The organism is Clostridium sp. AF34-13 (assembly GCF_003477845.1).
GTDB lineage: Bacteria > Bacillota > Clostridia > Lachnospirales > Lachnospiraceae > Butyribacter > Butyribacter intestini.
In genome coordinates this window covers 115,916-173,586 of record NZ_QUEB01000007.1, presented here as the reverse complement: position 1 = coordinate 173,586, position 57,671 = coordinate 115,916, and the positions used below count along the sequence as shown (strand labels likewise).

The 57,671-nt window shown below is 37.1% G+C and carries 38 protein-coding genes and 1 other annotated feature (1 of these 39 cut by a window edge); of the genes, 35 read left to right on the top strand and 3 right to left on the bottom strand.

Annotated features, from left to right (window positions below; all coding sequences use genetic code 11):
- The first annotated feature begins 140 nt into the window (after positions 1–140).
- From DWZ63_RS07840 to DWZ63_RS15680, 12 genes are all read left to right on the top strand, one after another.
- Positions 141–2,249, top strand: coding sequence for a serine hydrolase domain-containing protein (locus DWZ63_RS07840; RefSeq protein WP_118499389.1), 2,109 nt, complete (start codon positions 141–143; stop codon positions 2,247–2,249).
- A gap of 100 nt (positions 2,250–2,349) precedes the next feature.
- Positions 2,350–2,670: a binding site (T-box leader), on the top strand.
- A gap of 114 nt (positions 2,671–2,784) precedes the next feature.
- Positions 2,785–4,506, top strand: a complete 1,722-nt coding sequence (gene ilvB / locus DWZ63_RS07835) for a biosynthetic-type acetolactate synthase large subunit (RefSeq protein WP_055940865.1) — start codon at positions 2,785–2,787, stop codon at positions 4,504–4,506.
- 122 nt (positions 4,507–4,628) lie between these two features.
- Positions 4,629–5,132 carry an acetolactate synthase small subunit gene (gene ilvN / locus DWZ63_RS07830; protein WP_055942933.1) on the top strand — a complete coding sequence of 168 codons (504 nt, stop codon included), beginning with the start codon at positions 4,629–4,631 and terminating at the stop codon, positions 5,130–5,132.
- A 13-nt stretch (positions 5,133–5,145) separates the two neighbouring features.
- Positions 5,146–6,627: a glycosyltransferase family 39 protein gene (locus tag DWZ63_RS07825; RefSeq protein WP_118499388.1), complete on the top strand. Its 1,482-nt coding sequence runs from the start codon at positions 5,146–5,148 to the stop codon at positions 6,625–6,627.
- A 3-nt stretch (positions 6,628–6,630) separates the two neighbouring features.
- Positions 6,631–8,733: a hypothetical protein gene (locus DWZ63_RS07820; RefSeq protein ID WP_118499386.1), complete on the top strand. Its 2,103-nt coding sequence runs from the start codon at positions 6,631–6,633 to the stop codon at positions 8,731–8,733.
- Positions 8,734–8,757: 24 nt separating this feature from the next.
- On the top strand, positions 8,758–10,320 hold the full coding sequence (locus tag DWZ63_RS07815) for an NAD(P)/FAD-dependent oxidoreductase (protein ID WP_118499384.1): 1,563 nt from the start codon (positions 8,758–8,760) through the stop codon (positions 10,318–10,320).
- On the top strand, positions 10,307–12,262 hold the full coding sequence (locus tag DWZ63_RS07810; protein ID WP_118499382.1) for a glycosyltransferase family 39 protein: 1,956 nt from the start codon (positions 10,307–10,309) through the stop codon (positions 12,260–12,262). The genes DWZ63_RS07815 and DWZ63_RS07810 overlap by 14 nt, the downstream gene beginning before the upstream one ends.
- 96 nt (positions 12,263–12,358) lie before the next feature.
- Positions 12,359–13,633: a hypothetical protein gene (locus DWZ63_RS07805; protein ID WP_118499380.1), complete on the top strand. Its 1,275-nt coding sequence runs from the start codon at positions 12,359–12,361 to the stop codon at positions 13,631–13,633.
- Between the two features lie 168 nt (positions 13,634–13,801).
- Positions 13,802–15,499 carry an AAA family ATPase gene (locus DWZ63_RS07800; protein WP_118499378.1) on the top strand — a complete coding sequence of 566 codons (1,698 nt, stop codon included), beginning with the start codon at positions 13,802–13,804 and terminating at the stop codon, positions 15,497–15,499.
- A gap of 415 nt (positions 15,500–15,914) precedes the next feature.
- Positions 15,915–17,621, top strand: a complete 1,707-nt coding sequence (locus DWZ63_RS07795; RefSeq protein ID WP_118499376.1) for an AAA family ATPase — start codon at positions 15,915–15,917, stop codon at positions 17,619–17,621.
- A gap of 909 nt (positions 17,622–18,530) precedes the next feature.
- Positions 18,531–18,863, top strand: coding sequence for a hypothetical protein (locus tag DWZ63_RS07790; RefSeq protein ID WP_118499374.1), 333 nt, complete (start codon positions 18,531–18,533; stop codon positions 18,861–18,863).
- Between the two features lie 68 nt (positions 18,864–18,931).
- A complete protein-coding gene (locus DWZ63_RS15680) occupies positions 18,932–19,078 on the top strand; it encodes a hypothetical protein (protein ID WP_182431462.1) in 147 nt (48 codons plus the stop codon).
- A 172-nt stretch (positions 19,079–19,250) separates the two neighbouring features.
- Here DWZ63_RS15680 and DWZ63_RS07785 read toward each other — a convergent pair whose 3' ends face one another.
- The gene (locus DWZ63_RS07785; protein ID WP_182431461.1) at positions 19,251–19,877 is read right to left on the bottom strand and encodes a transposase; all 627 of its coding nucleotides are present in this window, start codon (positions 19,875–19,877) and stop codon (positions 19,251–19,253) included.
- A 605-nt stretch (positions 19,878–20,482) separates the two neighbouring features.
- On the opposite strand from DWZ63_RS07785, the gene trpE reads away from it, so the two are divergent.
- The 17 genes from trpE (at position 20,483) to DWZ63_RS07710 (ending at position 42,752) form a co-directional block, all read left to right on the top strand.
- On the top strand, positions 20,483–21,940 hold the full coding sequence (trpE, locus tag DWZ63_RS07780; RefSeq protein ID WP_118499370.1) for an anthranilate synthase component I: 1,458 nt from the start codon (positions 20,483–20,485) through the stop codon (positions 21,938–21,940).
- 12 nt (positions 21,941–21,952) lie between these two features.
- Positions 21,953–22,516, top strand: coding sequence for an aminodeoxychorismate/anthranilate synthase component II (locus DWZ63_RS07775; protein WP_055940895.1), 564 nt, complete (start codon positions 21,953–21,955; stop codon positions 22,514–22,516).
- 131 nt (positions 22,517–22,647) lie between these two features.
- Positions 22,648–23,655 carry an anthranilate phosphoribosyltransferase gene (gene trpD / locus DWZ63_RS07770; protein WP_055940898.1) on the top strand — a complete coding sequence of 336 codons (1,008 nt, stop codon included), beginning with the start codon at positions 22,648–22,650 and terminating at the stop codon, positions 23,653–23,655.
- A 120-nt stretch (positions 23,656–23,775) separates the two neighbouring features.
- A complete protein-coding gene (gene trpC / locus DWZ63_RS07765; protein ID WP_055940902.1) occupies positions 23,776–24,582 on the top strand; it encodes an indole-3-glycerol phosphate synthase TrpC in 807 nt (268 codons plus the stop codon).
- A 132-nt stretch (positions 24,583–24,714) separates the two neighbouring features.
- Positions 24,715–25,899 carry a tryptophan synthase subunit beta gene (gene trpB, locus DWZ63_RS07760; protein WP_055940904.1) on the top strand — a complete coding sequence of 395 codons (1,185 nt, stop codon included), beginning with the start codon at positions 24,715–24,717 and terminating at the stop codon, positions 25,897–25,899.
- Complete coding sequence (gene trpA / locus DWZ63_RS07755; RefSeq protein ID WP_118499369.1) at positions 25,892–26,668, top strand: tryptophan synthase subunit alpha; 777 nt, start codon at positions 25,892–25,894, stop codon at positions 26,666–26,668. Before trpB ends, trpA begins: the two co-directional genes overlap by 8 nt.
- Before the next feature lie 478 nt (positions 26,669–27,146).
- Positions 27,147–29,018: a diguanylate cyclase gene (locus DWZ63_RS07750; protein ID WP_182431460.1), complete on the top strand. Its 1,872-nt coding sequence runs from the start codon at positions 27,147–27,149 to the stop codon at positions 29,016–29,018.
- Positions 29,015–30,949, top strand: coding sequence for an EAL domain-containing protein (locus DWZ63_RS07745; protein ID WP_118499365.1), 1,935 nt, complete (start codon positions 29,015–29,017; stop codon positions 30,947–30,949). Before DWZ63_RS07750 ends, DWZ63_RS07745 begins: the two co-directional genes overlap by 4 nt.
- The gene (locus tag DWZ63_RS07740) at positions 30,939–32,861 is read left to right on the top strand and encodes an EAL domain-containing protein (protein ID WP_118499363.1); all 1,923 of its coding nucleotides are present in this window, start codon (positions 30,939–30,941) and stop codon (positions 32,859–32,861) included. Before DWZ63_RS07745 ends, DWZ63_RS07740 begins: the two co-directional genes overlap by 11 nt.
- Before the next feature lie 26 nt (positions 32,862–32,887).
- Entirely contained in the window at positions 32,888–35,845 is a 2,958-nt protein-coding gene (locus DWZ63_RS07735) for an insulinase family protein (RefSeq protein ID WP_118499361.1), read from the top strand.
- Positions 35,846–36,046: 201 nt separating this feature from the next.
- Entirely contained in the window at positions 36,047–36,955 is a 909-nt protein-coding gene (gene era / locus DWZ63_RS07730; RefSeq protein ID WP_055940923.1) for a GTPase Era, read from the top strand.
- A gap of 159 nt (positions 36,956–37,114) precedes the next feature.
- On the top strand, positions 37,115–37,318 hold the full coding sequence (locus tag DWZ63_RS15675) for a hypothetical protein (protein WP_055940925.1): 204 nt from the start codon (positions 37,115–37,117) through the stop codon (positions 37,316–37,318).
- Positions 37,257–38,003, top strand: a complete 747-nt coding sequence (recO, locus tag DWZ63_RS07725; protein ID WP_055940928.1) for a DNA repair protein RecO — start codon at positions 37,257–37,259, stop codon at positions 38,001–38,003. Before DWZ63_RS15675 ends, recO begins: the two co-directional genes overlap by 62 nt.
- 207 nt (positions 38,004–38,210) lie before the next feature.
- A complete protein-coding gene (locus tag DWZ63_RS07720; protein WP_118499359.1) occupies positions 38,211–39,599 on the top strand; it encodes a glycine--tRNA ligase in 1,389 nt (462 codons plus the stop codon).
- Positions 39,600–40,011: 412 nt separating this feature from the next.
- Positions 40,012–41,391 carry a hypothetical protein gene (locus tag DWZ63_RS15670; protein WP_182431459.1) on the top strand — a complete coding sequence of 460 codons (1,380 nt, stop codon included), beginning with the start codon at positions 40,012–40,014 and terminating at the stop codon, positions 41,389–41,391.
- Between the two features lie 376 nt (positions 41,392–41,767).
- On the top strand, positions 41,768–41,890 hold the full coding sequence (locus DWZ63_RS16120; RefSeq protein WP_270393239.1) for a hypothetical protein: 123 nt from the start codon (positions 41,768–41,770) through the stop codon (positions 41,888–41,890).
- Positions 41,891–42,074: 184 nt separating this feature from the next.
- Positions 42,075–42,752, top strand: coding sequence for a polysaccharide deacetylase family protein (locus DWZ63_RS07710; protein ID WP_118499356.1), 678 nt, complete (start codon positions 42,075–42,077; stop codon positions 42,750–42,752).
- Positions 42,753–42,959: 207 nt separating this feature from the next.
- Here the strand turns inward: DWZ63_RS07710 and DWZ63_RS07705 are convergent, their stop codons facing one another.
- The gene (locus DWZ63_RS07705; RefSeq protein WP_182431458.1) at positions 42,960–44,303 is read right to left on the bottom strand and encodes a family 10 glycosylhydrolase; all 1,344 of its coding nucleotides are present in this window, start codon (positions 44,301–44,303) and stop codon (positions 42,960–42,962) included.
- A gap of 223 nt (positions 44,304–44,526) precedes the next feature.
- Positions 44,527–46,140, bottom strand: coding sequence for a CTP synthase (locus tag DWZ63_RS07695; protein ID WP_022014409.1), 1,614 nt, complete (start codon positions 46,138–46,140; stop codon positions 44,527–44,529).
- 417 nt (positions 46,141–46,557) lie between these two features.
- Here DWZ63_RS07695 and ftsH point away from each other — a divergent pair, with 417 nt between their 5' ends.
- From ftsH to mfd, 6 genes are all read left to right on the top strand, one after another.
- Positions 46,558–49,422 carry an ATP-dependent zinc metalloprotease FtsH gene (ftsH, locus tag DWZ63_RS07690; RefSeq protein WP_118499350.1) on the top strand — a complete coding sequence of 955 codons (2,865 nt, stop codon included), beginning with the start codon at positions 46,558–46,560 and terminating at the stop codon, positions 49,420–49,422.
- A 44-nt stretch (positions 49,423–49,466) separates the two neighbouring features.
- Positions 49,467–51,341 carry an excinuclease ABC subunit UvrC gene (uvrC, locus tag DWZ63_RS07685; protein WP_118499348.1) on the top strand — a complete coding sequence of 625 codons (1,875 nt, stop codon included), beginning with the start codon at positions 49,467–49,469 and terminating at the stop codon, positions 51,339–51,341.
- Positions 51,341–52,303 (top strand): HPr(Ser) kinase/phosphatase, encoded by a 963-nt coding sequence (gene hprK, locus DWZ63_RS07680; protein WP_055942936.1) that lies wholly within the window; start codon positions 51,341–51,343, stop codon positions 52,301–52,303. Before uvrC ends, hprK begins: the two co-directional genes overlap by 1 nt.
- Before the next feature lie 33 nt (positions 52,304–52,336).
- Positions 52,337–53,458 carry an HD domain-containing phosphohydrolase gene (locus DWZ63_RS07675; RefSeq protein ID WP_055940948.1) on the top strand — a complete coding sequence of 374 codons (1,122 nt, stop codon included), beginning with the start codon at positions 52,337–52,339 and terminating at the stop codon, positions 53,456–53,458.
- A gap of 23 nt (positions 53,459–53,481) precedes the next feature.
- Positions 53,482–54,042, top strand: a complete 561-nt coding sequence (gene pth / locus DWZ63_RS07670; protein ID WP_118499346.1) for an aminoacyl-tRNA hydrolase — start codon at positions 53,482–53,484, stop codon at positions 54,040–54,042.
- Positions 54,043–54,141: 99 nt separating this feature from the next.
- Positions 54,142–57,671 carry the 5' portion of a transcription-repair coupling factor gene (gene mfd / locus DWZ63_RS07665; RefSeq protein WP_118499344.1) on the top strand. The gene runs 82 nt beyond the window's last position, so only the first 3,530 of its 3,612 coding nucleotides appear in the window; its start codon is at positions 54,142–54,144; its stop codon lies beyond the right edge, outside the window.

Sequence of the window (57,671 nt, the reverse complement as noted above, 5' to 3'; positions counted from 1 at the left end):
ATAGTTTTGTGATAAAATAAAAAATGCTTATTGTTCGTAGATTTAATGCAAACAGTAATAAAATGTACTTGCAGAAAAATGGCTACTGTTCAGAGGAGTGAATAGAGACAAAAAAATAATGGTGGAGGATAGAATATACCATGCAGAAAAAAGTTTTAACATTTATGCTGGCATTTGTGCTGTCATTATCATTTGTGACTACTGCATCAGCGATGGGTTATCATGAAAGTGATATTGAAAAATATATTATGGGGCAGTTATCAAATGCAAAGATACCGGGAGGTTCCGTTTCTATAGTAACATCCGGAAAAGAGGTGTATAGTGCATCTTTTGGAGATGTGCCGGAGACAACATCTGATTTAAAGATTGGTTCAGTGAGTAAAGTATTTACCTCATTAGCCGTATTGCAGCTTGCGGATTCAAAAAAACTAAAACTTGACACAAGTGTTTCTGAGCTGGTTACAGGATTTGATGGAAATAGTGATGTGACAGTTGAGGAGCTTTTGAGACAGACAAGCGGCTATACTGCTGAACAGAGTATAAAGGGTGACAGGATTCCTGCTCCGGATGGAAAAAAGGGAGAATATAAGGACGCAAGGATAAACTATGCGATACTTGGAAAAATAGTAGAAGCTGTGTCTGAAAGTGACTATTCAGAATATATTCAGAAAAAGATAGTAAAACCATTAAAACTTGAGTCAACATATACTACCGATGAAATGTCAGGAAAAGATATTGTGGGTGGTCATGATAATATTTTTGGGCTTCCGGTTGCAAAAAGAGCAGTGAGCAATGATGACAAAGAGTGGGATGCAGTTTCAGCTACAGGCATTGTTTCAGATGCGAAAGACATGGGAAATGTTTTGAGTATGTATCTCGCAGCGGGTGGACAGACCCTTTCTTATGATCAGATTGAAAAAATATATTCTGATGGTGTAGATTGCGGAAAAACAATATTCGGAACAAATGGAACATCAAGTCTTGGATGGATAAAAACAAAAGTCGGCAAGCAGGATGTATATTATGTTTCAGGAGCTATAGATGGTTACATTTCGGCAGCTTTTCTCGTACCGGGTCAAGATGTTGGAATTGCTATGCTTTTTGACACATCTGATGTAATTTCAGGTAATGATGTAATTTCTGAACTTATGTCAAATGTTGTATGTCTTGCAATAGGCGAGAAAGCGAGAACAATAGATTCAAAAGCAGTCATGATGCCGCATATTGAGTTTGATGTTGTATATGTCATTGCATTTTTTGCGTCACTTCTTCCTATGTTCATGATGAGCTGGTGGTATAGAAGAACAAGAAATAAAGGGATTGGCATAGTTAAGACTATTGTGGATGTGGTTGTTCATATTGCACTTCCTATAGTGATATATCAATTTGTACCTGTTATCATAGAAAATGTTTTAGGCAACTCGCTCGGTTCGTGGTTTATGATCAAAAAGTTCCTTCCGGAATGTTACTATATCACTCTTATTGTTGATGCGATATTACTTATCGGCGTGCCAGTCAAGGTAATTGCAGCTATTGTTGCAATGAAGAAAGGTCCTGTCGATGAGGACGAAGAAATGGCGGAAGATGAATTATTTGAAAATTTAGGTGATGATGCAGAAAAATCAGATGAAGATAAAGAGGAAAAAACAGAGCAGATAACATCAGATGATGTCAAGCAGCAGGAAAGTGATGAAACATCTGAAAAATCAGAAAAAAACGAAGATGAAAATTTGGACGGCAGCAATGATATAGCAGATAAAGATGGTAAAACAATTACAGATATTTCAGAAACAGAGCAGGGAGTATCGGACGATGATAATGCAGAAATATCTGACAGTAAACAGGATATATCAGAATTGGAAAATGTAACAGAAGAAATTGCAGCTGCGGCGGAAGAAGATGATGACATAGAGAATGTCGAAACAAAGAACGATATATCAGAAACAGAAAGCCAAGATGAACAGGCAGATGCTTTAAAAACACAGGATGAGGTCGTAAAGGAATTTAAGACAAGGTCCGGCAAAAACAAAAAGACTGAGGAATACGAGAGCAGCTTTGAGAGAGAAGCTGTAAAAGCCTTAGAAACAGATGAGCATGAAAATTCAGACGATACCAATGATGAACTTAAGGATATCAAGTCTGATTCGCAGATGCAGACGGCAGTTCCAAAGATAAAAAAGAGATATAGTCCTCAAAAGGGAATGCCTGTAAAGATTGTTGTCGAGCCGGATGATAACCTTGACAACTAAAAAGGATTATGTTAATATTTTTTCAATTAAGCAGTATTATTAGCGGTCACACGGCAGGTTGTGGTCGATAGTATATGAAATTTGGACAATTAATTTAAAAGTGATGGCTGTGATGAGGAGGAGTACATATATTTAAGATTCCCTAGAGAGAGGATGTATGGTGAAAATCCTTGTATCTGATATATGGAAGTAGCCTTTGAGCTTTGAACTGAAAGCAGTGATATGGATTAGCAGATTTTATATATCCGTATATCAATGATGTTTGTATCAAAATGTGTTTTGCTGCAGACCGATGCAAGTAGGCTTCAACGGATTTTCCAACGTTATATGGAAAACGATATAAAAGATTTTTATCTGAGTATCGGATGAGTGCAGATTTTATCTGAAATTAGGTGGTACCACGAAAATATTCGCCCTAAATTGACATTGTTTGTCAGTTTAGGGCTTTTTTGATGAAAGATGCAGTGATAGCGGCACTGAGTTTGCAAAGCAGACTTTTGTTACTACTTATATAAGAAAGGTTTGGTGTTTAACTATGATTAAAGGAACTGAATTATTTGTAAAGGCATTGAAAGAGGAGGGGGTTGATACACTTTTCGGTTATCCGGGAGGTCAGGCGATAGATCTTTTTGATGCACTGTACGACCAGGATGATATTGAAGTCATTCTGCCAAGACATGAGCAGGCACTTATCCATGCGGCAGACGGATATGCAAGGTCAACAGGAAAGACAGGTGTGTGCCTTGTCACAAGCGGACCGGGTGCAACAAACCTTGTAACCGGAATTGCTACAGCAAATTATGACAGCGTTCCGCTTGTATGCTTTACAGGTCAGGTTCCGCTAAACCTTATGGGAAATGATGCGTTCCAGGAAGTAGATATAGTAGGAATAACGAACAGTATATGCAAATACAGCGTAACAGTAAGAAAGAGAGAGGACCTCGGACGAATAATAAAAGAAGCTTTCTACATAGCAAGAACAGGCAGACCGGGACCTGTAGTTGTTGACATACCGAAAGATATTCAGGTTGCGATGGGAAGTGAAGAATATCCTGAGGAAGTAAATATAAGAGGTTATAAGCCTAGTGAGGGTGTCCATGTTGGACAGATAAAAAAAGCCGTGAGCATGATGAAAAGGGCAAAAAAGCCATTGTTCTTACTCGGAGGAGGAGTAAATCTGTCGGGGGCAAACGAACAGATGAAAGAGCTTGTCGAGATGACGGGCATCCCTGCGATAACGACCATTATGGGAAAAGGTGCAATATCATCAAAGCACAGATTATATCTTGGAAACATCGGAATACACGGAAGTTATGCGGCAAACCATGCGGTAAGTGAATGTGATCTTCTTATTTCCATAGGTACAAGATTTAATGACAGGATAACGGGAAAGATAAGTGAATTTGCAAAAGATGCAAAGATAGTGCATATAGATATAGACTCCGCTTCTATTTCAAAAAATATTGTCGTAGACATTCCTATAGTAGCAGATGCAAAACTTGCCATAGAAAAACTTATCGAGTACGGAGCACCGCTCAAGATAGAAAAATGGGTAGAACAGACGCTTGAATGGAAAGAAAAATATCCTATAAACATGGATAAATATGAGGGACTTACACCTGAAAAAGTAATAAAGTACATAAATGATAACTTTGAAAGACCTATCGTAAGCACAGATGTAGGTCAGAACCAGCTCTGGACAACGCAGTTCTTTGATATAGAGACAAACAGACAGCTTCTTACATCGGGCGGACTCGGAACAATGGGGTATGGATTTCCAGCGGCAATAGGAGCAAAGATAGGAAATCCTGAAAGACCTGTTATAGCAATATCAGGTGACGGCGGTATGCAGATGAACATTCAGGAATTTGCGACAGCTATGGTTTATGAACTTCCTGTCATTGTAGTAGTATTCAATAACGGTTATCTCGGAAATGTAAGACAGTGGCAGCAGCTTTTCTTTAACAAGAGATATTCAAGTACCTGCCTTACATATAGAAAGAGCTGCAACCGTGACTGTATGAATAAGGACAAATGCTGTCCGAAATATATACCTGATTTTGTAAAACTTGCTGAGAGTTATGAAGCAAGGGGGATAAGGATAACAAAAGAGGAAGAATTAAAGAAAGCGTTTGACTATGCGCTTGAATTTAAAAAGGGACCTACACTTATTGAGTGCGTGATAGAGAGAGAGGCAAATGTATCGCCGATGGTGCCGACGGGAAAAACGCTTGCGGATATGATTATGGATTGTTAAGATTTGTAAAATTAGATTTATGTTGTGTTGATTGCACAAATATAATTTAGTGAAAATTTTACAAAATATGGTTTGTATATGAACTGATAAGAAAAAATAGAAAGGATGATTGTGATATGGAAATGAAGAAACGTTGTATTTCGCTTTATGTGGAAAATCAGATAGGAGTTCTTGCTAAGATTTCCGGTCTTTTTGCGGGCAAGTCCTACAATCTTGATACGCTTACGGTGGGTGAGACTGAGGACCCTACTGTTTCAAGAATGACTATAGAGATGACTATGGATGATGTGACTTTTGAGCAGGTTAAAAAGCAGCTTAACAGAAATGTTGTCGTTATCAAGGTTATGGATTTTTCTGATATTCCTATCCATAAGACGGAACTTGTATATATCAAGATAAACAGTTGTACAGAGAAAGATAAAAATGAGATATTCAGGATAGTAAATTCTTTTGACCATCTTGAGATTGCTGACTATGGAAAAAAATCGGTTATTGTAAGATATGTGGAGACAGAAGGCAAAGTTAATGATATAATAGATTTGTTTAATAAAACTTTTATAAACAGAATAGAAGTAGTCAGAGGTGGAAGCGTTGCTATTGAAGCGGTTTCAACTACCACGAGATAAGGAGAGGTGACGGATGAAAGAGGAGAGTCTAGGGAAAATACTTACAAAGTGCAGCTATGTGTTGTTCGCTATAGCTTTTGGATATATATCATTAAATATTATGTTTGCGGATAAGATTCATTCATATAAAATAACCAAGCTTCTTCCGGGGATGATGGTTGGCGGTGTTGTAGTGGCAATAGGGATGTTTATATTAAGTAAAATTGTTCAGGAAAAGATTGACCGCCATTTTAAAAAAGTGTTGATTGTTTTTTCAATCGTATATTATATTGTCTTAATTAGAATGGGATTTCTTTTGAGATTTACACCGTCATTTGATATGGATGCAATCTATAGCGGAGCAATTCAATGGACTAATGAGGGGAATTTCTCGAATTTTTATGAGTATTTTGGTTATTTTCCAAATAATCTTGGCTCAATGGGATTTTTACATATTGTATTTAAAATTGCATCATTATTTGGCATAAAGGATTTTTTTGCGGTAGGAATAATTGTAAACAGTGCACTTATAACGGGAACTGCCGTAATTGTTTCACTTATCTGTGAAAAAATAGCAGGTTCTAAAACAGCTTTGATGTCATTAATCTTAGTTTTATTATGTTTTCCGTTTTATTTTATGGGTGCGGCATTTTATACAGACTCGTTATCATTAATATTTCCGGTGTTATTCTATTATTTGTATCTGTGTTTAAAAGATGAAAACGATAAAAAGAAACAGATAATATATCTTGTAACTATGGGGGTGTCTTTGACTATAGGTATGATGATAAAATTTACCGTTGTTATAGTTTTGATAGCTGTAGTCATAGATGCATTTCTTTGTATTTCGTGGAAGAAAGTGTTGTTGATATTAGTTGTTTCTTTAGCATTTTACGGGGTAACAGTGTCAATATATAATCATAATATCTATAAAAATTATATAAGTGACGAGCAATATCAGAACTTAAAAACACCATATTGGCATTGGATAATGATGGGCTTACAAAATAATGGTTATTATAATCCGGAGGACTATGAATATACAAGGTTGTATGATGTAAATGAAAGGTCGGCAGCCTGCCGTAAAAAGGCAATGGAGAGAGTTAAAGAACTGGGTGTATCAGGTCTGTTTAAACTTTGGACTAGCAAAGCGGTAATCTGTTTTGGCGATGGAACATATGCATTGTCAGATTTCTTAGACGATACACCGGCGAATGAAACCGGTATTCATAATTATATCTTATATGCAGGGAAAAATTATAGCAAATATCAGTCATTTTCAACAGGGTTATTGATAGTTTTATATCTGCTCGCTATTGTTGGTGCTGGTAGGGATATTGTTGGCAAAGTTAAATATAGAGAATCGATTTTGCCGACAGCTCCAAGACTTGCGATGCTTGGGATACTATGCTTTTTAATCTTATGGGAAACAAGCGGAAGATATTTTACTAACTATGTACCGATATTGATAGTTTGTGCTTCGCTTACATTGTATTGGAAGAAGGAGGTAGTTTAAGTTATGTCAGAGGGGATTATAGGAAATATTACAGCGGTTCTGTATTATATGTTCTTTGTTATAAGTGGTATAATTATAATGTTTAGACTGCTGAATAGTCAAAAGTTAAGTATTATGTTTAAATGTCTTTTGGGAAGTGTTTTCGGAACACTTGAATTTCAATGGATGCCGATAATATTTGCTTTTTTCATGGATTTTACGGTTAAGGCACATATATGTGCTTTGGTTATTCAGGTGCTTGTTTTTATATTAGTTATATTGAAAACAAATAGGGAACAGGGATTTATAAATACTTATAAAAAACCGATAGAATGGAAAAGATTTTTGTGGGAAAATCCGGCATCTATAATTATTTTTGCAAGTTTTGTTATATTTGCTTATTGCCTTAATACGCATACGATATTACTGAATTCAGACGGAAGTTTACATACGGGACAGGCAACTTACGGTGATATGAATATGCATATAGGATTTATCACAAGCATTGCAAAACAGCATACATTTCCACCGGAATATTCTATTTATCCGGGCATAAAACTGGCATATCCGTTCTTAAGTGACAGTATAAGTTCAAGTCTGTATCTATTGGGAGCATCACTTAGAGTGGCATATATTATTCCAATGCTTGTTGCGGTAATGCAGGTTTTTTGTGGATTTTACTGTTTTATTAAGTTTTGGTTCAAAAAAGGTTCGGTAGCTTTTATTGCATTTATATTATTTTTCTACGATGGGGGATTTGGTTTCATCCATTTCTTAAACAAAGTAAATTTTTCTAAAAATTTTACAGAGTTTTATTTTACACCGACAAGTATTGGCGATTACAATTATCGCTGGGCACAGATAATAGCAAATATGTTAATTCCACAACGTGCGACATTGTTTGGATGGGCAGTATTATTTCCGCTTCTTGCGTTTTTATATTATGCAAAAGAAAATCGAAGCATTAAGAGTTTTCTTATAGCCGGGATAATGGCAGCAGGTTTACCTATGATACACACTCATTCATTTCTCGCACTGGGTATAATATGTGTTGTATGGCTGTTTTGGGATATGTATAAAGAAAAAGAAAGTTATTTGTTATTAAAACTCGCTGGAATAATCTGGGTAGTATTTTTCTTTTTGTTGAGAATGTATAATGACAAGACGGGATTGATAGAAAAAAATGGCTTTATTATAATGATTGCAGGCTTAGGCATTATAGCAGTTCTTTTTGTTAAAGAAATTGTATTATGTTTTAAAAATTCGACTATTAAAAGTTATATACAAACATGGGGAGTATTTCTTATTCCAGTAATATTATTTGCATTTCCACAGTTATTATTTTGGACATTTGGTCAGGCATCAGGTGATGGATTTTTGAGAAGCCACTTTAACTGGTCTAATGCAAATGATAATTATTTTATATTTTATCTGAAAAATATAGGAATTACTTTTTTGATTTTTTTCCCAGCTTGGGTATCGGCAAAGAAAAAAGAAGTTCAGACTGCATCGCCAATGTTACTGATATTTTTTATTGCTGAGCTAGTAGTATTTCAGCCAAATGAATATGACAATAATAAATTATTGTTTGTAGCATTTGTATTTATGTGTGGAATTGTCTCAGATTTTGTGATAAAATTATTTGAGAAAAATTGGAATATAATACTTAAAGGTGCATTAGCGGTAAGTTTGCTGTTTGTAGGAGTATTTTCTTCTAGTATGACTATTGCGAGAGAATGTGTGTCTGACTATGAATTGTATTCAAAAGCACAGGTAGATGCGGCTGAATATATAGAAAAAAATACTGCTGAAAAAGCGGTATTTCTTACGGGAGATAATCATAATAATGCAGTTGCGGCATTGACGGGAAGAAGTATTGTATGCGGGGCAGATACATTTTTATATTATCACGGAATTAACACGGCGGAGCGTAAAAATGAGGTTGCCAATATGTACGCAGACCCGGTTGGAAATAAGGAATTGTATAAAAAATATAATGTATCATATATTTTTGTAAGTGATGTGGAAACTGGCGAATTCCAGATTAATTTTGAGGGATTAGGACAGATTGCGGAAAAGGTATATGATGCTCAGAATGTTGTGATATATAAATGTAATGAGTTATAAAATGAGGGATAACAGTTAATAAGAATGGATGAAAATTTAAAAAAAAATGTTGTAATCATCGGAGGAGGTCCGGCTGGTCTTACAGCAGGATATGAACTATTAAAGGATAATGATGATATTAAAGTTACGATACTTGAGGAGAGTAAGTCGCTCGGCGGTATATCACAGACAGTAAGATACCACGGCAACAGGATGGATATTGGCGGACACCGCTTCTTTTCAAAAGATGATACGATTATGAAGTGGTGGTCTGATATGCTCCCGGTACAGGGTAAACCGTCCTATGATGATAAGGTGCTCGGCAGAGAAAAAGAGTTTGCAAAAGGCGGTCCTGACCCTGAAAAGGAAGATGAGGTAATGCTTGTCAGGGAGAGGGTTTCAAGGATATATTATAATCGCCATTTCTTTGATTATCCTATATCAATGAAGCCTGAAACTATAAAAAATATGGGACTTTTTACTACATTTAAGGCAGGAATGAGTTATCTTGGCTCATGCATAAAGAAAAGACCTGAGACAAATCTTGAAAACTTTTATATAAACCGTTTTGGAAAAGTATTATACAGTATGTTCTTTGAGGGCTATACGGAAAAACTCTGGGGCAGGCATCCAAGAGAAATATCGGCGGACTGGGGAGCTCAGCGTGTCAAAGGTCTTTCTATCCGTGCGATAATTAAAGATATTTTTTCTAAGATATTCGGTAAAAAAGACAACTCAAATGCAGAGACCTCACTTATTGAACAGTTCTGGTATCCGAAGTACGGACCGGGTCAGCTTTGGGAACTTACGGGAGAAAAGATAAAAGAAAAAGACGGAAGTATCTTATTTGAACATAGTGTAAAAAAGATAAATAAGAAAGACGGTAAGATAGTTTCGGTCATATGTGCTACACCGGATGGTGAAAAAGAAATATCAGGTGATGTATTTATTTCTTCAATGCCTGTAAAAAATCTTGTTGAGGGAATGAACGATGTGCCTGACGATATTAGGGATGTGGCGGCAGGACTTCCATACAGGGATTTTGTTACGGTTGGACTTCTTGTAAAAAAACTTGAACTTGTAAATAAGACGGACAAGAAAACATTATCAGATATAGTACCGGACTGCTGGATATATGTTCAGGATAAAGGATACAAACTCGGAAGAATACAGATATTTAACAACTGGTCACCGTATATGGTTGAAAAACCTGAGGACGCGGTTTGGATAGGACTTGAATATTTTTGTGCCGAGGGTGATGAATTCTGGAATATGACTGATGAAGAATGTATCGCATTTGCAAAAGACGAGCTTGTGAGAATGGAAGTGATAAAATCGGATGCAGTCCTTGATGCACACAGGGAGAGAGTAAAGAAAGCATACCCGGCATATTTTGATACATACAGCGATTTTGATAAGCTGGTTACATATTTAGACGGTTATGACAATCTTTTCTGTGTGGGAAGAAACGGTCAGCACAGATACAACAATATGGACCACTCAATGCTTACGGCAATAAATACTGCAAAAGCAATAAAAGATAATGTAACTGATAAAACAAATATATGGAATGTAAATACGGAGAAAGAATATCATGAGTCAAAATAAACAAATGACTGAAAATATAATAAACACGATTGCAAAACATCCGTACCTGTCAATGTTTTTGGTATGTCTTATGGCAAATTTGCTTTGTTTTGGTTCGGAGGGAAATGTTCCTCAGAATACTCTTGGCATTGAAATAATGATAGTGCTTATTGTTTCGCTGTTGTTTTATCATTGTATGTTAAAAAATTACGGAGATAAGATAAATTTCATATTTGGTGAGGAAAATAAGATTTCGTATAGTGCATTATTTACGATTGTACTTGAATATACAGTTCTTTTACTTTTTGGGGCTTACAGATTCACCAATTCGCAGTATAAGGGTGTATGGATTTTTGTTGTAGGGACGATATTACTGGGAATGTTGTGTGTCTCACTGTATAGTGATAAATTAAAGATGCAGGTTATATCGTTAGCTATAATGGGAGAGAGTTTTCTTGTGAAATTTTATTATATTTTTTATACATCGGTTTATACAAGGCAGAATGATGTAGGAGAATTTGGTGGCAATGACGGTCATTCTGCTTACATTGAATATATATTGTTCAATCATAAACTGCCTGATTTCGATCCAAGAGAGGTATGGACATTTTGTCATCCGCCACTCCATCATTTTCTGTCTGCCGTGTGGATAGGCATAAACCAGTATGTGCTAGGAGTAGACAAGGATGCGTCAAGAGAATCATTGCAGACACTTACATTGTTTTATTCGATGGTGGTTATTATAGCAGCATATAAAATCTTGCGGTATTTCAAGCTGAAAGGAATGTCACTTTATATACCGCTTATGATAGTGGCATTCCATCCGTCATTTACATATCTTGCAGGAAGTGTTAATAATGATATACTTTCAATCGCACTTATGATGTGTGCCATAGTATGTACGATGAGATGGTATGAAGAACAAAATATTAGGAATATTTTAAAAATAGCATTTTGTATAGGATTTGCAATGATGGCAAAACTTTCAGCAGGGCTTATAGCACCGTCGGTTGCAGTTGTATTTTTATATGTATTTATAAAAAATGGAAAAAATAACATAAAAAAATATATCATCCAGTTTTTGTCATTTGGGATTGTGTGCGTACCTCTTGGATTGTGGTTTGAGATAAAAAATCTTATCAAATATAAGATGCCGATAACATATATACAGGAAGTGGCAAAGGGAACATCGCAGGAGTTAGGTGACCAGAAATTTTTAAACAGGATAACAGATTTTTCAGCAAAACATTTTAAAAATGTGTTTGAACAGTGGCTAAGTATAGATGCAAACGGCAAAAAAATAGGATTTAATGAAAATAATCCTATAATATCTCTGCTTAAAACTTCGTTATTTCATGAGTATGTAAATGAATATACCTTTGGCGATAATAAATTTGCTTTAGCTTTGTGTAAGCCCTATTTCTGGCTTTGCATTATTCTTGCCATATCATTATTTGTTATAATGATAATAGCATTAGTTAAGGCAAAAAATATGCAGCCTATATGGAAAATATTTTTTGTGTTGTTTTATGTATTTATGATGCTTAACATATATAAAATGTCAGCAGATTATCCCATGGTATGCACTATGAATTTCAGATATATAACACCAACTGTTATAGTTCAGGCATTGTTTGGTGGAATATGGCTTGTATCATACAGGGGTCAGGTCGTGAAAGAAACTTGTGGCACAGCAGATGGAAAGGTAGATATGATAAAAGGGAAAGCAGATGTTGCGTTTGCAGGAGAAGAAACAGCTATAGCTGAAGAAAAAGAAACTGTTTCGTCGGCAGATAGAAAGACAGGTATGATAGAAGAAAAATCATCTGTTAATGATGAAAGTTTGAATGAAGTTAATAGAAATAAAAAATTAGCAGGAAAAATCCTGCTTGCCATGACTTTTTTATATGTGGTTATGGGTACTTATATATGGATGGTTGTATGTTATAATACAAGAGGATAACCAGAAAATATGTATAATATATTCTCGGAAATCAAGCCGAAGGGATTCATTTTGAGAAGATGCCGAGAGTACATTATAGAAATGAGGAGGAATAAAATGGTTTTATTATGTACTGCATTGATGTTTATCTTTGCAATTTTGTGGGTGATAACATTTGTGACCAAGCTTGCAGGTGGAAAAAATATACTTGCAAACAACTTTCAGCCCAAGAGTGAAGAAGTGACAAGAAAAGAAATCGTAAAAGTTTTTTTGTATGCACTTATATTCAGAATAGGTATTTATATTGCGGGAGTTGCGATAGCGATGATATTTTCCGATGATGTAAAATATTCTTTCAGTGATTTTCTTGCAGGCTGGAACAGGTGGGATTCACAGCATTACATTGAACTTGCCCAAAAAGGCTATGCAAACTGTATAGAAAACGGACAGCATTTGTTTCTTGTATTTTTTCCGCTTTGTCCGTGGCTGCTTAAGATAGTACATTTTTTGGTAAGAGACTGGCAGATAGCATTTCTTACATTATCGACACTTACATATTGTGTCGGAGCAGTATTTTTCTATCTTACGGTATCACAGGAATATGGAAAGAGAACTGCCGAAAAAGCACTTGTACTTGTAAGTGTCTGGCCATTCGCATTTTTCTTTGGCGGAATGATGACAGAGAGTCTGTTTTTTATGACACTCTCAATAGGATTTTATTTTATAAAAAAACATAACTGGCTTGCTGTCGGTATAACTGGAATATTCTGTTCACTTTGCAGGGTTCAGGGTGTACTTCTTTTAGGTGTGGCAGGAGTTGAATTTTTGGAGACATATTCTCCGGTGATTATGTGGAAAGAGAAAAAGATAGGAAAGTTCTTCAAAGAAGTATTTACTAAAGGAATTTTTCTTTTGCTCATACCAGTAGGAAATCTCATATATTTTTATCTTAACTATAAAGTAGAGGGAGATCCGTTTAAATTTCAGGAATATCAGAAAGACCACTGGTACCATGAGGTGGCAAACTTCAATAAAGGTTTTGGTGATGTCTGGAGGTATCTGACAGATGCAGGTACAACAAACAGCATGAAGATGAGCGTATGGTTGCCTGAGGTATTGATAGTTGTCCTTATGATAATCGTATTGTTTTGTGCACTTAAAACGCAGCCGCTCAAATATACGGCATATCTGTGGGTTTATACTATGGTCTGTTACGGAGTGACATTCCTTATAAGCGGTGGAAGATATATGCTCTGCGCACTGCCACTTTTCATAATAGCAGGCAATTTCTTAGAAAATCATGAGAAACTGTACCAGTTAGTTGTCGTATTATCAACGGTGTTTATGATGGTATTTATGGCAGGATATTTCAATGGAAAACAGATAATGTAAAAACAGTGAACAGAAACAAGATAAGCCACTTTGAGTATTTCAAGGTGGCGTTTTTCTTTACAGAAAAACACTTCAATGTTAGAATGTAGCTAAATAAATTGCGAATAATTATACATTTCACTGGATAATGGCAGAGGAGTAAAATGACAATAGAGCAGGAGGATGGATATGGCAAGAACGGTAAGTATAGGAACTCAGGACTTTGAGAAAAGGATACAGAGAACCTGTTTTTATGTGGACAAAACAGGTTTTATAAAAGAATGGTGGGAGAGTGAAGATGAGGTTACACTTATAACTCGTCCACGCCGTTTTGGAAAAACATTAAACATGAGTATGCTGAACTGTTTTTTTTCAAATAAGTATGCGGACAGAGGGGAGTTATTTGAGAAACTTGAGATATGGAAAGATGAAAAGTATCGTGAGTTGCAGGGAACATATCCGGTAATATTTTTAAGTTTTGCAGAGATTAAACAAAATAACTATCAAGATACCATAGCTAAAATAAAAAAGATATTGTGCAGTCTGTATCAATCATTTATGTTCTTAAAAGATTGGGATGGTTTAACAGATGAGGAAAAAAATAATCTTAAAAGAATATCGGAAGATATGTCAGATGTTACGGCACAGAGTGCATTAAATGAATTAAGCAATTATCTGAGCCGTTATTACGGGAAAAAAGTCATCATCCTGCTTGACGAATATGACACACCGATGCAGGAGGCATATACAAACGGATACTGGGAAGAACTGGTTGCTTTTACAAGAAGCCTTTTTAACTCTACATTTAAGACGAATCCATATTTAGAGCGGGCGATAATGACAGGAATAACAAGGGTTTCTAAAGAAAGTATTTTTAGTGACCTTAATAATCTTGAAGTGGTTACAACATTATCATCTAAATATACTACTGCATTTGGATTTACAGAGCAGGAAGTGTTTAATGCACTTGATGAGTTTGGACTCTCTGCACAAAAGGGAGAAGTAAAAGCGTGGTATGATGGTTTTATGTTTGGAAAGCAAAAGGATATTTATAATCCGTGGTCGATAATCAATTTCTTAGATAAAAAAGAATATAACCCATATTGGGCGGAATCGAGTTCAAACGGACTTATAAATGAGCTTATAAGAACAGGCTCAACCAAAACAAAAGAAACGATGGAAACACTGATTTTAGGTGGCGTTGTAGAAAAAAATATAGATGAGCAGATAGTTTTTGGACAACTTAAAACAAACAAGGATGCCGTATGGAGTTTGTTACTGGCAAGCGGATATCTTCGTATAGAAAGGTTTCGAACGATAGGAAAGCTTAATAAAAAAATATATAGTCTTAAATTGACTAATTATGAAGTGATGCAGATGTTTGGAGCAATGATAGAGCAGTGGTTTGGTGGAGATAATGTTCCATATAATGAATTTGTGGAAGCAATGCTTTCAGCAGATTTGGAAAGCATGAATGAATATATGAGCCGGGTTACAACTAATATAATCAGTTACTTTGACACCGGCAACAGTCCATCAGATGAAGAACCAGAGCGTTTCTACCATGGCTTTGTCCTTGGTCTTATGGTAGACCAGATAGACAATTATATCATAACCTCAAACAGAGAAAGCGGTTTCGGCAGATATGATATAATGCTAGAACCGATAGACAAAAACAATGTGCACTACCCTGGAATAATTATAGAATTTAAAGTGATAAATCCGAGAAAAGAAAACTCACTTGAAGAAACAGTCGAAGCAGCATTAAAGCAGATAGAAGAAAAGAACTATGACGCAGAGCTTATCAAACGAGGTGTAAAAGCGGAAAACATCCACCATTACGGTTTTGCGTTTAAAGGCAAAAAAGTGTTGATAGAAGGTAAATGACAGTAACAGTTCAGCCTTTTATTTATTACATTCATAAATCTGCCAGCAAGCTGTCAGTCGCTGCTTTGCAGCTAATAGTGTTATGAGCAAGTAGCTTTTTTTCCCACTTTGTCCGTGGTTTCTTAAGATAGTGCATTTTGTCATAAGAGACTGGCAGGTGATTTCCTGAAAAAACATGAAAAGTTGTATCAGCTCATGGTCGTATTGTAAGCAGTATTTATGATGGTATTTATGGCGGGATATTTTAATGGGAAGCAGATAATGTAGACGATGGGTAGTTTATAATGAAAGATAAAAACAAGCTAATTTGAGTACTTCAGAGTGGCTTGTTTTTCTTTACAGAAATATACCTGAATGTTAAAATATAGCTACAGATTTACGGAAAAATTGGGTGCAGATTAAACGGAGGGTGCATATGGCAAGAGTTGTAGGAATTGGAAAACAAAGTTTTGAAAAAATAATAAAAGAAAAATGTTTTTATGTAGATAAAACAGCATTTATAAAAGAATGGTGGGATAATAAAGATGATGTGACAATTATAACCCGTCCACGCCGTTTTGGAAAAACATTAAACATGGATATGCTCAAATGCTTTTTCTCAAATGAATACAAAGACAGAGGAGATCTGTTTGAAGGACTTGATATCTGGAAAGATGAAAAGTATCGTGAGTTGCAGGGAACATATCCGGTAATATTTTTTAGTTTTGCTAAGATAAAACAAAATAATTATACAGATGCAGTATCAGGAATAAAAAGAGTTATATGTGATGAAATTCAAAAATATATTTTTTTGAAAGATTGGGATGGCTTAACAGATGAAGAAAAAAATAATCTTAACAATATAACATATGGCATGGATACTGTGACAGCACAGGAGGCTATAAATAATCTGTCAAATTATCTGAGCCGTTATTACGGGAAAAAAGTCATTATCCTACTTGACGAATACAACACACCGATGCAGGAGGCATATACAAACGGATACTGGGAAGAACTGGTTGCTTTTACAAGAAGTCTTTTTAACTCTACATTTAAGACGAATCCATATTTAGAGCGGGCAATAATGACTGGAATAACAAGGGTTTCCCGTGAAAGTATATTCAGTGATCCTAATAACCTTGAAGTAGTAACAACATTGTCACCGAAATATACTACTGCATTTGGATTTACAGAGCAGGAAGTGTTTAATGCACTTGATGAATTTGGACTTTCTGAACAAAAGGGAGAAGTAAAAGCGTGGTATGATGGTTTCGTATTTGGAGAACAAAAGGATATTTATAATCCGTGGTCGATAATCAATTATCTGGATAAAAAGAAAATTGCATTATATTGGGCAGAATCAAGTTCAAACGGACTTATAAATAATCTTATTCAAAAAGGAAGTTCATATATAAAAAAGATGCTGGAAACGCTCATTAGCGGTAAAAATATAAAAGTTCCGATAGATGAACAGATAGTATTTTCAGAACTTGATTACTCGGAGGATGCAGTGTGGAGTCTTATGCTTGCAAGCGGTTATTTGAAAGTTGTTTCGTCAGAAGAATTAAATCTTATAAGAGAAAGTGATAATGAGTATGAACTTGCTCTGACAAACCGTGAGATATTATTTATGTTCAAAAAAATGATACTCCGCTGGTTCAGTCCTGCAAAAAGTGAAACAAATGAATTTATAAAGGCACTTATAACCGGAGATATAGAAAGTATGAATGAGTATATGAATGATGTAGCATTACGAACATTCAGTTCATTTGACTCAGGAAAACATACATCTGAGAAAAAAGCACCTGAGAATTTCTACCATGGTTTTGTTTTAGGGCTTATGGTAGACCAGACAGAAAACTATATCATAACTTCAAACCGTGAGAGCGGTTTCGGACGCTATGATATAATGCTTGAACCAAAAGACAAACAGACTCAAAAATATCCGGGAATAGTTATAGAATTTAAAGTGATAAATCCAAGAAAAGAGAACTCACTTGAAGAAACTGTTGAAGCTGCATTAAAACAGATAGAAGAAAAGAATTATGATGCAGAACTGATAAACCGTGGAGTAAAAGAGGAAAACATACATCATTACGGATTTGCGTTTAAAAGTAAAGAGGTGTTGATAGATGGCAGGTAGATATTTTCGGAACCGAAAATATCGTAAGAAAAAGTTTCGTGTGAGGATTTTGGCAATTAAGGATGCGAAGCATTGCCAAAATCTGTTGCAGTTTGTTTTTTAAACTGCGACAAAGAGGTGTTGATAGATGGTAGGTAGTAACAGTTCAGCCTTTTATTTATTACATTCATAAACCTGGAATAGTCAGCCTTAGCATAAGAACAGGCATGGTAAAAAGTATTTAAAGATTTCCTGGTTATTCCAGATAAAAATGCTGATACAGGAATCTTATTGAATGAGCTGATTCCAAAGCCAGTAATGAAAGTACCAATAAAAACAGTGTATCTGCGGTAGGTGCAGAAAAAGTTTTAAAATAAAAAAATATTGATTGAGTTTACCAATTATTGTGTTTTCATTGTATAATAATTTTGTCGTACAGGGTCACTTTCTTTCTTAATGTTATAGTTCAAATTCATTATACACCAGAAAGCCCTGTACGCTTTCTTTTTTTTGAAAAGAATTTGTAAAGTGGTGTAATGTAATTGTGTGATTGATGTAGGCTGAGGAAAGAAGTTTTCATATCAGGATTTGTTTCATGTAAAAAACAAAAATTTCAGAACTTATTCTAGGAGGGAATAGGGCTCCAATTTAGTTGGAATCTTTTGAATTATTTCTATTTCATTTTAAGGTTTTGAACAATTTGGGTGTGGCAATAATTACATGATACAGTCTTATGAGGGATTGAGAACAGGTATCTGGTACTTATTGGTAATGTCATATATTTAACAAGAGTTAAAATGATTATTAGATTGTGCATTGTAGCTCCTTAGGGATACTTTCATTGCTATTTGTTTATGAGCGAAGACAGGTAGCTGTGATTTCAGTGCATCTTCACAACAAATACAAATTCGTTCAGAAATGAGGAGTATTATGATACAAATAAAAGAAAAAAAATTTTATACATTATTAAATTTCTTTTTTTCAGATTTTTTCTGTGATTATTTAGAAGAGGTGATTGATGATAGAAATTTAGAAAAATCAGTTGTTACATTATTTGAGGGCATGAATTTTTTTATAGAAATTGCATTGGAACAAAAAATTGAACTTCCATTTAAAACAATTAGAGAATATATTGTACAAAATTATGAAGGTGGTGAGAATGTATATATTGATTTAAATGATAGATATCAAAAAGAAATTAAAGACTACACACCAAAGAAAAAAAGGTTTGAAGATATATATGGAAAAATAGAATTTAATTGATAAATTAATAGTAAGAAGTTATGTAAAGGTTAATATAAATGAAATTTTTAGGGAAAAGGAAGAAAAAGATGGATAAATTAAAACTTATTAAGTTTAATATTGTGATTTTTGGTATGATTGTGTTTGTGATGTTGTTTTCTGCTAATGCATATGTTAAGAATGGATTTAATAAAAAAACCAATTCGAATGTAGGATATGAAAAAATAAAAATGTAGGGGATAAAAAGGTGAAGTCTCCAAGTGGGAGTTATGGATGAATTATTTTCGCTGTGGCTTTTTAACGCAGAGACTGATATAAAATTTCCGACTCATGGACGGCTTTCTGCCTCTAACGCCATTCGCTGAAAAGTTTATATCAGTCTCTGCTGTTTATATATGCTTTTTTATTTTATGCAGTGTATCTTGCCAGTCCATTTGTTATCCCTGACTCTATTTTTGCTTTTGCTAATGTAAGCTGTATTATAAATGTCACATTCAGGAACATCTTCATTTTTTTCAATCCTCTTATCGTATGCTTTTCAAATTGAAAATCATGGTCTATCCGTCCGTTTACTCTTTCGATGCTTGTTCTTTTTTTATACAGTCTTTTCCATTTCTTTGAATTTCTTGCCACCTTTGTAAATATACGCGGGTCTGTCTTTAATGGTATTCTGAATATCCTTTTATCATGATATTTAGGATGAAATCCATATCTCTGGCTATCCCTGCTTTTATCATATCCTTTATATACTAATTCTATTTCCTCTCCGCTGTCAGTTATGTAATAAACTCTTCCTTTGTAATCGTAAACTATATTTGTATCTTTAAACTGCTTTGTTTCATTTCCATGCCACATATTTCTTATGTCTATAACTGGAGCTGTTCCTTCCGTGGTAAGCCACTCTATCAGCTCAGTACTGTCATATCCTTTATCTGCCAGAAAATATCTGCACTTTTCCAGTTTCTCCGGATATTTTTCTTTTATGTTATCTAAAAGCTCATATGGCTGAAGTGTTACGGAAAAAATCCTTGACAAATCATTTTGCAAGGGTATATACTTTTAACCAGTTAAATAAATTGAAACTGTTGAAGTGGAGATAAAAATAAAAGAGGCGCTTACAGAGAGCAGGGGATGCTGAGAACCCGCAGAAAGCTGTTTATTAAATGGACCACTGAGGGCATAGTCAAAGGAATTTCATTCCGAGTATTCTATGACGCGCAGGCATGCGTTAGTTGCCGGGAATATGTTAGTATTTCGCTAAGAGTGTGGGCAGACCATAAAGCAAGGTGGCACCGCGGTATATTATTATTGTATAACCGTCCTTGAACATTATTATATAAGTATGATAATGTTCAAGGACTTTTTTATGTTATTAGGAAACTTCTCATTTCCTATAACACAAAAAACACTCCGTGAGGATGCGCATTTCGCGGAAAAGAAATAAATGCTACGCATTCCGCTCAAGCGCGAAAGAGTCGCAAGCAACTCTTTGTTCCCTTGAATGAATGTAATTTTCAAAGGAAAGATAATGTATGCTTGCATACAATTATCCTTTCTTTGGAAATTATATGAGTGAGCTGACATTCATTCAGAAAGCTAAGAAAGTTTGCGAAACTGTCATAAGATAAGGAGGGCAAAGCATGATAACATTTGAAGAAGCAAAAGAATTATCGAAAGGGTACAAAGTTGTACCTATAAGCATGGAAATTATGTCAGACATAAGAACACCGATGCAGGTGCTTCGTATCCTGAAAGGCGTAAGTTCACACTGCTATATGTTAGAGAGTGTGGAAAATCAGGAAAAATGGGGAAGATATACATTCCTCGGATACGATCCGAAGTTAGAGATTACCTGCACTAACGGAGTGATGACGGTTAAGAATGGAAAGACCGAAGTAAGTGAAGTTAAACATCCGGGTGAGAAGATAAAAGAAATATTAAAGGAATACACAAGTCCTAAGATAAAAGAACTTCCTACATTTACAGGCGGTCTGGTGGGTTACTTCTCATATGATTATATAAAATACAGTGAGCCTAAATTAAATCTTGATGCGAATGACGAGGAGGGCTTCAAAGATGTTGATCTTATGCTTTTTGACAAGGTTATCGCATTTGACAATTTCAGCCAGAAGATAATTGTTATCGCAAATGCAAGGACTGAAAATTTAAGAGAAGATTATGACAGATGTGTTGATGAGATAAATAAGATAATAGAGCTTATAAGAACGGGAGGGATGGTCGAGGTTAATCCGGGAAAGATTACATCAGAGTTCAGACCTCTCTTTACCGAAAAAGAGTATTGTGAGATGGTTGAAAAAGCAAAGCATTATATATATGAAGGAGATATTTTCCAGGTTGTGCTTTCAAACAGGCTTGAGGCTGATTATGAGGGAAGTCTGCTTAATGCTTACAGAGTGCTCAGAACGATAAATCCATCACCTTATATGTTCTACTTTAGCAGTGATGATATAGAGGTGGCTGGTGCTTCACCGGAAACTCTTGTAAAACTTGAGGACGGTGTACTCCATACATTTCCGCTTGCAGGCACAAAGCCTAGAGGAAAGAATAAAGAGGAGGATGATGAACTTGAAAAAATCCTTCTTACTGATGAGAAAGAAAGAGCCGAACATAATATGCTTGTTGACCTCGGAAGAAACGATATAGGAAAGATAAGCAAATTCGGTACGGTTGAAGTAGAAAATTATATGGATATTTTGAGATATTCCCATGTAATGCACATCGGCTCAACGGTTAAAGGTGAGATAAGGGATGACAAAACAAGTCTTGATGCCGTAGATGCGGTACTTCCGGCAGGAACACTTTCTGGAGCACCAAAAATCCGTGCGATGGAGATAATAAATGAACTTGAAAATAACAAGCGTGGAATTTACGGTGGTGCGATAGGTTACATTGACTTTACGGGAAATCTTGATACCTGTATTGCAATAAGAACGGCATTTAAGAAAAATGGAAAAGTTTTTGTTCGTTCAGGTGCGGGAATTGTTGCAGACAGTGTACCTAAAAGCGAGTACAACGAATGTATCAATAAGGCAAAAGCAGTTATGAACGCAGTTTCAATGGGACAGGAAAGTATATAAAAGGAGGCTTATATGATATTACTTATAGATAATTATGACAGTTTCTCCTACAATCTGTTTCAGTTTGTGGGAACGATAAATCCAGATATTAAGGTGATAAGAAATGATGAGCTGACGGTAAGTGAGATTGAAAAACTTGCACCGAGTCATATTCTTATATCACCCGGCCCCGGAAAGCCGGCTGATGCGGGAGTATGCGAGGATGTTATACAATATTTTAAAGGAAAGATACCTATTCTTGGTGTTTGTCTCGGTCATCAGGCAATATGTGAGACATTTGGAGCAGAAGTTACATATGCGCCTAAACTTATGCACGGTAAGCAGTCAGAGGTTAAACTTGATGAGAACTGTAAGATTTTTAGGGGGATAGGTGACAGGGCAAAGGTGGCGAGATACCATTCGCTTATCGCAAAAAAAGATACAATACCTGATGAGCTTATTGTAACGGCGGTCACAGATGACGGTGAGGTAATGGCGGTAAAGCACAGGGATTATGAAATATATGGTGTTCAGTTTCATCCCGAATCAATAATGACACCTGACGGCATGAAAATGTTAGAGAATTTTTTTGAGTAACGATTTGGTTACATACAGTATCAGATATATGCAGGATGATTATAAAGGCAATATTATGACATGACAAAACTGATTTTGTAGATTTTGTATGAAAATATTAAGATATGAATATAAAAATGGAGGGTTTGAACATGATAAAAGAAGCAATAAATGCACTTGTAAATGGCAAAGACCTTACTGACGAGGTCATGACACAGGTAATGGAAGAAATTATGACGGGGGAAGCAACAGACGCACAGAAAGCATCATTTCTTACTGCTCTTTCGATAAAAGGTGAAACTATCGACGAGATAACAGCGGCAGCAAAGGTAATGTCATCAAAATGTACACCTTTTAACAATGAGGGTGATGCTCTTGAGATTGTAGGAACGGGCGGAGATAAGGCAAATTCATTTAATATATCTACACTCTCGGCAATCGTAGCCGCAGCAGCAGGAGTCCATGTTGCAAAGCATGGAAACAGGGCGGCGTCCAGCAAATGCGGAACTGCCGATTGTCTTGAGGCACTCGGAGTTAAGATTGATATTGAGCCGGAGCACAGCGAAAAACTTTTGAAAGAGGATGGAATATGCTTTTTATTTGCACAGAAATATCATCCTGCAATGCGTTTTGTAGGTGCAGTCAGAAAAGAGATGGGAATACGCACAATGTTTAATGTACTCGGCCCACTCTCAAATCCGGCAAGGGCAAATATGCAGCTTATGGGTGTATATGATGAAAAACTTGTGGAGCCGCTTGCTCATGTACTTAAAAATCTCGGACTTAAAAAACTTATGGTAGTTTATGGAATGGATTGTCTTGATGAGATTTCACTTTCAGCACCGACAAAAGTTTGTGAGTACAGAGACGGTGAGTTTAAGAGTTATGAGATAACACCGGAGCAGTTTGGATTTACACGCTGCAAGAAAGAGGACCTTGTCGGTGGAGAACCTGCTGCAAATGCACAGATAGCAAGAGAAATTCTTGACGGAGTTAAGGGACCAAAGATGGATGCGGTATTACTCAATGCCGGAGCAGCTATCTATATCGCAACAGACGGAATTACAATAGAGCAGGGAATTGAAAAAGCAAGAGAAATGATAACAGGCGGAAAAGCTAAGGCAAAACTTGAACAGCTTATAGAGGACAGCAACAAATAAAGCAGATTGGAAGCAAGAGAATATAAGCTAAAAAGTTCTTGGTGAAGACCTGGAAAATATTATAGAGAAAAATTGTCTTAAAATAGGTGCTTAGAAAGAGTTTAACAGACAAAAACAGAAATGGAGAAAAGATTGAACATATTAGAAGAAATTGCGGCAAAGACAAGGGAGCGTGTAGCCGAGGCGAAAAATAAAGTTTCTCTTGAAGAAATGAAACAGCAAGCCGAAAGTCTTAACGCTGAAACTGGTTTTCCGTTTGAAAATGCGATTAAAAAGGGAAGTCTTTCATTTATATGTGAAGTGAAAAAGGCTTCACCGTCTAAAGGACTTATAGCCGGGGATTTTCCTTATGTCGAGATAGCAAAGGAATATGAAAAAGGCGGTGCGAGTGCCATATCAGTACTGACTGAGCCGTATTGGTTTATGGGCAGCAACGAATATTTAAAAGAGATAAGGGCTGCGGTAGATATTCCTATAATAAGAAAGGATTTTACCGTTGACGAGTATATGATATATGAAGCAAAGGTTATCGGAGCTGATGCGGTGCTTCTCATATGTGCGATACTTGATGATGATAGTCTTAAAAAATATATGCAGACAGCAGATAAACTTGGTCTCAGTGCCCTTGTTGAAACGCATGACGAAGAAGAAGTTAATAGAGCGGTCAAAGCGGGAGCAAGACTTATCGGTGTAAACAACAGGGATTTAAGAAATTTTACTGTTGATATAAATAACAGTCTCAGACTTAGAAATCTCGTGCCGGATAATATTACTTTTGTTTCAGAGAGTGGGATAAAAGGTGAGAAAGAGATAAGAGAGCTTGCACAGGGAAAAGTTGACGGTGTGCTTATCGGTGAGACTATGATGCGTGCCGGAGAGAGCCGCATTGAGACTTTAAAGTCACTTATAAAAGCAGGACAGATTTGATAAATGCTGAAAGAAAATTTGAAGTGTTTGCAAAATGTGTATAGATGTGGCAATTCGTAACATTATTTTATGATTGCGGTTATGATGAGAATATAACTTAATGATGTAGTCAGATTATGGAGGATAAACAGAATGAGTAAGGGAAGATTTGGTGTTCATGGAGGGCAGTACATACCTGAAACACTTATGAACGAGATACAGAAACTTGAAGAAGCATATGAATTTTACAAGAAAGATGAGCAGTTTAATAAAGAACTCGACACACTTCTCAAAGAATATGCGGGCAGACCTTCACTTCTTTACTATGCAGAGAAGATGACAAGGGATTTAGGCGGAGCAAAGATTTATTTTAAGAGAGAGGATTTAAACCATACAGGTTCTCACAAGATAAATAATGTACTCGGTCAGGCACTTCTAGCAAAGAAGATGGGAAAGACAAGGATTATCGCAGAAACAGGAGCAGGCCAGCATGGTGTTGCAACAGCTACGGCAGCAGCACTTCTCGACCTTGAATGTGAGATATACATGGGTAAGGAAGATACTATTCGTCAGGCTCTCAATGTATATCGTATGGAGCTTCTCGGTGCTAAGGTACACCCTGTTGAGACCGGTACTAAGACACTTAAAGATGCAGTAAACGAGTGTATGAGAGAGTGGACTAACAGAGTTGACGATACGCTCTATGTACTTGGTTCGGTTATGGGACCACATCCGTTCCCTACAATAGTAAGGGATTTCCAAAGTGTCATAAGCCGTGAAGCGAGAGCACAGATACTTGAAAAAGAGGGCAGACTTCCTGATGTGGTAATGGCTTGTGTCGGCGGCGGAAGCAATTCTATGGGAATGTTCTATGAATTTATCAATGATAAAGATGTAAAACTTATCGGATGCGAAGCAGCAGGACTTGGAGTTGACACTGACAAGACAGCCGCAACAATGGCAACCGGTACAGAGGGAATCTTCCACGGTATGAAATCTTATTTCTGTCAGGATGAATATGGTCAGATAGCACCTGTATATTCAATCTCAGCCGGACTTGATTATCCGGGAGTAGGACCTGAGCACGCATATCTTAAAGATATAGGCAGGGCAGAATATGTTCCGGTGACAGATGAGGAAGCGGTAAACGCATTTGAATATATTGCAAAAGAAGAGGGAATAATCGCAGCTATCGAGAGCTCACACGCAGTAGCCCATGTTATGAAGATAGCACCGAAGATGGATAAAGACCAGATAATCATCTGTTGTCTTTCAGGACGAGGAGACAAGGATGTGGCAGCAATAGCAAGATACAGGGGGATTGATTTACATGAATAGAATAAGTAAGGCATTTGAAGATAAAAAAGCATTTATACCATTTATAACGGCGGGAGATCCAAATCTTGAAAAGACTGAGGAGTTTATCCTTGAGATGGAAAAGGCAGGAGCTGCACTTGTTGAGATAGGAATTCCGTTTTCAGACCCGATAGCAGAAGGACCGGTTATACAGGAAGCTAATATAAGGTCACTTTCAGGTGGCTGCACTACAGACAAGATTTTTGATATGGTAAGCTCACTTCGTAAAAAAACGGATATACCTCTTGTATTTATGGGGTACGCAAACTCACTTTACAAGTACGGTTATGAGAGATTTTGTGCAAAATGTCAGGAGATAGGAATAGACGGACTTATAATACCTGATATTCCATACGATGAAAAAGATGAACTTGCACCGATAGCGGAAAAATACGGAATGTATCTTATATCAATGATAGCACCTACCTCAGAAAAGCGTATCAGGATGATAGCAAAAGAAGCAAAGGGCTTTATTTATGTAGTATCATCAATGGGCGTGACAGGTGTCAGAAGTGAGATAAAGACGGATATTGAAAGCATTGTAAAATCAATAAAAGAGGTGACTGACACACCGGCAGCAGTCGGCTTTGGAATAAACACACCTGAACAGGTAAATAAATATACAAAGATAGCAGACGGAGCGATAGTCGGAAGTGCCATCATAAAGATAGTTGCAAAATACGGCGGAGATGCAGGAAAGTATATCTATGATTATGTAAAAGAGATGACTGGCGGACTTGCTGAAAAATAATGAGCGGCGATATGCTGACTTGAAAAAACGGAGCAGAGATATAACTGCTCCGTTTTTTTGCTGCATAGGAAAATACTCGTAATATAGTGTGGATGCCAACGAGAATTGCGAAGCAATTTCTGTTAGCAAAACACTGGATTTGCCTTCTTTGCCATTATCATAAAAAGTAACAGTTCAGCCCCTCATTTATTACATTCGTAAACCTGCCAGCAAGCTGTCAGTCGCTGCTATGCAGCTTGTGTTTACTTCATTTCATAAATGAAAGGCTATTCCGCCCCAAAAAACAAGTCAATAATACATTGAGCAAGCTCATGTATTATTGACTTATCTTTTTTGGGGCAGAACTGTTACAAAAAAGATACAAATAATTGCGATATAAAAGAGATTGTGATATTATAAAGATGGTTTTTGTTAAAAAAATGGAGAATACATACATTTAGAGGTATGGAGTTTACGGAAGTAAATGAGGCACAGGATTATGAAAAAAAATAAGATGATAAATTTAAAAAAAATATGTTATCTGCTGTTGATTATATCTGTATTAAGTGGGATTTTCACGGTAGTATGCTTTGGCAGAGAACTTAGAGGAAATAATGTAAGCAATATAAAAAAGGTTGTAAATAGCAATGCCTGTATTGGAAAAGCTTATTTTGAAGAAATATTTAGTGAAAGAATTTCCAATATGGAGATACTTGCTGAGAGGATTTCCGGACAGGATCTTAGTAACAGAGGAGAACTTGCAGCCGTATGTGAAAAGCTTAATGGTTATTTTGATGATATATCCATACTTGATATAAACGGTATAAGATTATACGGAAACTGCCTTTATAAGTCCGTGAGCAACAGCGAGGGATTTGAAAAAGCACTTGCTAAAAAAACAAATGTGGCTGATGAGATAACGATAAATTATGAGGGAAATGATGAGATAAACATATTTGCACCGGTTATATATAAAAATAAAGTCAGAGCAGTAATCGTAGGCTCAATGCTTCTTCGTGATTTGAAGAATAAACTTATTGCTTCAGGAATAACAAAACATGGCAGTGTAATCATTGTATCCGACAGTGGAGATGTGCTTACAGATACGAATGTCAGCTCAAAACTTGAAATATCGGCAGATACAAATATTTTTACATATCTAAATGAATGTAAGGTATATGGAGGAATTGACAGCAGTGGAGTGAGAACAAGCATAAGGAACGCAAGAGAGACAGATTTTTTATTCAGACATAACAAATACAACTATATAGTGACCACGGTTCCAACACATATAAATAATTGGTCGTTTATGTTTGTATCAAAAGGCAGCAGAAAGAATTTGTCGGAGTTTTTTATCACAAACAAAAGTATGAACTTTATCAAGATACTTTTAGTTAATCTGGTATGCATTATGACGATGCTTATATTTGCGGTAAAAAGCAGGGAAAAGTTATTGAATATTGAGGAGATTTATGATGCAGTCAGTAAAATTGATAAGACTATAATATTCCAATATTATTTTAATCCTAAAAAATTTGAACTAAAAGATAAATTTGGGATAATCATTGATAAAGGAACAAAACCGCTGATGGGTGAAGCTATATATGATGTTTATGATTATATTCATCCTGACGATTTATCTATAAGGAGCAGATTAAGAAAATTTTTTGAGAGTAAAGAGGATTTCTTTACATCTGAAGTCAGAGTGCTCAACAGGAACGGCGAATATGACTGGTACAGGGTGTCAGGCTTTGTGGAGAGAGAGGATAATGGTTCCCCAAAATGTTTCATAGGTAAACTTATGGATGCTTCAAAGCAGATCACAATGGAGAAAAATCTTGTTCAGAGAGCAGAAAATGATATGCTTACAGGTGTTTTAAACAAAAAGACGATAGAAGAAAAGATGGGATTGCTTCTCAATGAAAATAAATCAGACAGGTACTATATATTTTATATGGTAGACCTTGATAATTTCAAAAATGTCAATGACACTTTAGGACACATATATGGTGACAAAGCAATAGCTGACACAGGGGCAGAGCTTAGCAAAATCTTCAAGAATGATGCCTTAGTAGGAAGGCTTGGAGGTGATGAGTTTGCCGTCTGTTCAGTGTACGATGCCTTTGACGATGAGAGCCTTAAGGAGTATATCATAAAAAAGGCTGAACAGGTTAAAAAGGCAAATCAGCGAAGTTATACGGATGGGGTAAATGTTGTCAATATAACGAGCAGTATAGGGGTTTCGGTTGCACCAAAGGATGGAAATGATTTTGAAACGATATATAAAAAGGCAGATTCAGCACTATATCATTCAAAAAATACGGGTAAAGACCGTTATACATTATACAATGGAGAGTTGTGGAAAAAATGATAAATTATATCTATGCGTATGAAATCGTAGCTTTATTTTTGATAGGACTGGTAACCTTTTTTTATCATTATAAAAACTGGCTGCCGTTATACAGGAACAGGTTCTTTTCAGATCTGTTGCATATATTACTTGGAGTAGTCACCATAGAGTTGGTAAAGAGACTTGGAGAAAGTGGACTTATAAGGCTTTCAAACAGTGTCAGCGTCATACTTACGGCATTTTCTTTTGCAGGGGTTATAGTGGCATCAGTATTATTCTGGCTGTATTATCTTGCACAGACATTATCTCTTACATTTTTAAAAAGAAAAGTGGCCGTCATAATGTTTATACCTGCAGTTATTACGATGGTGGCGGTATTTGCTTCGATTTATAATAAAAAAATCTTTTATGTCAGAAACGGAATCATATATTATAAAGAAAATTCATTGAGATTGTTTTCAGTTGTTATAATATTTTATGTTCTTTCAGGTATTTATGCACTTACTAAAACAAGAAAAAAGCTTGGAATAAAACAGTATATCTTTATGCAGACATGGAATATCGTAATAATATGTTTCTTAGAATTATATTATCTTCCGAAAAAGAAGCTTATGCTCATATATTATTGTGTTGCGGCAGTAATCATAATATATTACCTTATCAGACACAATGTAGATATGTATATTGTGAGTGCAAGCGGCTGTTTCTCGATGGCAGGATTTAAGAAGGTTATAGAGGAAAAAATAAAATATAATAAAAGTTTTTATTGTATTTCAGTGTGTGCAAGCAGTATGCAGAATATGTCAAATTACTGTCTTGAGGATGAGATAAACCAGGTTCATGCTATTCTGGGTGAACTACTCAGAAAATTTGGTGGACGGCACAATGTTTATCATATACACAGTTATGAATATGTAATAGTAGTAAAAAACAAAAAAGATGTCAAAAGAATTTATGATGAACTCAAGTATGAACTTCCCGGGACAATAAGGATAAATGATAAAAATATAAGTATGTATTATAAATTTTACATTGTGGGGAATGTTGATTCACAATATTCGTTATCTGATTTTTTGCGAATTATCCTCAGTATGAAAAAAATTGCAACAGAGGATTCATTAGACAGGGAAGTTGTCTTATATGATGGTGAGGTAAAGGAAAGGATAGAAAGAGAGCTTGAGAATATAAGACTTATAAGGTCAATGCTTGAGAATGATGAATGTAAGCTTGAATGTATGCCGGTATATGATGTTAGCAAAAAAGAGGTAAACGGACTTGAGATAAATCCGGTCATTAAGACAGGTGACAGAAGAATTTCTATAGAGGAAGTCTGGGAGATGTCAAGAGAAATAGGCTGCAGCAGAGATGTAAATATAATGTTCTTAAAAAATATATTAAAGTTTACCAAAAGGGAAAAACTTTTTGAAAAGGGAATCAGTCATATCAGGGTAAATGTAGCCGGATTTCATATAGTATCAGAAGCAATATGTGAAGAATTTATGAGTTATATAAGAGAATATGGCATAAATCCTGAAAATATAATTTTGGAAGTATATATCGGTGTGGAACTGCCTGAGGATGTTCTTGCAAAAAGCATAGCATATTTCAGAAAATACGGAGTTTCTGTTATATGGGATCACTTTGGAATAAAAGCATGCAATCTTAAAAATCTTATGGATATGCCTTTTTCGGGTGTAAAGATAAGTCATCAGCTGGTAGCCAGATACTGCAGTGAAAAGAGTATGCAGCTTATATATCTTATACGCATGTTTAAAAAAAAGGGGTGGATAGTATGTCTGGATGGAGTTGGTTGTCAGGAGGATTTTAAATTGGTTACAAAGATGAATGTCGATTATGTTCAGGGAGAGAAAATGATAGAATTTATCCCGGAAGACAGTATAGAAAAATTCCTCTCAGAGTTAGCGGAAGGAGGAATTTTAAATGATATATAATATACATTTTGAACTGGCGACGGCTGTAATGCTGTTTATACTGGTTTTGGTATATTTTATCAGGGAAAGCCTGCCGATAAGAAGAAACAGACAGTTTTTGAAAACTCTTTTCTTTCTTATTGTTGATACGATTTTAAGTGCATTACAGTGTTATGCCGGTGGCTTTGTTGGGAAAATACCGGATATTTATATATGTGTGCTTAATATATTTGTTTATCTGACAGGTATCATATTTATTGTATGCTATAACAGTTATGTATTATCAATTTTTCATTATAAAAAAGTGATAAATTTTTATTCAGTTATAAATTATGGTATTTTCCTTGCAGCAGCTATTTTAATCGTTACAAGTCCACTGACAGGGTGGTATTTTTATACAGGAAGTGATGGGATAATTCATTCTGGAATGGCGAGAAACATAATGAATGTGCTGTATATGATGACAATGTTTATGACGATAGCTGTTGCCGAAATGTCAGGAAAAAAGAAAGATAAGAAATTATACAGAATGATACTTGTAACCGATATTATCATAACAATGGCAGCGATTGCTGATAACATTAATAAAAATAGTGTTGGAATTACAATGATTGTTGCAAATATGTGTACATTTTTGTTATATTTTTCAATGAAAAGTCCTGATTATTATCTTGACATAAGAACAGGAAGATTTAATCTTAATGGTTTTATGGAAGTGCTCAGGGAAAAAATTGATTACAATGAAAGTGTGTCATGTTTTCTTATAAGAGTTCAGAATTATCATGCAATATGCAGGATATACGATGAGGAAAGCTTACAGGAAGTCCAGAGACAGATTGCTGAAATATTATATTATAAGGCTGAGGATAAAAACATATATCATATAGGTGCAGCAACATTTGCGGTATTTGTTGACAGCACGGAGATGGCGAAGAAACTGTATGAGAAAGTGGTTAAGGTAATGCCGCATCAGTGGAATGTCAAGAGAGAGGCGTTATCACATGAGTACAGTTATTATTATGTGACATATCCGGATGATTCAGATGATGCCGAAGATATAATTCAGCGTATCCACTATGCGAGGTCAGATCATAAAGGGCACCACAAGCCAAATGAACTTATACATCTTAGAAAGGAAGCTCTTGAGGAAGCGAGAAGATTTAAGGAAGTTGCCCACAGGATTGAGGAGGCTATTCTAGACAATTCCCTTGAGTTAAATTTTCAGCCGATATATTCTTTTGAAAAAAACAGGATTACATCTCTTGAAGTTTTGTCGAGATTAAAAGATGGAAAACATAATTATATAAACCCTGAGTATTTTATTCATGTGGCAGAGATAAATCATACAATAATACAGTTAAGCAGGCAGATGTTTGAAAAGACCTGTCGTTTTGCTGTTGACAACAATATATTTGACAGGGGAATAAATGATATGAACATCAATATTTCGCCTATTCAATGTCAGGATAAGCATCTTGTTCAGGATTTAAAAAAGATTGCCGCAAAATATGGTATTCCATTTGAAAGATTTCATTTTGAAATAACGGAGAGCAGGCTCACCGACGAAAAAGCGGTAAGAGAAACTCTTACTAAGTTAAAGGAAAACGGAGCCAAGATAGCACTTGATGATTTTGGAACCGGTTATTCAAATATTGCGAGCATAATGCTTATGCCTATTGATTTTGTTAAAATTGATAAGAGTCTTTTGTGGTCATACGCAAGTGGTGATAATGAATTTTTGAATGAACTTATGCCAATGATAAGAGGAGAGGGAAAAAAGATAATTGCAGAAGGTATAGAAACGGAGGAGCACATTGAGATACTTAGAAGAATGGGTGGAGATTTTCTTCAGGGATATTATTATTCAAAACCATTAAATGAAGAAAACTTTATCAGATTTTTAGATGCCCGTAACAATGGTGCAGAAGCATGATTAAAAATAAATTTAGGAGGCTTTAGATGGCTAAGAGTATTAAGAGTTTAAATGAAGTAAAAATACCTGAAACTTATGAGTTGGTAAATGGAGAGTATGTAAAAGAAGTTGACAGCTTTATGCTTACACTTAAGCATAAATTGAGTGGTGCGAGAGTTCTTATATTCAGCAATGAAGATGATAATAAAGTATTTGATATTGCATTCCGCACACCACCTAAGGATGCGACCGGAGTGCCGCATATCATAGAGCATACGGTGTTATGTGGTTCGGAAAAATATCCTGCAAAAGATCCGTTTGTGGAACTTGTAAAAGGTTCATTAAACACATATCTTAATGCGACGACATATCCTGACAAGACTATGTATCCGGTTGCAAGCTACAATGATAAAGATTTTGCAAACCTTATGAGTGTTTACATGGATGCCGTTTTTTATCCAAATATATATAAGCATGAGGAAATCTTTAAGCAGGAGGGCTGGCACTATGAGCTTGAGAGCAAGGATGCACCGCTTACCTACAACGGTGTTGTTTACAATGAAATGAAAGGTGCTTATTCTTCAGAGGAGAGTGTTTTAGAGAGATTTACGATGAACAGCCTTTTCCCTGATAATACTTATGCACATGAGTCTGGCGGAGACCCTAAAAACATTCCTGACCTTACTTATGAGGATTATCTTGAATTCCATAGAAAATATTATCATCCGGTAAACAGTTATATTTGTATTTATGGAGATGTTGATATAGAGGAAAGATTAAGCTGGATGGATGAAAATTATCTTAAGAATTTTCCGGCAATAGAGATTGATTCACATATTGAGCCACAGAAACCTTTTGATGAGATGAAAGTTCTTTCAACAGAATATGCGGTCGCAACAGATGCAGACTGCTCAGAAAAGACATATTATTCATTCTGTACGGCAATGGATGTGACACTCGACCAGGAAAAGTGCAGGGCATTTGAACTTATCTCATATGTACTTCTTGAAATGCCGGGTGCTCCGCTTAAACAGGCAATTCTAGATGCAGGTATCGGAACAGATATAGATGCTGATTTCTGCGATATTTTAAGACAGAGTATGTTTAGTATTACTACAAAAAATGCAAAGCCGGGACTCAGGGACAAATTTTATGAGGTAATAGTGTCAACACTTAAAGAAATCGTCAAAGAGGGAATTGATAGAAAAGATCTTGAAGCTGCGATAAACAGTACGGAATTTAGGGAGAGAGAGGCTGACTTTGGGGGATTTCCAAAGGGACTTCTCTATGTATTAAAGACATTTAAGACATGGCTTTATGATGATACGCTTCCATATGACGGACTTATATATGAAGATATATATAAAAATCTCAGAGAAAAACTTGGAACAGATTATTATGAGAAACTTATCGAGGAATATATATTAGGCAATCCTCATGCAGTTCTTGTAGAGATGAATCCAAAGCCGGGACTTGCACTAGAAAACGAGAAAGCAATTGCGAAAAAGCTTGAAGATTACAAGGCTTCACTCTCAGATGAGGAGTTAGATGAGCTTGTTGCACAGACAAAGGCTCTGAAAGCATACCAGGAGGAGCAGTCACCTAAGGAAGTGCTTGAGAAAATTCCGCTTCTTAAAAGGGAGGATATAAGAAAGAAAGTAAGACCGCTGCACAATGAAGAAAAGCAGATATGTGGAGTAAAGACTATTCACCATGACATACACACAAATGGAATCATATATCTTGATATGCTTTTTGATGTGAACAGTCTTTCGGAGTATGTACCGCAGATAAGTTTTCTTGCAACACTTCTCGGATATATGGATACGACAGAGCATACATTCAGGGAGTTTGACACGGAGACTAATTTCTATTCGGGTGGTATCGGCTCTGACTTAAATATCTATTCATTATATAATTCAGAGGATGTAGAGCTTAAATTTGATGTAAAGACAAAGACATTGGCAGGCAGGATAAAAGATACTGTAAGGCTTATGGCAGAAATGATGTTTAAGACAGTGTTCACTGATGAGAAGCATTTGAGAGAAGTCGTGGCGGAGACACGCTCAAGACTTAAAGTGCGTCTTATGTCAGCCGGACATCAGGCTGCGGTAAGTTACAGCATGGCAGGAATTACGGTTGACGGATGGTACAATGACTATTCAATGGGAATAGGATACTATGATTATCTTGTAAAACTTGACGAAAACTTTGACGGGGAGAAGGAAAAACTCATCAAAGGCTGTGAAGAACTTGTAAAAGCAATGTTTAAAAAAGAAAATATGCTTATATCATGTACCTGTGATGATGAAGATTATGCTAAGTTTGAAGAAGCAATGAGCAGTTTTATCGGAAAACTTGACGACTTTGAAAAGAAAAATAAGGCAGATGTTTCCACTCTTGAAAAATACAGACCTGATGTGAAATACAGAAAAACAGCATTTTCAACACCTGCTGAAATACAGTATGCGGCAGTGTCAGGTTCATACAAAGATGTGCCGGATGTAAATGATGGTGCGATGACAGTAACAAGACATCTTTTAAGTTATGGTTATCTCTGGAATGAAGTGAGAGTCAAAGGCGGAGCATACGGAGTAATGTGCAAATTTACAAGAGACGGCTCAGGAAGTTTTGTATCCTATAGAGACCCTAATCTCTCAGCAACTTATGAAGTATATAAAAAAGCAGCAGATTACCTTGCAAATTATGAAGCAGACGAGAGAGAAGTCACAAAAACTATCATAGGAACGATAAGCGGATTAGACACACCGCTCACACCGGCAATGGATGGAAAACGTTCAATGAACATTTATCTCACAAAAACACCGCTTGAAGTATTGCAAAAAGAGAGAGACCAGATACTCGCCTGCACAAAAGAAGATATAAGAAAAACAGCGGACGCAGTGAGAAAAGTAGCAGATGCAGAAAACATCTGTGTAATCGGAAACGAGCAGCATATAAAAGATGAAGCAGATTTGTTTGAAGTAATCAAACCACTATCATAGGAATATCAGGCAAGTAGAAAGGCGGATTGCTAATATCCGCCTGACTATTATTTATATATTATTGCTTTTTCACTGACTTATGTACTGTTACGAGTGACAGGCAGCGAGAGCGTGCCTGCGTTATTATTTGTTAGAGATGTGCAAGTAACATAGAATATAATCAGTTTCGCAATAATTATAGTATATATACGGAGGATTTACATGAAGAAATTCAAATCGGGTTTTGTGACCCTTATAGGCAGACCAAATGTCGGCAAATCAACCCTTATGAACAGACTTATCGGTCAGAAGATAGCCATAACATCAAATAAGCCGCAGACGACGAGAAACCGTATCCAGACTGTTTATACCGGTGAGGAAGGACAGATAATCTTTCTTGACACTCCCGGTATTCACAAGGCTAAAAATAAACTTGGCGAGTACATGGTATCCGTTGCCGAGCGTACATTAAAGGAAGTTGATGTTATATTATGGCTTGTTGAGCCAACGACCTTTATAGGTGCAGGTGAGAGACATATCGCCGAGCAGCTTAAAAATGTTGACACACCCGTGGTTCTTGTTATCAACAAGATAGACACGGTTTCAAAAGCAGAAATACTCACTTTTATCTCAACTTACAAAGATTTGCTTGATTTTGATGACATTGTTCCGGTATCGGCACTTAAAGGTGAAAATACGGAAGATCTTATGAAAACTATATTCAGTCATCTTGAGGAGGGACCTTGCTATTACGATGAAGATACTATTACGGACCAGCCGGAGAGACAGATAGTTGCCGAGATGATAAGGGAGAAAGCTCTTAGAAATCTAAGCGAGGAAGTACCGCATGGAATAGCTGTCGGCATTGACAGGATGAGAGAACGCAGAGGAAGCGATATCATAGATATAGATGCCACGATAGTCTGTGAGAGAAACTCTCACAAGGGTATTATAATAGGAAAGCAGGGAAGTATGCTCAAAAAGATAGGCTCAGATGCGAGGAGAGATATTGAAAATCTGCTGGACTGTAAGGTTAATCTTAAGCTGTGGGTCAAGGTCAAGAAAGACTGGAGAGACAGCGATTTTCTTATGAAGAACTTTGGTTATGACAGTAAGGAGCTGGAGCAGTAAATAGCATGCCGAAAAAACATATACATAGTTTTTTGCAATAGGTTTGTTCAAATCTAAATGTGTATTACCATATATGGAAATAAATGCAGGAATATAATTGTTTCATCATACAAATCATATTTAGTAGCAGATATAGAAATACAAAGGAGGTTTCTTTATATGAGTGTGGAGCTGATGGAACATGATGAGGATTTATGGACGAGATTTGTCAGTACTGGAAGCGTAGAGGATTATCTTAAGTACAGGACTGAGATAAGAAACAGCTTTGATGACAGTGAAATTGCTGATAAGGAAAGAAAAGATGGCAGAGACAGTTACATTTACCGGGATGATACTGACGGCATCACCGATGAAAGAATTTGATAAGAGGGTGGAGGTTCTCACAAAAGAAAGAGGTCGTATATCAGCGTTTGCAAGGGGTGCCAGGAGATTAAACAGCACCCTTTCGGCGTGTACGGTTCCTTTTACATTTGGAAAATTTACCTTTTATGAGGGAAGAAATGCTTACAATCTTGTGAGTGGAGATATAGAAACTTATTTTGAAGAGATTACGACGGATTATGATGCATTGTGTTATGCATCATATTTTGCTGAAATGGTACAGTATCTTTCAAGGGAGGGTATTGAGGCGGCGGAGGAACTTCTGCTGATGTATATTACTATGCGTGCACTTCAAAACAGAAGAATATCGTTTGAACTTATAAGAGTTATATTTGAGATGCGTCTTATGCTGACGGAAGGTGAGGGGCTGGAACTTTTCAGGTGTCTGCGCTGCGGAAAAGAGGAAGTACATAGTGTATATCTTTCAGAGGGCGGTCTTATCTGTCGGGAATGTGCGGCAAAAGACAAAAAGCTTTCAAAAGAATATCCGATAGTGCTTAGTGCAGATGCGAAATACACATTACAGTATATACTTACAAGTACCCCTGAAAAGCTTTATGCTTTTACAGTCACTGACAGTGTGCTCAATGAATTAAAGCGGTTTATGAAAAGTTATCTTGCAAGGTATCTGCCGCATAAATTTAAGACTTTGGACTTTATTGTCTGAAAACATTGCAATAAATGAGGTTCAATGGTATATTTTTGTATAAGTGTTTGAATACCTGCGGAGTTAGCCGGTTGCAAGGAGAATGAAGCAGGAAACCTGTTGGTTTTATACAATGGGTACACATATGCACAATAATAGTTATGGTTTACTTATTGTGTGCGTAATAAACAATTTAAAACGAACTAACAGAAATTGGAGGAAAACGACATGGAAAAGACAATGGACAAGATGGTTGCACTTGCAAAAGCAAGAGGTTTTATTTATCCGGGGTCAGAGATATATGGCGGACTTGCAAATACATGGGATTATGGAAACCTTGGTGTTGAGCTTAAAAATAATGTTAAACAGGCATGGTGGAAGAAATTCATCCGTGAGAGCAAGTACAATGTAGGAATCGACTGTGCAATCCTTATGAACCCTCAGACATGGGTAGCATCAGGTCATCTTGGAAGTTTCTCAGATCCGCTTATGGATTGTAAAGATTGTCATGAGAGATTTAGAGCAGATAAGATTATCGAAGACTATATGCAGGAAAACGGCATTGAGATAGAGGGAAGTGTTGACGGCTGGTCAAATGAAGAGATGCAGAAATACATTGAGGAACATGAGATTGCCTGCCCTTCATGCGGAAAACACAACTTTACTGAAATTCGCCAGTTCAATCTTATGTTCAAGACATTCCAGGGCGTTACCGAAGATGCTAAAAATACGGTTTATCTCCGTCCTGAGACGGCACAGGGTATTTTTGTAAACTTTAAAAATGTTCAGCGTACATCACGCAAGAAAGTGCCATTTGGTATCGGACAGATAGGTAAGTCATTCAGAAATGAGATAACACCGGGTAACTTTACATTCCGTACAAGAGAGTTTGAGCAGATGGAACTTGAATTTTTCTGCAAGCCTGACACAGACCTTGAGTGGTTTGCATACTGGAAAGATTATTGTATCAACTGGCTTAAAACACTTGGCATCAAAGAAGATGAGATGCGTGTGCGTGACCATGAGAAAGAAGAGCTTTCTTTCTACAGCAAAGCAACATCTGATATAGAATTTCTTTTCCCATTCGGATGGGGCGAGCTTTGGGGAATAGCTGACCGTACAGACTATGACCTTACACAGCACCAGAATGTATCAGGTGAGGACATGAGCTACTTTGATGATTCGACAAATGAGAAATATATCCCATATGTAATCGAGCCATCACTCGGAGCAGACCGTGTGACACTTGCATTCCTCTGCAGTGCATATGATGAGGAAGAACTTGAGGGAGGAGATACCCGTACCGTAATGCATTTCCATCCGGCAATCGCACCTGTAAAGGTTGCAATCCTTCCGCTTTCAAAGAAACTTTCAGAGCAGGCAGAAGAAATCTATACAAAGCTTAGCAAAACATACAATTGTGAATTTGATGACAGAGGAAATATTGGAAAGAGATACCGCCGTCAGGACGAGATAGGAACTCCATATTGCATCACATATGACTTTGATTCAGTTGAGGACGGAGCAGTGACAGTTCGTGACAGAGATTCAATGGAGCAGGAGCGGATTAAGATAGAAGAGCTTGAGAATTACTTTGCAAATAAATTTGAGTTTTAATTGTTATTAGTAACAGTTCAGTCTTTCATTTCTTACATTAATAAACCTGCCAGCTAGCTGTCAGCCGCTGCTTTGCAGCTTTTGTTTACTTCATGTCAGAAATGAAAGGCTATTCTAGTGTACTGAACTGTTACTAATTAATTATCACCTTAAGAAAAATGTAATATTTGAAAAAAATGTGTCATGACACAACAATACCATACTTTTTAGTGCATATTACATAAAAAAATGCATATAAATCAAAGCGAATTGTGGAAAAATCACATATAACATATGACTATTGTTGAAAATTGCCTATAATAATGAAAAATATACAAAGTTTTTAGGACAATTTACGATTGCGTGATTTTATAAACCATGCTAAAATCCTTGATGTAACTAAAATTAAACCAATATTAAGGGGGAAACAGAAATGAAGTTATCCACAGGAATGAAAAAAGCCCTTTCTATGTTTCTTACAGCTGCACTTGTAGTTTCAGGTGTTTATGTAAGTGATGGAAAGGCATCTGCTAAAGAACAGGTTTTAGCAGTAACAGCAGGTACTACAAACAGTATCAAAGTTGAAACAAATGTAAAAGTTGCAACAAGTGCAGAGATTACATTTGTAAAACCTTCAACTTTCGCAGGCGTTGAACTTACTGGTGCAGCAACAAACGGTGTTGTTGCAATAGCAAAGGCAGCAACAAATGCAGCAACAGCAGAGTACATAGTTGATGTTTATGCAAGTAAAGTTGTAGTAGCAACAAAAGAAGCTGTAGAAACAAAAGCTCCAGAAGCAACAAAAGCTCCAGAAGCAACAAAAGCTCCAGAAGCAACAAAAGCTCCAGAAGCAACAAAAGCGCCAGAAGCAACAGCAACAGCAGAGGCAACAAAAGAGCCAGAAGCAACAGCAACAGCAGAGGCAACAAAAGAGCCAGAAGCAACAGCAACAACAGAGGCAACAAAAGCAACACAGTCATTAAAATCTTCAAAGAAAGCTGCAAAAGCAGTTGAAGAAAAGACAGTTGAGAAGGTTGTTGAAGAGAAGACAAAAGTTGCTACAATCGTTGTTAAAGTTACAGCAGCTACAAAGCCATCAACAACTCCGTCAACAAAACCAGCAGCAACAGCAACAGCTCCAGCAGCAACAGCAACAGCTCCGGCAGCAACAGCAACAACTCCAGCTACAACAGTTCCAACAACAGCTCCAACAACAGCTCCAACAACAGCTCCAACAAAGAAGCCTGCAAAGAGCAAAGCTAAATTTACAGTAGCTAAGAAGGTTGTTATCGCAGCAGGAAAGTCTAAGACTATTAAGTACACAGCTAAGGATACAAAGGGTAAGACAATCAAAGCTAAAGTATCTAAGAAAGCAAACAAGAAGTACGCTACAGTTAAGGTTACATCAAGCAAGAAGATAAAGATTACAGTACCTAAGAAAGCTAAGAAATATAAGGGATACTATGGTACAGTAACACTTAAGGCTGGAAAGAAGACAGCTAAGGTTAAGATTTATGTTCAGAACAAGACAACTAAGGCTAAGGCTGCTAAGAAGAAAGTAACAGTTAAGAAGAATAAGACAGCTAAGGTTACAGTTAAGGTTACAGCTCAGAACAAGAAGAAAGCTACAACAGATACAGTTAAGGTTACAATTCCTAAGTCTAAGAAGAAATATTTGACATATAAGTCAGCAAAAGCTTCTAAGGGTAAAGTAGTTGTTTCACTTAAAGCTAAGAAGAAGAAAGTTAGCAAAGTACCTGTAACAATCAAAGTAGGAAGCAAGAAAGTAAAGGTAACTGTTAGAGTTAAATAATTGACCGAGCGATAGTGAGGGAAAACTTTAAAAAGTTGATAAACTTATCTTGATAATACAAATTATATACCAGCCACACGCAATAGCGTGTGGCTGGTTTGTCTTTTCAGAAAATAAAAAATAAGACAATATGCAAAGGGTAAATAATATATATTGAGATGGCAGAATATCTTGTAAAACCTGAGGAGGTGTTTGATATGTATTCAGAAGCATCAAGAATATTAGATGAAAATACCGTAAAGTATATGGTGGATGAACTTAAGGATGAGAACAAAGAACTTAAAGAAAAAATACTCAGCTAGAAGGAGAGAATACGGAACTTAAGGGAAAGAATGTAGAACTAAATGATAAGATAATTGATTTTCAGAAGAAACAGTTGCAACAGGACAAAAAAGAAAAGGAAGTTATCAAAAATATGTATAAAGCTAATCTTACGATAGAGCAGATAGCTGAAATCACAGGAAATGATATTGAGGTGATTAAAAACATTATTAAATAAAACAGACTACGACAGAAAAATTCCACATACAAATATATTTAGAGAGAATTGTTTGGTGCGTGTATGTGAAAATTCAAGCACAAAAATTTCAGTGTATATGAGAATAGCTGGGGGATAAAATATTTTTTGCCCCAACATCATATTATAAGCATATAATGATATAACAGAAAGGAAGAAAGATATAATGAAATACAGAAAAGCACTTACATTCAGTTATGATGATGGAATAGAGCAGGACAGAAAATTAGTGGAGATATTTAACAGATATGGTATGAAAGCAACATTTAATCTAAACACAGGAATTCAGTCGCCTGATAGTAACTTTGAAATAGAGGGTGTGCACATAAACAGGATGAAACAGGATGGACTTGCTGAGCTTTATAAAGGACATGAAATAGCAACACATGGTCTTACTCATGCAGCACCAACAGAAATGACAAAAGATGAACTTGACAAAGAATTTATAACGGATATGAAAAATATTGAGAGAATATATGGTACATACCCGGTGGGAATGGCATATGCGTATGGCTGTGTGAATGATACGGTAGCCAAATATCTCAAATCAATCGGAATAAAATATGGAAGAACAGTAGAGTCATCACATTCGTTTGAAATACCAAAAGAATCTATAAAATTAAAAGCAACCTGTCACCACGATGATGAAATGCTGTTTGAACTTGCCGAAAAATTTATAAAAGCAGAACCAAAAGAGGATGAGCAGATGTTGTTTTATGTGTGGGGGCACAGCTATGAATTTGATGTAAACAATAACTGGGACAGAATAGAAAAATTCTGTAAGATGATGGCAGGCAGGGACGATATTTTCTACGGAACCAATAGGGAATGTCTTGTGGATTGATTTTGGATTATAGTATATTTTTTGAAATTATGATAACAAACAGGAGAAGCCGTATATATAATTCTGTAATGGCATTTACAAGCATGCCGGTACTTACGCACCATATTTAGGTGTGTTATGTATCCGCTGCGTGCTTAGTAAGCGTACGCGTGCCATCGAGGAATTATATATACGGCTTCTCCGTCCGTTAGCCGTTGGCCAAATAAATCACTTAAAAACTTTCTTTAGATTAGCAATCTCTTTTGCAGCTGCTTTTCTATTCAGATCGGCATATGAGAAAAGAACATAACCGCTGACTTTCTTAGTGCTTCTTCCATATAAAACTTCACGCTTTAAGATGGTGTTGCTTTTTGACCAGCCTATGTCGTACACGGCTTTTGCCTGTGACTTTGAAAGACCGGCTCTGTATCCGGCAAGACCTATATAGAGTTTTACATTTTTATTTCTTTTCAGATTTGCCCATCGTTTGCAAGTTGCTTTGTAAGGGCATACAGTATGTGTGAATGTCCAGTATATCTGAGGGCAGATATAGTCGATATAGCCGGTTGATGACATCCATTTTTTAACATCACAGTAATAACTGTTGTTTAGATAGAGATTGTCGAGATTTCCGGCAGGACTTACACCAAATACAGCTTTTTTTCTTGTTGTTTTTACTGTCTTGTAAACTTTTTTGATAAGCAGGTCAACATTTTGTCTTCTCCAATTTACGATGCCGTAATATTTTTTGCCACTCTTTTTTCTGGCTTTAACATAATAATTATATTCAGGTCGGTCAAAGTTTTTCTTGTATGCAGTTCCAAGATTTGGGTAGAAGTAATCATCAAAATGTATTCCGTCTACATTATAATTTTTAACTATCTCTTTTACTCCGTTGTTGATGAGATTTCGCACATCAGGTTTTGCGGGATTGTAATAGAGTCCACCGTTGTATTTTAATACATTTCTTCTCTTTGCCTTTGAAGAAGATTTTGCCCATTTATATGCATATGAATTTTTTGGGATTGTATTAATGTTTGTTGTCGATGAAGAAATCCTGTAAGGATTGAGCCATGCATGGACTGAAAGTCCCATTCCGTGAGCTTTATCGACCATTATCTTTAACGGGTCAAATCCCGGATTTTTTCCGGCAGTTCCTGATGCATATACTGACCACGGAAAATATTTAGATGGGTACATTGCATCTGAAAACATTCGTGCATGGACAAATACAGTGTTATATCCGTTTGATTTACACTTTTTGAAAACTTTTGTTATGTAGTTGGTGAAACTTTTCTTTGTGTACCCCTTGTTGCTATAGCTTAAAAATGACACCCACACACCGCGGAGCTCTTTAGATGTGACAGCACTTCCGCTGGAGACAGCACTTCCCGAAGCAGCAGTGGCTGCCGCTTTTACGGAATTTACCTGTGTGTTATTCTGTGATGATGCATAGCCGTTATTTTGCTGTCCTGTTATACATACGATAATTGCACAACAGAGAAAAAGGGCGAGAGCCATAAAAAACGGCTGGCGGCATGAGTTGTGTTTGTTAGTGTTTGTTGTTTTCATATTTATCCCCATTTCTGCACACTTTTTAATATAATATTTGTGTCATGTGTGCACAGACACAAAATTTGTTTTAATGTATAGGAAAAATGCCTGCCACTGAAAAACAGGGGCAGGCACTTCATTTGTATGCATATATCTTATAATGTTGTGGTCAAAAGGCATTTTGCCCCAACTGATGCCATGGACTGCAGCATTGCTATCTGCCTTTGACCTTTGCATCATTTTATTTGTTTTCGTCCTGATATTTAAGTGCAGCACCAACAAATCCCTTGAATAAAGGATGTGGTCTGTTCGGTCTTGATTTGAATTCAGGGTGAGCCTGTGTTGCGATAAACCACGGATGAGTAGGTATCTCACACATCTCAACAATTCTTCCGTCAGGAGAAAGTCCTGAGAGGAGAAGCCCTGCTTTTTCTAAATCTTCACGGTAGTAATTGTTTACTTCGTAGCGGTGTCTGTGTCTCTCATGGATAGTTTCCTCACCGTAAAGCTCATAGGCTTTTGAAGTTTTATCAAGTACACATGGATAAGAGCCGAGTCTTAATGTACCGCCAATGTCCTCGATACCATCCTGCTCAGGCATAAGATGGATAACAGGGTGTGTGGTCTGAGGATCAAGCTCGATACTGTGTGCATCATGGAAACCTACAACATGTCTTGCAAACTCAACTATCGCAAGCTGCATTCCGAGGCAAAGACCGAGGAATGGAATGTTGTTTTCTCTTGCATATTTGATGGCAGTTATCTTACCGTCTATTCCTCTGTCACCAAATCCGCCCGGAACTAATATTCCGCTGACATCGCCGAGAAGTTCTGAAGCATTGTCTTCATTTAATTCTTCGGAAGGAATCCATTTGATGTTGACATTGCTCTTATGTGCAAGTCCGCCGTGTTTTAAGGATTCAACAACACTGATATAAGCATCATGAAGTGATGTATATTTGCCGACAAGTGCGACAGTGACATCTTTATCAAGGTTTTTAAGTGTGTCAACCATATTCTGCCACTCAGTTATGTCAGGTTCTGGGCAGTCAAGACAGAGTTTTTCACATACTACATCTGCGAGGTGTTCTTTTTCCATTGCGAGAGGAGCTTCGTAAAGTGTCTCCACATCAAGATTCTGCAAAACACTCTTTGTAGGAACATTACAGAAAAGTGCAATCTTATCCTTAAGCCCTTCTTCAAGAGGGAGTTCTGTACGGCATACGATAACATCAGGCTGGATGCCCATTCCCTGAAGTTCTTTTACGCTCGCCTGAGTAGGCTTTGTTTTCATCTCGCCTGAGGCTTTAAGATAAGGAATAAGTGTCACATGGATAAGGATAGCATTGTCGTGTCCAATATCATGCTGGAACTGACGGATAGACTCAAGGAAAGGCTGGCTTTCAATATCACCTACCGTACCACCCACTTCGATGATGGCTATCTGTGTATCCTTGCAGCCGTCATTGCGGTAAAAACGGCTCTTTATCTCATTTGTGATATGAGGGATTACCTGAACCGTACCTCCGCCATAATCACCACGGCGTTCTTTGTTAAGAACTGACCAGTAAACCTTACCGGTTGTCACATTTGACTGTTTTGTAAGACTTTCATCGATGAAACGCTCATAATGTCCGAGGTCAAGATCTGTCTCAGCACCATCATCTGTTACGAAAACCTCACCATGCTGTACCGGATTCATAGTACCCGGGTCAATATTGATATATGGATCGAACTTCTGCATTGTTACACTGTATCCGCGCATTTTTAGCAATCTTCCTAAAGATGCTGCTGTGATACCTTTTCCAAGACCGGAAACAACGCCACCAGTTACAAATACATATTTGACTGCCATTAAAATATCCTCCTTGTATTTTATTACTTTTAGTATGTCCAAAAATGTTATCAGATTGTTATCGACTCTAGTGCAGTGTATCAATGATACAGTACGCTAGTCGTAGATTTTGCTTTTCATAAATAAATGTTTTTATTATCGTTTTTCTTATTTGTCAATAACAAATATCTTCTATTATAACTCATAAAGTATATTTTGTTCAATTAGTATTTATGACAGTATTTATGATTTTTTTTGTATAAAATACACAAAAATGTATGCGGTTTATATTTTATAAAGATTATTTCACATTTTATTCAGATTGTAGGTTATTGATTTATACGGCAAGTAGCTTTATAATAATACGGATAGAATGATTTTAGGGTCAAAAGACTTTTTGACCTCAACATCATAGAATAAAACGGGGAGGTCTTGCAGATGGAAAATAATAATAATCAGGATCCGAAAAAAAATCAAAATAGAAGAAGCATAATAGTTTGTCTGGTTGTGGCATTAGTTATATTTCTCATGTTCTCATTTATGAACAGTCAGGTTGAGAAAGCTTCAAATAAGGAGATAACTTACGACCAGTTTTTACAGATGCTTGATAATGGTCAGGTGTCAAAGGTAGTTATAACATCAGATGAGATTAAGATAACACCGGCACAGCAGGCAAATAATATTTATAAAGTAACATATTATACAGGTGTTATATCAATGGATTATAACCTTATAACAAGGCTTGAAAAAGCGAATGTTGAGTTTTCAAAAGAAGTTTCGTCAGGTTCTTCAAGCCTTATGTATATGCTTATAACAACATTGCTGCCTATATTATTGCTCTGGGGCGGACTGTTTTTTGTTTTCCGCATGATGTCAAAAAATTCAGGCGGTATGATGGGAGTCGGAAAGAGCACGGCAAAGATGTATGTGCAAAAGGCAACGGGTGTTACATTTAAGGATGTTGCGGGACAGGAGGAGGCTATGGAGTCTCTTAATGAACTCGTTGATTTCCTTAATAATCCGGGAAAATATACTGAGATAGGTGCAAAACTTCCTAAGGGTGCGCTTCTTGTAGGACCTCCGGGAACAGGTAAGACACTTCTTGCAAAGGCGGTTGCAGGTGAGGCGGGAGTACCTTTCTTCTCACTCTCAGGTTCAGATTTTGTTGAGATGTTTGTCGGTGTAGGTGCATCGAGAGTAAGAGATTTGTTTAAACAGGCACAGTCTATGGCTCCGTGTATCATCTTCATTGACGAGATAGATGCGATAGGAAAGAGCAGGGACAGCCAGTACGGTGGCGGAAATGATGAGAGAGAACAGACACTAAACCAGTTGCTTTCAGAGATGGATGGTTTTGATTCATCGAAAGGTCTTGTAATACTCGGTGCTACAAACAGACCTGAGGTACTTGATAAGGCACTTCTTCGTCCGGGTCGATTTGACAGGAGGATAATCGTTGAAAAACCTGACCTTAAGGGTCGTGTTGATATTCTTAAGGTTCACGCAAAAGATGTACTTATGGACGATTCTGTAGATTTTGATGCGATTGCACTTGCAACGAGTGGTGCCGTAGGTTCAGATCTTGCCAATATGATAAATGAGGGTGCCATAATGGCGGTCCGTGCAGGAAGAAAAGCAGTAAGTCAGGCAGACCTTTTTGAGGCGGTCGAGGTTGTCATTGCAGGTAAGGAAAAGAAAGACAGGATATTAGGAAAAGAAGAAAAGAGAATAGTTGCTTACCATGAGGTAGGTCATGCTCTCGTAACGGCATTGCAAAAAGATGCCGAGCCGGTGCAAAAGATTACAATAGTTCCAAGAACGATGGGGTCTTTAGGTTATGTTATGCAGGTGCCTGAGGAAGAAAAGTATCTTATGAGCAAAGATGAGATATTGACAAGAATAACGACACTTTTCGGTGGACGTGCCGCAGAGCAGATTGTATTTAACTCAATCACGACAGGAGCGTCAAATGATATAGAACAAGCTACATCACTTGCAAGAGCGATGGTAACTCAGTATGGAATGACGGACAAGTTTGGAATGATAGGACTAGAATCGGTTCAGAATAAATATCTTGACGGAAGAACTGTATTAAACTGTGGTGATGCGACAGAAGCAGAGATAGACCAGGAAGTTATGCGTATTCTTAAAGAGTGCTATGCAAAAGCTGAGGAGCTTTTAAGAGGTGACAGGGATGCACTTGACAAACTTGCAGAATTTCTTATCAAGCATGAGACAATCACCGGTAAGGAATTTATGAAGATATTCCGCAAAGTAAAAGGAATAGAAGAACCTGAGGGTGACCTTTATGATGCGATAGTTATCGATGTTGACGGAACTTTGCTTGATTCAGACAAGCAGATAAGCGAAAAGACGGTAGAGACAATCGTTGATGCTCAGAAGAGAGGTAAGAAGATTGCCATAGCATCGGGACGCTCAATAGCAGGTATCAGAAAAAATGCGTCAAAAATACAGCTTGAAAAGTTCGGTGGATTTGTTATCGCTTACAACGGAACTACTGTAGTAAACTGTAAGACAGGTGAGTGTATCTATAATCAGATGGTTCCTGGTGAGATATTAGAACCGGTATATAAAGAAGCAGTTAAGGCAGAGGTTTCAATAGCTGTTTATAATGATGCCGAAAAAGAACTTATCGCTGCAAATGGTGTGACGAGATATATAGACGCTGATGCGAGGGCTTGTGATGTTGCTGTCAGGGAGACAGACGATTTTGTCAAAGTCGTAAACTTTGGATTTAACAAGATAATGCTCAGCGGTGAGCCTGACAGCATGAAAAATATTGAAAAACATATGAGAGAGATGTTTGGTGACAAGGTTAATGTGTTCCGTTCAGACCCTCACTTTGTTGAACTTCTTCCAAAGTATGTTGACAAGGGAGTTGCAGTTGAGAAACTTATGCGTTATCTCGATATAAACAGGGAAAAAGTTATCTGCGTCGGTGACAGCATAAATGATATGCCAATGCTCAGATATGCAGGAATGGGTGTTGCAATGGGCAATGCACAGGACAAAGTAAAACAGGCGGCAGACTATGTAACACTCTCACACAATGAGGACGGTGTTGCAAATGTTATAAATAAATTTATGACACCTGCTTCAAAGAAGAAAGAAAATGAAGAAGCTGCACAGGACAGTGAAGATAAAAAAGCAGTAAATATAGAGGCTCAAAATGCAGAAGCAGAGAACAGAGAAGTAGAGAATACGGAAGCTCAAAGCATAGAAAACAAAACAGTTACATTGTCAAAGGAAAATGCAGAGGATACTGACGAAGAAAAATTTTAATAAATTGCTGTTATAAAAAAGGGAGGGGCAGGTGGTTAAAAAAAGTGTTTGACATAAAAGAAGAATTAAAGAAACTGCCTGCAAAGCCCGGTGTTTATCTGATGCACGACAAGAGTGATGCCATCATATATGTAGGAAAGGCAATAAGCCTTAAAAACAGGGTGAGACAGTATTTTCAGGCGGGCAGGAGAGTATCTCCAAAGATTGAGAGGATGATTTCCCAGATAGACCATTTTGAATATATAATCACTGACTCCGAGGTGGAGGCTCTCGTTCTTGAGAACAATCTTATAAAAGAGCATGAGCCGAAATACAACACAATGCTCAAGGATGACAAGACTTATCCTTATATAAAGGCAACGGTTTATGAAGATTTTCCGAGACTTATTTATTCAAGACAGCCCAAAAAAGACAAGTGCAAATATTTCGGACCGTTTACGAATGTGACGGCTGCTAGGGATACGCTTGAATTTGCACATAAGATATACCGGATAAGAACCTGCCGCAGAGTTCTTCCGAGAGATATAGGAAAAGAAAGACCATGTCTTAATTATCATATCGGAAAATGCAATGCACCGTGTCAGGGTTATATCAGCAAAGAGGAATATAACAAGAATTTTAATAAGGCTTTAAAGCTGATAGAGGGCGATTATAAGCAGGTTATCGAATATCTTGAGGAAAAGATGTATGAGGCATCTGAAAAGATGGAATATGAGCAGGCGGCAGTCTGCAGGGATTTGATAGAGAGTGTAAAGAAAATGTCCGTGAAACAGAAGATAAATGATTTTGGAGGAATGGACAGGGATGTTGTTGCACTTGCGAGGACAAATGAGGAAGCTGTAGTACAGGTTTTCTTTATAAGAGAGGGAAAACTTATCGGCAGAGATCATTTTCACTTAAAGGGAAGTTACGGGGAGAAAGAAAATGATATGCTTCAGGCATTTATTAAACAATTTTATGCCGGAACACCTTTTATTCCTCGTGAAGTCATGGTAGAATATGAAGTGACGGAGTCTGAGCTGATAGAAAAGTGGCTCAGTGAAAAAAGGGGAGGCAAAGTCAGTATCATTGTTCCGAAAAAGGGACAGAAAGAAAGACTTGTCGAGCTTGCACATAAAAATGCCGCTATGGTTCTCACAAAGGATATGGAAAAGATAAAGCGCGAGGAGGAGAGAACTACGGGAGCCATGAAACAGATTTCAGGATGGCTGGGTCTTGAAGATGTATCGCGAGTTGAGTCCTATGACATATCAAATATAAGTGGTTTTTTATCGGTTGGCTCAATGGTCGTATTTGACGATGGCAAACCTAAAAAAAGTGAATACAGAAAATTCAGGATAAAAACAGTAGAGGGACCAAACGACTATGCCAGTATGTATGAGGTACTAAAACGCAGGTTCAGTCATGGTCTTATGGAGATAGAACAGTTAAATGAAAAGAATCTTTCTAATGAGTTTGGAAGTTTTACAAAGTTTCCGGATCTTATAATGATGGATGGAGGTGTCGGACAGGTTCACATAGCAATGCAGGTTCTCTCAGAGCTTGACATAGACATTCCCGTGTGTGGAATGGTAAAGGATGACAACCACAGGACGAGAGGACTGTTTTTTGATGAACATGAGATACCTATAGATACAAACAGTGAGGGATTTCGCCTGATGACAAGAATACAGGACGAGGTACACCGTTTTGCCATAGAATACCACCGCTCACTCAGGAGCAAAGAGCAGGTAAAGTCGATACTGGATGACATTCCGGGTATCGGAGAGAAAAGGCGTAAAGCTCTTATGAAACATTTCGCATCAATAGAAGCGATAAAAAATGCAGCGATAGATGAACTTGCACGGGCAGAGAGTATGAATGAAAAAGCAGCGGCAAGTGTTTATAAATTTTTTCATCAAGGAGGAGCAAAGGAATGATGCAGGGAGAATACAGCGTGTCTCTTAAAGATATGATAGAGGCACTTAAATTGGAAAATTGCACACCGGATGTCGATATAAACGACATTATGATAACACAAAATGAAGTAAACAGACCGGCATTACAGCTTGCAGGATATTTTGACTATTTTGATTCAAGCCGTATTCAGATAATCGGTCATGTAGAGCACACATATATGCAGCAGAAAGGCATGGAGCATAGTGTGGCAATGATGGAAAGAATCATGGCAGGAAGCGAGGATAAAGGGCAGCCACCATGTATCGTGTATTGCAGGGAGATATGGGTAGAGGATGAGATAGTTGCTCTTGCAAATAAATATCGTGTACCTCTTCTTAGAAGCCGCAAAGCGACATCACCGTTTATGGCTGAACTTATAAGATGGCTTGGAGCTGAGCTTGCACCAAGATGTTCTGTTCACGGCGTACTTGTAGACATATACGGCGAGGGTGTACTTATCATGGGTGAGAGTGGAATTGGTAAATCAGAAGTAGCACTTGAGCTTATCCACAGAGGTCATCGTCTTGTTTCGGATGATGTAGTTGAGATAAAGAGAGTGAGTGATAACTCACTTATAGGAAGTTCACCTGATATTACAAGACATTTTATTGAGCTTAGAGGCATAGGAATTATTGATGCAAAAGCACTTTTCGGTGTTGAGAGTGTTAAGGACTGGCAGGAGATAGATCTTGTAATCAAGCTTGAAGAATTTAATAAAGAACAGGAATATGACAGACTCGGACTTGAGGAGCAGTATATAGAGTTTCTTGACAGCAAGGTAGTGTGTCATTCGATTCCGATAAGACCGGGTAGAAATGTTGCGATAATCTGCGAATCCGCAGCAGTAAACCACAGACAGAAAAAGATGGGATATAACGCAGCGGTAGAGCTTTACAACAGAGTTACAAATAATCTGGCTGAAAAACGCAAAAACAATAAATGATGAAGTGAAAGAGAATGAAAATGGAGGGAAGAAATGTTATTTGTAAAAACAGAAGATTTAAAACCCGGGATGAGACTTGCAAAACCTATATATAACAGAAATGGGGTTATGCTTTATGAACGCAATTCTAAAATCACAAGTCAAGGTATCATAAGCGTAAACAATTTTGGACTGATAGGAATTTATATACTTGAGCCTGCCGAACCGGTACCGCCTATGTCAGAGGATGATATAGAGTTTGAGAGATTTCAGGCTATGTCTATATTTGAGATAAAAGAAATACTTGATGCATATTCCGAGGGTAAAAAAGAAAATAATATGTATCAGTTCATAAACCAGCTTTTGAAAAAATATGGCTCACTTCATCATAAGATTAACTTTATACAGAATATCAGAAGCAATGATGACTATGTGTATAAACATTCACTCAATACAGCAATATTGTGTGCGTTGATTTCAAGCAGGCTTGGTCTTGAATTTAAGACACAGCTTGATCTTACGGCAGCGGCACTTTTGCATGATATAGGCGGATTGCAAATACCAAATAATATCAGAAGAAAAAAGACTATAGATCTGACAATGGAGGATGAAAAGAAGATAACTATGTGTTATCAGAATTCATATGATGCGTTCAAGGCAAATTTAGATCTTTCTCCTGATATAAAAAGGATATTGTCAGCGGGATTAATGCTTCTGCATCCTGATATACCGTCGGCAACAGAAAATGTACCTAAGGTTATCGGGGCAGAGATACTCAAAGTCGCAAACTGTTTTGATAATATGACAGCTATGAAGTTTGGTGATGAGCCGTTATCGGAGATAGCGGCAATAAGATACCTTTTAGAGATGGAAGACCAGTTTGACAGGAAAATAGTTGATGCACTGTTAGATAGTATAAATGTTTTAAGTCCCGGTGTCTGTGTAGAGTTTACAAATGGTGATAAAGGACTTGTAGTTACTGCAAATGACAGTAATGTATTAGAGCCGTTTGTATTATCTTTCAATGATAATAAGCTTTATAACCTTGCTGACAGCAAGGTTGCAGAGCAGATGAAGATAAAAGACATAATGAAAACAATGGATAACCGTCATGTCGTTGACCGCGAGTTTCTCAGTCAGTACATGGGTAAAACTTTACATATGGGTGAGAAATAACAGCTGCAGGAAAGAGGAAAAATATGTTTATTATAGTTGGTCTTGGCAATCCTGAGAGAAAATATGATGGCACAAGACATAATATAGGATTTTCAGCAATAACAGTTATAGCGGATAAATATAACATATCAATGGATATTAAGAAACATAAGGCTGTCTGCGGAAAAGGTTATATAGAGGGACAGAAAGTCATACTTGCGATGCCGCAGACATATATGAACTTAAGCGGTGAGAGTGTGAGAGAACTTGTAGATTACTATAAGATAGACCCTGAGAGTGAACTTATAGTTATATATGATGACATAAATCTTGCACCGGGCAGACTGCGTATCCGTGAAAAGGGAAGTGCGGGAGGCCACAATGGTATTAAAAATATCATAAGCCACCTTGGAACGCAGGTATTTCCGAGAATACGCATAGGAGTTGGTGAAAAGCCAAAAGGCTGGGACCTTGCAGACTATGTACTTGGACGATTTGCAAAGGATGAAGAACCTGTTATAAGAGAAGCACTTGACAATGCAGCCGATGCTTGTGGCATTATTGTCGATGATGAGATTAGAACGGCGATGAATAAATTCAATTAAAATGTAAGAAATGAAAAGCTGAACTGTTAATTAAAATTACTCACAGACATTTTGGGTCTGTGAGTTTTGTTGTTAAGGTTAATGAAAGGAGGAAAAGAGATGGCTGAGCTGCTCAAAACACTGCTAGAGCCGTTGGAGGAGATAAATGCCTATAAAACGGTGGCTGAGGATATAGAGCGGGAGAAGTTTCCGGTTCATATATCAGGCTGTATCGATACGCAGAAGTGTCATCTGATATATGGACTATCACATTCAGAGCACTGGAGAGTTATCATTGCTTCAAATGAGATAAAGGCGAGGGAAATATACGATGATTACAAACTCTTTGACAGGGATGTACTCTTTTATCCTGCAAAAGACATAATATTTTTCGGTGCGGACATTCAGGGAAGTGCGATAAGCACTGAGAGATTAAAAGTTGTCGATGCAATGTTAAAGAATGATTCCGGAACGATAGTGACTACAATAGATGCCGGACTTGACTGTATTATGGACAGCCAGGCTTCAAAAAGTTCAAGATTTGTTATTGGAGAAACCGATATTGTGAATATGGATAATCTTGAAAAAAAACTTGTTGATATGGGTTATGAGAGACAGACACAGGTTGAAAAGCCGGGAGATTTTTCCGTCCGTGGAGGTATAACCGATATATTTCCAATAACTATGGATTGTCCTGTCCGTATAGAATTTTTTGATAATGAAGTTGATACGATAAGGGCATTTGATGTGCAGAGCCAGCGTTCGATAGAGAGAATGGATAAGGTTGAGGTGACACCTGCCGCCGAGATGACATTGTCGGATGAACAGTTAAAGGCGGCTTTGAAAAAGATTGAAAAAGAATATCAGAAGATGCTTGAAAAGTTCAGAAAAGAAAAAAATCATGATGCGATTAACAGGCTTACCGATACTGTAGAGCAGATAAAAGTAAATTTTGATATGTACCACGGCCGTATGGGACTTGAGAGTTTCACAAAATATTTTGATATATCGACAAGCAGTTTTTTTGACCTGTTTGATGATAAAGATACGATATTTTTTGTTGATGAACCGATACATTGTATAGAAAAGCTAGGGTCGGTTGAGAGTGAGTTCAGGGAGAGTATGCAGGGCAGACTTGAGAAGGGTTATATTCTGCCGGGACAGGCAGATGTCATATATTCATCGTCTTATGTCATGGCAAGGCTCGAACAAAAAAGAACAGTGTATCTTTCGTTGCTTGATATGCTTCCTAAGGAAATTAAAGTAAAAGATGAAGCAAATATAGCAGTACAATCATTGCCATCGTATAACCAGCACATTGAGATGCTTATTGAGGATATAAAAAAGTGGCGGAGTGAAAAGTTCAGGGTACTTATATTATCAGGTTCAAAGATAAGGGCCGAGAGACTTGCAAAAGATTTGAATGAATATGAAATTCCTGCATTTTACCGTGAATCTCTTGGTGATGAATTAAAATCCGGTGAAGTTATGACGAGTTACGGATGGCTCCGCAGAGGTTTTGAGTACAGGGCACAGAAATTTATTGTTGTCACCGAGGGAGATATATTCGGTGCAAAGCAGAAGCGTAGGAAGAAAAAGATAAAAAAATTTGACGGAAAATCAATTCAGAGTTTTAATGAACTCAATGTCGGTGATTATGTCGTACATGAAGAACACGGACTTGGAATATACAGAGGAATAGAGAAGATAAGGGTCGAGAATGTTACTAAAGATTTTTTTAAGATAGAGTACGGTGACGGCGGAAACCTTTATGTTCCGGTGTCGGGGCTTGATGTTTTGCAAAAATATGCAGGACAGGATGTTGTAAAGAAGCCTAAACTAAATAAACTTAATTCTTCTGAGTGGAAAAAGACAAAGAGCAGGGTAAAACACGCAGTAAACGAGGTCGCAAATGAACTTGTGCTTCTTTATGCAAAAAGGCAGCAGACAAAAGGCTATTGCTTTGGAAAAGATACTGTATGGCAGACTGAATTTGAGGATATGTTCCCGTTTGACGAGACAAAAGACCAGCTTGATGCGATAGATGCAACAAAGAAAGACATGGAAAGCAACAAGGTAATGGATAGGCTTATATGCGGTGATGTTGGATATGGAAAGACGGAGATTGCGATAAGGGCGGCATTTAAGGCTGCAAATGACGGAAAACAGGTTGCGTTTTTAGTTCCGACGACGATACTCGCACAACAGCATTACAACACCTTTAAGGAAAGGCTCGGTGATTATCCGGTCAGGGTAGAGATGCTTTCAAGATTCAGGACCCCGGCACAGCAGAAAAAAGCACTGGAGGGACTGAAAAAAGGTGATGTCGATATAATAATAGGAACGCACAGACTTTTATCTAAAGATGTTGAATTTAAAGATTTGGGACTTCTAATAGTTGATGAGGAACAGCGTTTTGGTGTTGCTCACAAGGAAAAGATAAAGCAGATAAAAGGCGATGTGGATGTTCTTACGCTTAGTGCGACACCGATTCCGAGAACGCTCCACATGAGCCTTGCAGGAATAAGGGACATGAGTGTGCTTGAAGAACCGCCCGTTGACAGACTGCCTATCCAGACATTTGTTATGGAGCACAACCCTGAGATAATAAGAGAAGCAATAAACAGGGAGCTTGCAAGAAACGGTCAGATATTCTATGTTTACAATAGGGTAAAAGGAATCGACGAGGCAGCTATGGAAATTCAAAAACTCGTGCCTGATGCGAATGTTGCATATGCACACGGGCAGATGAGCGAGAGACAGCTTGAAAAGATAATGATGGCATTTATCAACGGTGAAATAGATGTTATGGTGGCAACGACTATCATAGAAACCGGTCTTGATATATCAAATGTAAATACGATTATCATAGATAATGCCGACCAGATGGGACTTTCACAGCTTTACCAGCTTAGAGGGCGTGTCGGAAGGTCAAACAGAAATTCATATGCGTTTCTTATGTATAAGCGGAACAAAGTTCTTAAAGAAATTGCAGAAAAAAGACTTGCCGCAATAAAAGAGTTTACTGAGCTTGGTTCAGGCATAAAAGTTGCGATGCGTGATCTTGAGATAAGAGGAGCTGGAAATCTTCTCGGAGAAGCACAGTCGGGGCATATGGAGGCTGTCGGTTATGACCTTTATTGCAAGATGTTAAACGAAGCAGTGCACCATCTAAAAGGAGATACCGATATTTCTGAGGAATTTGAGACAGAGATAGATATAAATGTAAATGCGTATATTCCTGAAACTTATATAAGAAGTGAATACCTGAAACTTGATATGTATAAGAGGATAGCAGCGATAGAGAATGTGGAAGAATATAACGATATGCAGGAAGAACTTACCGACAGATTTGGAGATATGCCGCAGTCAGCCGATAACCTGCTGCGTGTAGCACTTCTTAAAGCTGATGCACATAAGGCATATATAAGCAGGATATTACAGAAAGAGGATGGTGTCAGGTTTTATCTGTATGAGGGTAAACTTCCGGATACGGAAAAACTTAAGAAAATGCTTGATGAATATCAGGGCAAAATAAAATATGCCGGAAGTAAAGAGCCGTATCTTTTATATATGATGCAAAAGGATAAAAAAAAGGCGGTTTCTGGAAATATGTATAGAATGCCGTCAAAAAATATGATAAAAAAAGA

Coding starts and splice junctions, on each gene's coding strand:
- DWZ63_RS15675 (WP_055940925.1), top strand. CDS start 37,115: ATGAGTGTGGAGCTGATGGAACATGATGAGGATTTATGGACGAGATTT.
- trpA (WP_118499369.1), top strand. CDS start 25,892: ATGAATAGAATAAGTAAGGCATTTGAAGATAAAAAAGCATTTATACCA.
- DWZ63_RS07815 (WP_118499384.1), top strand. CDS start 8,758: ATGGATGAAAATTTAAAAAAAAATGTTGTAATCATCGGAGGAGGTCCG.
- DWZ63_RS07720 (WP_118499359.1), top strand. CDS start 38,211: ATGGAAAAGACAATGGACAAGATGGTTGCACTTGCAAAAGCAAGAGGT.
- DWZ63_RS07805 (WP_118499380.1), top strand. CDS start 12,359: ATGGTTTTATTATGTACTGCATTGATGTTTATCTTTGCAATTTTGTGG.
- DWZ63_RS07735 (WP_118499361.1), top strand. CDS start 32,888: ATGGCTAAGAGTATTAAGAGTTTAAATGAAGTAAAAATACCTGAAACT.
- DWZ63_RS07820 (WP_118499386.1), top strand. CDS start 6,631: ATGTCAGAGGGGATTATAGGAAATATTACAGCGGTTCTGTATTATATG.
- DWZ63_RS07740 (WP_118499363.1), top strand. CDS start 30,939: ATGATATATAATATACATTTTGAACTGGCGACGGCTGTAATGCTGTTT.
- DWZ63_RS07710 (WP_118499356.1), top strand. CDS start 42,075: ATGAAATACAGAAAAGCACTTACATTCAGTTATGATGATGGAATAGAG.
- DWZ63_RS07695 (WP_022014409.1), bottom strand. CDS start 46,140: ATGGCAGTCAAATATGTATTTGTAACTGGTGGCGTTGTTTCCGGTCTT.
- trpE (WP_118499370.1), top strand. CDS start 20,483: ATGATAACATTTGAAGAAGCAAAAGAATTATCGAAAGGGTACAAAGTT.
- DWZ63_RS15680 (WP_182431462.1), top strand. CDS start 18,932: ATGGATAAATTAAAACTTATTAAGTTTAATATTGTGATTTTTGGTATG.
- trpB (WP_055940904.1), top strand. CDS start 24,715: ATGAGTAAGGGAAGATTTGGTGTTCATGGAGGGCAGTACATACCTGAA.
- DWZ63_RS15670 (WP_182431459.1), top strand. CDS start 40,012: ATGAAGTTATCCACAGGAATGAAAAAAGCCCTTTCTATGTTTCTTACA.
- DWZ63_RS07825 (WP_118499388.1), top strand. CDS start 5,146: ATGAAAGAGGAGAGTCTAGGGAAAATACTTACAAAGTGCAGCTATGTG.
- DWZ63_RS07750 (WP_182431460.1), top strand. CDS start 27,147: ATGAAAAAAAATAAGATGATAAATTTAAAAAAAATATGTTATCTGCTG.
- DWZ63_RS07675 (WP_055940948.1), top strand. CDS start 52,337: ATGTTATTTGTAAAAACAGAAGATTTAAAACCCGGGATGAGACTTGCA.
- ilvB (WP_055940865.1), top strand. CDS start 2,785: ATGATTAAAGGAACTGAATTATTTGTAAAGGCATTGAAAGAGGAGGGG.
- trpD (WP_055940898.1), top strand. CDS start 22,648: ATGATAAAAGAAGCAATAAATGCACTTGTAAATGGCAAAGACCTTACT.
- era (WP_055940923.1), top strand. CDS start 36,047: ATGAAGAAATTCAAATCGGGTTTTGTGACCCTTATAGGCAGACCAAAT.
- DWZ63_RS07705 (WP_182431458.1), bottom strand. CDS start 44,303: ATGAAAACAACAAACACTAACAAACACAACTCATGCCGCCAGCCGTTT.
- DWZ63_RS07795 (WP_118499376.1), top strand. CDS start 15,915: ATGGCAAGAGTTGTAGGAATTGGAAAACAAAGTTTTGAAAAAATAATA.
- pth (WP_118499346.1), top strand. CDS start 53,482: ATGTTTATTATAGTTGGTCTTGGCAATCCTGAGAGAAAATATGATGGC.
- ilvN (WP_055942933.1), top strand. CDS start 4,629: ATGAAGAAACGTTGTATTTCGCTTTATGTGGAAAATCAGATAGGAGTT.
- DWZ63_RS07800 (WP_118499378.1), top strand. CDS start 13,802: ATGGCAAGAACGGTAAGTATAGGAACTCAGGACTTTGAGAAAAGGATA.
- hprK (WP_055942936.1), top strand. CDS start 51,341: ATGCAGGGAGAATACAGCGTGTCTCTTAAAGATATGATAGAGGCACTT.
- DWZ63_RS07810 (WP_118499382.1), top strand. CDS start 10,307: ATGAGTCAAAATAAACAAATGACTGAAAATATAATAAACACGATTGCA.
- trpC (WP_055940902.1), top strand. CDS start 23,776: ATGGAGAAAAGATTGAACATATTAGAAGAAATTGCGGCAAAGACAAGG.
- DWZ63_RS07745 (WP_118499365.1), top strand. CDS start 29,015: ATGATAAATTATATCTATGCGTATGAAATCGTAGCTTTATTTTTGATA.
- DWZ63_RS07840 (WP_118499389.1), top strand. CDS start 141: ATGCAGAAAAAAGTTTTAACATTTATGCTGGCATTTGTGCTGTCATTA.
- DWZ63_RS07790 (WP_118499374.1), top strand. CDS start 18,531: ATGATACAAATAAAAGAAAAAAAATTTTATACATTATTAAATTTCTTT.
- DWZ63_RS07775 (WP_055940895.1), top strand. CDS start 21,953: ATGATATTACTTATAGATAATTATGACAGTTTCTCCTACAATCTGTTT.
- ftsH (WP_118499350.1), top strand. CDS start 46,558: ATGGAAAATAATAATAATCAGGATCCGAAAAAAAATCAAAATAGAAGA.
- recO (WP_055940928.1), top strand. CDS start 37,257: ATGGCAGAGACAGTTACATTTACCGGGATGATACTGACGGCATCACCG.